Raw genomic sequence first — 56158 nt, forward strand, 5'->3', positions numbered from 1 at the left:
AGCCCTTCTCGGCAACAACACATGTGCGGAGTGTGATCGCGAGCGGACATGCGACATGAGTGAAGCCCCTGGTAGGAACAGGTCGACCAAGATCCAGTTCCGCAGAGGCTTCACGTGTCATCCAGTATCACCTACACCGCTGTGCTCGACGTCAACAAGGAGACCGCCGAGTTCCTCGCCCGGCTGCTCAAGGAACACCGCACCCGCCTCGGCACCCGGAAGGACACCCGCGCCCTGGGGCCGTTCAAGCAGGCCATACTCATCCTGCGCTGGTTCGTCGACGGCACCCGGATCGCTCAACTCGCCCGGGACAACGCCATCTCCGTTCCGACCGCCTACCGCTACCTCCACGAGGGCCTGACCGTGCTCGCCGACCACGCCCCCGACCTGTCCACCGCGCTGGAGCGCGCCGCCCGCGCCGGCTACACGCACCTGAATCTGGACGGCACGGTGGTGCGCACCGACCGCGTAGCCACCCCCGGACCAAACGGCGCGGACCTGTGGTGGTCCGGAAAGCACAAACACCACGGCGGAAACGTGCAGGTCATCTCCGCGCCGGATGGATGGCCCCTGTGGGTCTCCCCGGTCCGGCCTGGTCGCGAACACGACATCACGTGTGCTCGCGCCCACGGACTCCTCGACACCCTCAACCGGCTCGCCGACACCCTCGGCGTTCCCACGCTGACCGACCTCGGCTACGAGAACGCGGGTCCGGGCCTGCGCCATCCGGTCAAGAAGCCCAAGGGCGGCGAACTCGCCGGGGACGCCAAGGCGTTCAACCAACTCATCCGGGGCGTTCACGGTGTAGCCGAACGAGCGAACGCGCTGCTGAAGGTCACCTTCAAGACTCTGCGCCGGGTCAGCCTCGACCCCGCCGCGATCACCCGGATCGCCCGCGCAGCCCTCGTCCTGCTCCAGGTTGAGCACGGACGCACCGCCTGAACGGAGATCACAAAGAGTCAGGCGACGTTACCGAGAAAGGTTCAGTAATCGCTATGGCGCGTGACCCGAAACGGTGACGACCTGTTCGACTTCGGGTCCTAACCCATTATCCGTCCGACGGCGCCGACGAGTTTGATCTTGACTTGCGGGGTGTCCTGCTCGGGGTGCCATTCCCTGATGTCGACCAGTCCGGGCTCGACGAGATCGAAGCCTTCGAAGAACTTGAGGACTTCTTCGTCGGGCCGGAAAGCCACTTCCGGGAACCCTGTCTCCTGGCTGATTTTGTGGGAGTGGGCCATGGCGTCGGGCGCGCTGCGTGTCGACAGGTGCGAGATGCCCAGGTAGCTGCCAGGGGCCATCCGCTCGCGGAACCGCTGGACGATCCCGAGCGGGTTGTCCTTGTCCTCGATGACGTCGAGCACGCTGAAGATGACCACGCCAACCGGCTCGTTGAAGTCGATGTGCGCCTGGAGGTCTGGATGATCCAGCACCGCCTCGGGCTGCCGGACGTCCGCCAAGATCGTGGTCAGTCCGGGGCCGATGGACCGCAGCGCATGACTGTGTGCGACGACCATCGGGTCGACGTCGACGTAGACCACGTGTGCGGTGGGGTCAACGCTGTGGACTGTGTCATGCACGCTGGGCGGGGTCGTAGGGATGCCGCTTCCCAGATCGATGAACTGCCGGATCCCTTGTTCCGCGATGTACCTGACCGCGCGTTTCCCGAAGGCCCGGTTCATCCGGCCGGTCAAAGAGGCTTCCGGAGCCACGGTGCGGAGCATCTCCACGACCTGACGGTCTACCTCATAGTTGTCCTTTCCGCCCAGGAGATAGTCGTAGGCCCGCGCGACGCTGGGCGTGGTGGGATCGATGCCGAAGCCCGGCGTGGGATCTCCGCTCATGAGATCACCCTATAGGCGGTCGATGCGCAGATTTCCGGCTTTGTTCGGTACCTGAGGTGTGGGCCCCTTACGGTGGCCTCAATAGGGGTGGAACTGATTACTGAAAGCAGCCGCAGCCTCTGACAACCGCTCCGGATATCTCCCGGCATTTCCCCTCCCGCAGCGAAACCTCATCGGGAGCTGCTCGCAGATCAAGGTGAATTCGCCCTCGACGGTGCCCGAGGTGGGGCATCGTCACGCTGGCCCGGCCACCGAGCCGGGTCAGCCGCCCGGGCCGACGTGATTGTCCGGGGCCATGTCGCCGTGCGTCGGCAGGTCGCCGCGCTGGACCGGGCTCGGCGGCGGGGAGCCGTCCCCGGTGGACGTCCCGTCGCCGACGGCGTTCCGCGCCCCCGCCACGGCCGACTTCAACGCGTCACGCGCCACCTCGCCGGGCCGGCCGACCAGCCGGATCAGGTGGTCGCCCCTGACCGCGACGTACTCGTGCCGCCCGCCGCCGGAGCGGTACCAGCCGGCCTCGTCATGGTCGCACGTCACCGCCGAGCCCGGCTCGGCGTCGAAGATCGGCGTCTCGGCGCAGACGGCGTCGCCGAACGTGCCCCGGTTGACGCGCAGCTCCACCTGTCTGCCGGGCGGGGAGGTGTAGACGGCGCCGAACCCATCCTCCCCGACGACGCCGACGGACTGCTCGGCCAGCTCGAAGCCGGGGATCTCGACCGCGTAGATCAGGTCCGGGGCCGTACCCTGGGCCCGGGCGCGGTCGATCAGCGCCTGGCTGTACGACGCGCCGGTTCCGCAGGCGGCGGCCGCGAGGAGCCCCAGGGAAAGGACCGCCGTCGCGGCGCCTCGCAGTAATCCGTCCGCTTTGCGCTGAATCACCCGATCACTCTTCCCTATGACGGCCGCGTCCGCCACCGGATCCGGGACCGCCGGTCAGACCACCTCGATGTCGGCCATCATCGCCATGTCCTCGTGTTCGAGGTTGTGGCAGTGCATCATGTAGCGCCCGCGGTGGCCCTCGAACCGGACCAGGACCTCGACCACCTCGTACGGACGCAGGTCCACGGTGTCCTTCCAGCCCCCGTCGGTGGCCGCGGGCGCCTTGCCGTTGCGGGTCAGCACCTGAAAGTGCGCCATGTGGACGTGCACCGGATGGTGGAAGTCGCTCGCGAGGCGCCACAGCTCGACGGTCCCGAGGCGGGGCCGCGCCAGCGGGGTGCCCGGCGTGAAGGGCCGTCCGTTGATCGTCCAGGCGCCGGCCCACTCCCCCGACTTGCGGAAGTCGAAGACCCGGGTGGTGACCGCGTCGGAGCGACGGATCCGCTTGGGACGGGAGAGCCGCGCCGGGATCGCGCTGTCGTCGGCGGCCTTCCTCGCGACGCGGAAGGCCATCACGTTCCGCGCCGTACCGTCGTCCAGGGTGTTGACCAACGTCACCCGGCTGCCCACGGGATAGGCGGAGAAGTCGACCACGACGTCGAACCGCTCGGCGGGGGCGATCGTCACGGCGTCGTGCTCCACCGGCGCGGCCAGCAGCCCCGCGTCGCTGCCCACCTGGACGAACCGGCCGCCGGGCCGCAGCTCCAGACGGTACCGCCGGGCGTTGGAGGCGTTCAGCAGCCGCAGCCGGTAGCGGACCGCGTCCACCTCCAGCTCCGGCCACGGGGCGCCGTTGACGAGGACGACGTCCCCCTGGACGCCCTCCATGTACGCGTCGTCCACGCCGGCCCGCACCAGCAGGCTCGGGTCGCGCGAGGGGTAGCGGAACGCGCCGTCCTCGTCGAAGGCGCGGTCGCAGATCATCAGCGGGATGTCGCGGTCGCCCTTCGGGAGCGGCAGCGCGTCGTCCTCGTCGTCGCGGACCAGCAGGAACCCCGCGAGCCCGCGCCACACCTGCGGGCCGGTGAAGTCCATCCGGTGGTCGTGGTACCAGAGAGTGGCCGCCCGCTGATCCAGCGGATAGACGTAGTCCCTGGCCCCGGGGTGGAACTTCCACAGATCCGGATCGATCCGCATGCCGGCGTGGTGCCCGCCGACCGGCCGGAACCCGCGCCCGGCGGCGACCACGAGATCGGTGGGGTAGCCGTCGGAGTCGGCCGGGGTCACCCCGCCGTGGAGGTGGGTGGACGTCGGGACGGGCAGCTCGTTGCGGACCCGGACGACCGCCTGGTTCCCACGCCGCAGGTCGAGGGTCGGCCCGGGGAAGACGCCGTCAAACCCCCACACCTCCGTCCTCGTCCCCGGGATGATCTCCACCTTGGCCGCGCGCTGCGCCAGCTCGTAGTGGCCGGGCCGTACCGGGCGGGCGACCTGGGGGACGGGCAGCGGCCCGGTGAACGGCGCGGGAAGCGGCAGCGCGCTGGTGAGCGTCCGGCCGGAGGTCTCCCCGCCGAGCCGGCCGCACCCGGCCAGGGCGAGCGCGCCACCGCCGAGGACGCCGAGGAAGCCGCGCCGCGACAGCCGGTACGGACGCGTCATGCCGCGACCCCCCGCGCGCGGGGCCGCAGGCTCCGCCAGGTCCAGACGGCCAGTACGGCGGAGCCGCCGAAGATCGTCATGCCGAGCGGGAAGTGTCCCGCCAGCACGCGGCTCTGGCCGAGCCCGATCTGCGCCGTCTCCAGGACGATCAGCGCCACGCTCGCCCACGCCGGGCCCCGCGGCCCCCGTCCGGGGCGCCACAGCAGGATCGCGGCGACGAGCTGGAGGTACAGCAGGGCGTGCGTTACCCCGGCGTTGTCGCGGTGCAGGGTCAGCATGTCCACGTCGCCGGTGACGAACAGCCCGGCCAGGGCGGCCTGGCCGAGCACACCGGCAAGGTGCCCGGTGGCGGCGATCCGCAGCGACCAGACGATCCAGCCGGGAGCTCCGGCCCGGACGGCGCGCGCCGGTCGATCGGCCACGGAGGAGGGAGCGTTCATGCCGATCATGCTTCCGCCTCGGCGGCGCAAGATCGTCCTCCTTGAGATGGCTGTTCGCCGTACGCCGCAAGCAGTAAGCCGCGCCTTCCCGCGCCTGGCGCGTACCACCTGAGATGTACGCGCGCTCTCCGTCCCGCGGAGGACGGCGCGCCGAAGCGGAGGAGTCTAGGGTGGCGCGGGTGGACGCCCGCAAGACCGACGCGCTGATCGCGTTCGAGTCGGGGCTGGTCACCCCGGGCGAGGGCCGTCCGTCGCGTGCCTGAGGGGACGGCGACGGCGCCGGTCAGTGGGAGGGCCACGGCCGCCGAGACGGCCGTCAGCGGGAACAGCATCGGGGCTCCTTACAGTCACGTGTGGAGCCCGGCCCGCTGGCCGTCCTCCACTCGGTGAACCCAGTCAACCGCCGCAGAGTGAGACGGAACATGGTCGAGCTGCTCTAATCCATGTTTGATCGTCTACCGCCTTCACACGGGTGCGCGGCGTCAGCCCCCGGGAGTGCCGCAGGAGGACCGCGCCGTCGCGACCCTCGGAGGGCGTCAAGCCCCGGGTTAACGCGGACATCAGGGACGAATCAGGCGGGCGGCACCGCGCCACCGCTTCTGGGAGGGGCTGTTCGTCAAGCGGGACGCGAACAACCTGCTCGCCATGCTGCGGACCTGGCAGAACGCCGACGTGGGCCGAGCCCCGGGGGTCGGCGGCACGGAGGAGGCGATGGCCGCTTTCATGTCACGACGGCGTGCCGCTCCGCCACTAGATCGTGATCAGCCAAGACGAGCGTCCTCAAACGCGAGAGTTCCGATCGTTGATCTTCAGTTGTTGTAGAAGGCCCGTCCGGTTCTTCCGCCGGAGACTGACCAAACCTCGGTGATGAGGCCGTCTTCGATGCGAAGCATGTCGATCCCGCTGATGCGTAGGTCACGCCCGGTCTCGTCGGTGAAGCGCGCCAAATAGGGCTGGGCGATCTTGCCGCGAGCGACGCCGTCAGCGAGGTGGACATCTGCAACGGCCTCGCCGTCGGGGGTGAAGTGCAGTCCGGGACGGGCCGCCCGGAACTGGGCGATCATCTTGGCCAGCTGTGCGGGGTGCCGGATGTGGTCGAAGGCGTCCGTGCCCGGCTGGGCGTAACGGAGCCGGAACCGCGGCGCCATGATCCGATCGGCGAGGCTCAGCTCGCCGTTCCATAGCGCGGACCACATTTCGAAGATGCGGACGTTGAACTCCTCGATGTCAATGGCCTGGGCGTCGGCGCTCATCGCACTCCAATAGTATCATTGATACGGTATCGATGGGATGGATACTATGCTCTCAATGAGACGATGTCAATGGAAGGATGTCGAAGGTGACGGAGTGCACCCCGCCCGAGTGCGTGGTGCTCGGGCTGATCGCGCGCCACGGCGCGATGACGCCGTACGAGCTGAAGGCCAGGGTGCAGGAGTCGGTCGACTATTTCTGGCCAATCCCGCACGCGCAGCTCTACCGGATCCCGGCGCGGCTGGCCGAACTCGGCCTGCTACAGGAGGAGACCGAACGCACCGGCCGCCGTCGCCGTGTCTTCCACCTCACCGCCGCCGGCCGCACCGCGCTGAAACAATGGCTGGCCGACCCGCACGCCCCCGAGCCGGAGACCCGCGATCCGGCGCAGCTCAAGCTCTTCTTCGCCGACCTGGGCGACGCCGGCGACGTGGTGGCTCTCGCCAGGGAGCAGGCGGCGCAGCACCGCTACTGGCTCGAGCTCTACCGCTCACGGCACGCCGAGTTGAACCTTTCCGACAAGGTGGGCCTGGTGTCGCGGGCCCGCATCCTCAAGCTCGCAATCCTGCACGAGCAGGCATACGTGGACTTCTGGGAGTCCCTCTCCACCGACCCCGACCCCGACCCCCTCGACCCGGCAGGCACCAACTGAGCAAGGCCTGACCCGAGACCATGCGGAGCCAGTCGAGAACCACAGGCAGAGGTTAAAAGACAAGGCCACACGATCAGCCAAAAGTCGAACGCGAATTCGATTTATAGCGAATCGTCTACCTTTACCCTGCCCCGCAGGGAGCCCGGGGCCTCCTCCGCCTGAAGGCGGAGGAGGCCCCGGAGGTTTCCGATCAAGGTGTATGCCGCCACCTTCCGGCCGCACGAGGGCGGGCTTCACGGCATGACCGGACATTTGGCTTGAATAATGACAAAGATTCGGTAGCTTACCCAGATGATCTCCTATCGCCCTACCGTCCCCGCCGATCTCGACCGCGTGACCGCGTGGATCGTGACCGAGCCCGTCGGCTGGATCCCCGCCGACCGTTACCTCGCAGAGCTGGCCGAGAACATGTACCGGCCGGAATGGACGTGGATCGCCGAGGTTGACGGCCGGGTCGTGGGACGGGCGCTGTGGTGGGGGCCGAGGGACAGCGCGCACCCGGTCGCGCTCGACTGCCTTGACGTGGATTCCGCCATGGGTGACCGCGCCGCCATCGCCGCCGAGCTGATCAGGGCCGCGCTGGCCGGATTCCCGCAGCCGGTGCAGTACGCGATCAAGGCGGCCGGCGGCTGGCGCGACGATCCGGCCACCTCGATGGCCGTGAGATGGCGGCGGGCGGCAGCGCACGCGGCGGGCCTCACCCGGGAAGTGGAGCGGCTGCAGTTCGAGTGGGCACCCGTCGACGGCGTGCCCTCCGCGGGCGGCAGGCTGCGGTTCGCCGAGGCATCCGACGAGGAGTTCCTGACCGTATTCGCGAGAATCGCCGAGGGCAGCCTGGACGCCCAGACCCGTGCGAGCCTGGCGGCCAAGGGCGTGGACGCGACCGCGCGCGAAGAGATGGACTTCTATCTCAACGCGCCGGGCAAGCGGGAGTGGTGGCGGATCGCCTATACGCACGAGGGCGAGGTGGCGGGCATGGCGATCCCCTCGGCGACGCCGTACAACGTGAACGTCGGGTATCTCGGGGTGGTCCCGGAGTTCCGGGGGCGCGGCTACGTGGACGAGGTGCTCGCCGAGATCACCCGCATCCACGCGGCCAACGGAGAGCCGCGCATCACCGCCACCACCGACGTGGGCAACGCGCCGATGGCGGCCGCGTTCGGGCGCGCCGGATACCGCAACACGGAGATCCGGATCAACCTGTCCAACGACCTCCCACTCTAAGGGCTGCTTCAGATCACCAGCGCGGCCAGGCCGTACCGCTTGCTCGGCGAACAGCCGGTCGGTGGCGCGCAGGACCAGGTCGAGGTCAGCCTCGACGGCGGCGACCAGGGCGACCAGCCGAGCAGGGGCGGACAACGCGGCCACCCGATCACCGAAGAGCCGGGCGCCACCGGGCAGCGGGTCGGGCAGCGATTCGCGCCCGGCGAGCTGCGCGCGTGTCAGGCGAGCGGCGATCTCGCGCGGAGATTGTCAGGGGCGGCCGCTACGATCACGCCCGACCGCTTTCCCGACACCGGAGGATCGACATGGGCGCGTGGGACCTGGGGCCGTTCGACAACGACGGGGCGCTCGACGCGCTCGGGCATCTGGACGCCGGTGAGGACGTGCCCGGCGGCCTGGCCCAGGTCATGCGGGAGATCCTCGACGAGGACGAGTACCTCGACGCGCCGGAGCTGTCGGGCGCGGTGGCCGCGGCGTGCCTGGTCGGCGCCCGGTTGATCGGCTCCGAGCCGGACGTGGTCGCCGCCGGATGGCTTGAGCGGCATCCGTTCGCCGTAACCGACGCGCTGCGCGACCTCGCCCGCGCCACCCTCGACCGCGCGGCCCTCCCCGACGACAACGAGTTGTACGACCTCTGGGAGGACGCGGACGCGCTGGTGTCGTGGCTGGAGCGGCTCGCGCCGTACCGGGAGGCGCTCGCGGCCGGTTCGTAGCACGCCTGCCTGTACCTGACATCGGTCGTCAGGTACGCCCGGTAGTGTCGCCCTGACCTCGGAAGAAGGGAACGGGCGATGCGATACGCGGCCCTGCTGCGCGGCATCAACGTCAACTCGGGCACCGCGATCGCCATGTCCGACCTGCGGGCGGTGGTGGAGCGGCTCGGGCACTCCGAGGTTCGCACGCACCTGCGGAGCGGCAACGTCGTGTTCACCTCGGCCGACGAGCGGCCCGAGCGGGTCGCGTCGCTCATCGAGCGCGGGATCGCGGAGGACCTCGGCCGCACGATCTCCGTCATCGTGCGGACCGCCGCGGAACTGCGCCGGGTCGTCGAGGAGAACCCGCTGACAGTGCCGGATCCGGCCAGGTTCGCGGTGATGTTTCTGTCCGGCCCGCCCGACCGGGCGGCGCTGGAAGGCATCGACCCGGCCGCCTACGCGCCGGAGGAGATGCGGATCGGCGCGCGCGAGCTGTACCTGCACTTCCCCGAGGGCATGCGACGCACCCGGCTGCACCCGCTGCTGGAGAAGCGGCTCGACGGGGTGTGCACGACCCGGAACTGGAACACGGTCACCCGGCTGCTGGCCCTCACAGAGGCGTGAGCGCCGCACCCCGGCGGTCGGGCGGCGTGCCGCTCACTGCCTTGTGATCCGCAGGCCGGTTCGGGAGATACCACGGGCCGGTCCAGGAGATAAGCGCCACACCCGGCCGGGCGGGCCCCGCCGGTTCGATCATGCCCCGGCCCGCTCCGCCCTCGCCCTCCGCCTGTTCCGGCGCCGTTTCCAGCCGATTTTCCGACAAGCGCCCGCACGCTCGGCGAGCGCTTGTTCGGGACCAAATATTTCGACGAACGCGTCAAGCGCCCCTAACGTGCTTGTCATGACCGGACACCACACTCTGCGCCAAACCGAGGACGCCATCGGCGAACGGCTCGGTGGACTCAATGTCGACTTCGAGGCGATGTGGGCGGTGTCGAACATCTATCGGGCTTCATCCGCGATCCGCAACCACCTGGAGCAGACCGTGCTCCGCGACACCGGGCTCACCTGGACCGGGTTCGTGGTCATGTGGGTGGTGTGGCTCTGGGGCGAGAGCGAGACCCGGCACGTCGCGGCGGAGGCGGGCATCTCCAAGAGCACGCTCACCGGCGTCCTGAAGACCCTGGAGTCCTACCGGCACATACGGCGCTTCCCCCACCCGACGGACCGGCGCCGCGTGATGCTGGAGCTGACCGCGTCCGGGGAGCGTCTGATGCGCTCGCTGTTCCCCGACTTCAACCGCCAGGAGGCCTTCGTGGTCAAGGAACTGGACAGCGAGCAGCGCCGCGGGCTGGCCGACTCGCTCAGGAAGGTCGTCCAGCATCTGGAGACCATTGAGCGGTGACCTGTGGCGCCCTCGCCGCGGGAGCGTCCACTGAGCGGTGGCCGTGGCGATCCCCTCCCCCGCCCGGGGGGGGTGGTCGCGGCGGGGCGGTCAGATGAATGAGGCGACCAGGGTGGCGAACTCCTCGGGGGTGGCGATCCGCACGCCGAGCGTCGCGGCCTTGTCCCGCTTGGAGCCGGCCTTCTCGCCGGCCACGAGCAGGGAGGTGCGGGCCGAGACGCTGGAGGACGCCCGGCCTCCGGCGCGTTCGATCAGCTCGTTCATCTCGGTGCGGGACAGCGCCCCCAGCGGACCGCTCATCGCGCCGGTCACGACGACGGCCATCCCCGCCAGCGGCAGATCCACGGTGGGCCCGGCAGTCGCCTCCGGGGAGTCGGCGGCCGCCGCCCCCGATCCGGCGGTGTCGGATCCGGCGGCGCGGGGGACGGCGACGCCCGGCTCGGTCATCGTCACCCCCGCCGCCACCAGCCGGTCGATCAGCGGCTCCAGCTCGGTGAGCTCCTCCACCAGGGCCGCCGCCTTCTCCGGCCCGATGCCGTCCACGGCTTGCAGCGCCTCGGCGTCGGCGGCGCGGATCGCGTCCATCGAGCCGAAGTGGCGGGCGATCCGCCGGGACATCGATCGGCCGGTGCCCCGCACGCCCAGCGCGCAGAACACCTTGTTGAGCGGCTTCTCCTTGGCCCGCTCGATCGCGGCCAACAGGTTGTCGGTGCTGGTCTCACCCATCCGGTCCAGGCCGAGGATCTGCTCGCGGGCGAGCGTGAACAGGTCGGCGAAGTCGGCGATCAGCCCCGCGTCGACCAACTGCACGATGCGGCTCTCCCCCAGGCCCTCGATGTCGAGCTGGTCGCGGCCCACCGCGTAGCTCACCGAGGCGACCGCGTGGCAGGCCCGGCCCCGGGCGCACCGCCAGCGCTGCTGCGACGCGTCGATCTCGCCGCCGCACCTCGGGCAGACGTCCGGGAAGACGATCGGCTGCTCGGCCCCGGTCCGCAGGTGCGCCACCGGCGCCTCCACCCTCGGGATCACGTCGCCCGCCTTGTAGACGGTCACGTGGTCGCCGAGCATCAGGCCGCGCCGGGTGATGTCCGCCGGGTTGTGCAGCGTGGCGTAGGTGACCACGCTGCCGTCCAGCAGCACCGGCTCCAGCACGGCGCGCGGCGCGATGATGCCGGTGCGCCCGACGTTCCACTCCACGTCCACCAGCTTGGTGATCTTCTCGACGGCGGGCAGCTTGTACGCGATCGCCCACCGGGGCGCGCGGGAGCTGAACCCGGCCTGCTCCTGGTCGGCGGCGAGATCCGCCTTGACGACGATGCCGTCGATGCCGAACGGCAGCCCGGCGCGCGCCGCGGCGATCTCCTCGACGCGGGCCTGGACCTGCTCGACAGCGGTCACGGCGACAACGCCGACCGGGGTCGCGCCGGTGGTTCGCACGCCGAGGCGGGCGACCAGCTCCATGATCTCGCTGTGCGGCAGCTCGCGCAGCCGCCCGGCCAGCTCGCCCGCGTCGTCGGGCGGCAGCGGCAGCGCGCCGTATCCGAAGAACGTCATCTCACAGCGGTACGGCCGGTCCTTCGCCCGCAGCGTCCCGGCGGCGGCGCTGCGCGGGTTGGCGAACGTGGTGCCGTCGTGGGCGGTGCGTTTGGCGCACGCCTCCTCGAACTGCGCGGCGGTCATCAGCACCTCGCCGCGGATCTCCACCGTCACCGGCTCCGACAGCGCCTCGGGCAGGCCGTGGACGGTGCCGATCGCGTGCGACACGTCCTCACCGGCCACGCCGTCGCCGCGGGTCACGAGCTGGACCAGCCGGCCGCCGCGGTAGCGGGCCGACACCGCGAGCCCGTCGAGTTTCGGCTCGACGCTCCACCGCTCGACCGGACGGCCGAGCCGCCGCTCCAGCCCGGCCGCCCACCCGGCCAGCTCCTCGGCGGAGAACACGTTGTCCAGACTCAGCATCGGCACGGTGTGCGGCACGTCGCCGGTCACCGCCCCGCCCGCCACCTTTCCGGTGGGCGAGCCCGGCAGCACCTGGTCGGGGTGCGCCGCCTCGTACGCCTCGATGCCGCGCACCAGGCGGTCGTAGGCGTCGTCGTCGAGGGCGGAGTCGCCCGCGCCGTAGTAAGCGGCGGCGGCGTCGACCGCCGCCCGCACGGCCTCGGCGTATTCCGCCTGGTCGGCGAGGAGCGTGGCGTGGAGCGCGTCTGTCATGGACACATAGTGCCGGGTCCCACCGACAATCCCGGACGGTCGCCTGTGCGAGCGGTCCCGGCGCCGTCGGAAGAGACGCGGGTAGGGAAGAGGGGGCCGGGAGAAGGGCCGAGACGGTGATCATGCGGCCTCAGTGCTTCCTCAGTGCCGACTCAGTCGTCGGCCACGTCCTCGGGGGTGGCGCGGGCGAGCCCGGCCAGCACGTCCAGTGCGTACGACAGGGTCTCCACGGGCGGGGAGGCGAGGCCGAGCCGCACCGCGCTGGGCGCGCCGCGCGGCCCGACGACGAACGACGCGGCGGGCGTGACCGCGATCCCCCTGCGGGCCGCGGCGGCGACGAACGTCTCGGCCCGCCACTGCTCCGGCAGCTCCCACCAGCAGTAATAGGCGCGCGGGTCGGCCCGTACGGTGAACTCGGCGAGCCGCTCCGCGGCGATCCGCTGGCGCGCGGCGGCGTCGGCCCGTTTCGCTTCGGCGACGGCGGCCAGGGTGCCGTCGGCGGCCCACCGGGCGGCGGCGTCGAGGGCGAACCGGGGGGCGGTCCACGCCCCGGAGCGCAGGGCGGCGGAGAGCCGGTCGGCGAGTCCCGGGGGCGGCACGGCGAACCCCACGGTCAGGCCGGGGGCCACCCGCTTCGACAGGCTGTCGATCATGATCGCGTGCTCCGGGGCGAACGCGGCGAGCGGCGGCGGCGCGGCGTCGTCCAGGAACCTCCAGACCGCGTCCTCGACGGCGCACAGCCCCAGCTCGCGCAGCGTCCGGGCGATCGCGGCGCGCCGCCCCTCCGGCATGGTGATGCCGAGCGGGTTGTGCAGGGTCGGCTGCAGGTAGACCGCGCGCAGCGGGGTGGCACGGTGCGCGGCGGCGAGCGCGTCCGGGCACAGCCCCTCGGCGTCCATCGCGAGGGGGACGGTCGTCACACCGAGCCGGTGCGCGACGGCCTTCACCACGGGATAGCTGACGGCCTCCACCCCGAGCCGCTCCCCCGGCGGCACCAGGGCGGCGACCGCGGCGGCGATGGCCTGCCGCCCGTTGCCCGCGAACAGCACGCGTGCCGGGTCGGGGCGCCAGCCGTCCGCTTCGAGCAGCCGGGCCGCGGCCTGCCGCGCCTCCGGGGTGCCGGCCGCGCCCGCCGGGCGCAAAGCGGCGCCGAGCACGTCGGGACGCAGCAGCGGGGCGAGCCCCCGGGCGAGCAGGGCGGGCTGCCCCGGGGCCACGGGATAGTTCAGTTCGAGGTCGATCCCGGCGGTGGAGGGCTCGGCGAGCGCGGGCGTGGGCGGCGGCTGCGCGGCGCGGACGAAGGTGCCGCGCCCGACCTCGCCGACGACGAGGCCGCGCCGGGCCAGCTCGCGGTAGACGCGGCTGGCGGTCGAGTCGGCGACGCCGCGCCCCCGGGCGAAGGCGCGCTGCGTCGGGAGCCGGTCTCCCGGCCGCAGACGGCCCGAGGCGATCTCAGCCGCGACCTCGTCGGCGACCGAGCGGTAGTCCTCCATGACACCTCACCGCATTCGGGAGATTGCACCGAGGACCAATGTATCCGGCGTCGCACGGCCCAAGATCGTCGCGGTCAGAGGGCCCCGAGGTACGTCCAGGCGCCCGCGTCGCGGACGAAGCGGCTGTTCTCCTCCATCGCCCCCGGCGTCCCGCGGTCCTCGTAGTGGGCCCGGAACCGCACGGTGCCCTCGGTGTGGAAGGCGCTGCCGCCGGTGCCGCCCAGGATCTCCAGCCGCACCCACCGCGGCCCTTCGGCGAGGTCGAGCCGTGCGGGACGGGTGGACGGGTGCCAGGTGCGCAGCAGGTAGCCCGCGTCCCCGACGCTGAACGCGCTGAACCGCGACCGCATCAGCGCCTCCGCGGTGGTCGCGGCGGCCTCCCCACGGTGCAGCCGCCCGCAGCAGTCGCGGTACGGCAGGCCCGTGCCGCAGGGGCACGAGGAGGCGGGATCGGGGCGGAGCGTGGGGCGGGCGCGGCGTTGGGACATCCCCACATTCTGCCCGGCGCGTCCCGGTGGCACGGCCGGGCGCCCCCACCCCCCGACATCCCGCCGGCGTCCGTACGGCGCGGCGGGCGAAACCAGAACGGCCGAGGTCGCCGTGCCGTGTTTCCGTCGGGGCGCAAACCGGGGCAAGATGAGGCATGGTCCCGCTTCACAGCCAGGCGTCCCCGGACGTCCCCCGCATGTGGGGGCAGGAGCTGCGCTCACTGCGCGAGGCCACCGGCGCCCCGATCGCGTTCGGCGGCCCCGTCACGGACGGCGGGCTGCGTCTCCAGCACTTCGACGGCACCCGTACCGGCCTGCTGTCCGGGCTCGCCATCTCCCTCGGCGCCGGCGTCGGGGGCCGGGCGCTGGGCGAGCGCCAGGTGGTCGGCGTGGACGACTACCGGACGGCCCACGACATCTCCCATGACTACGACGTCCCGGTGCTCACCGAGGGGATCCGCGCCACCGTCGCGGCGCCCGTGGTCGTGGGCGCCGCGGTCCGCGGCGTGATCTACGCCGCCCTACGGGAGAGCCCGGGACTGGGCGACCGGCTCAAGACCGCGACCTCGGCGGCGGCCCGCGCGCTGGCGCGGAAGCTGGCCGTCGAGGACGAGATCGACCGGCGGGTGGCCGCCCGCCTCGCGACCGTCGAGCGAACGCGGGCCAGGGCCCTCGAACGGCTGCGCAAGGTCCACTCCGGCCTGCACGCGCTGCACCGGAGCACGTCCGACGAGGCGCTTCGCGAGCGGATCGCCGCGCTCCTCGACGAGGCGTCCGGCCCGCCCTCGCCGGCCCCGTCCGGTCAGGCGTCCGGCGAGGTCCCCGTGCTCAGCGCCCGCGAGCTGGCCGTCCTGTCGCTGGTCGCGACCGGCCGCACGTACGCGAGCGTGGCGGCCGATCTCGGCATCTCCCCCATGACGGTCAAGAGCTACATGCGCGACATCCTCCTCCGGCTGGACGCGCACACCCGGCACGAGGCCGTCGTCGTCGCGCGCCGCCACGGCCTCATCCCCTGAAGCCCCGTGAAGCCCCCGAAGCCCCCGAAGCCCCCGAAGCCCCCGAAGCCCGATGGAATCTTCCCCGAAGCCCGCTGGAGTCTGTTGAAGTCCCCTGCAACCCGCTGAGATCCGCCGACATCCCCCGGCCCCGTCCGCGTACCCCCCATCGGGGGGTGCCACGACGGCGTGACGACGGTCACGATGTGCGGCGGACGACCAAGGAGGCCCGCGATGTCACCCGACCCCACCTCTGCCCTGCGAGCCGCGCGAGACCGGCTGCTCGACCTGCGGACGGCCTACGACGACGCCGTCGCGGCGTTCTCGTGGCCCGACGTGGGCGACACCTTCAACTGGGCGCACGACTGGTTCGAGACCTGGGCCCGCGACGACGAGCGCCCCGGCCTGGTGATCGTCGAGGAGGACGGCAGCCGGGCCGCCTACTCCTTCGCCGAGCTGTGCCGCCGCTCCGACCAGGTGGCCCGCCTCCTCAAGGCGGGCGGGGTGGGCCGCGGTGACAGCGTCGTCGTCATGCTCGGCAACCAGGTCGAGCTGTGGGTGGCGATGCTCGCGATCATCAAGCTCGGCGCCGTGATCATGCCGACGACCACCGCGGTCGGCCCCGCCGAGCTGACCGACCGGGTCGAGCGCGGCGACGCGAAGGCGGTCGTCTGCAACGCCGCGGACGCGCCGAAGTTCGCGACCGTCCCTGGGGCGTACCTGAAGGTCGTCGTCGGAGGGGCGGTGGACGGCTGGCGCGAGTTCGCCGGGGCGGACGAGCTGGAGGCCGCGCCGCTGCCGCATCCGGGGAACGCCAGCGGCGACCGGCTGCTGCTCTACTTCACCTCGGGCACGACCAGCAGGCCCAAGCTGGTCGAGCACACCCACGTGACCTATCCGGTGGGCCACCTGTCGACGATGTACTGGCTGGGGCTGCGGCCCGGGGACGTCCACCTCAACATCTCCTCACCGGGGTGGGCCAAGCACGCGTGGTCGAACTTCTTCGCCCCGTGGCTCGCCGAGGCCACCGTGTTCGTCTACAACTACTCGCGCTTCGACCCGGCGCGGCTGCTCGCGCAGTTGCGGGCGGAGAACGTGACCACGTTCTGCGCCCCTCCCACGGTGTGGCGGATGCTGATCAACGCCGACCTGTCCGAGCGTCCGACGACGCTGCGTGAGGCGGTCGGCGCGGGAGAGCCGTTGAACCCCGAGGTCATCACCCAGGTCGAGAAGAGGTGGGGGCTGACGATCCGCGACGGGTTCGGGCAGACCGAGACCACCGCGTCCGTCGGCAACACGCCGGGGCAGCGCCTCAAGCCGGGGTCCATGGGCCGCCCGCTGCCGGGCGTGCCGGTCGTGCTGGTCGACACGGTGACCGGCGCGGTGCTCCCCGGCGAGGCCGAGGGTGAGCTCTGCCTCGACCTGTCCCGGGCCCCGCTGACCCTGATGACCGGGTACCAGGGGGACGAGGCGCGCAACACCGAGGCGATGGCGGACGGCTACTACCACACCGGCGACGTCGCCGGCCGGGACGCCGACGGCTACATCACGTTCATCGGGCGGACCGACGACGTCTTCAAGGCCTCGGACTACAAGGTCAGCCCGTTCGAGCTGGAGAGCGTGCTCATCGAGCACCCGGCCGTGGCCGAGGCGGCCGTGGTCCCCGCGCCGGACCCGGTCCGGCTGGCGGTGCCCAAGGCGTACGTGGCCCTGGCCCCGGGCCATGTGGCCGACGAGGAGACGGCCCGGTCGATCCTCGCCTACGCCAGGAAGAATTTGCCGCCCTACCTCCGGGTCCGGCGCCTGGAGTTCTACGACCTGCCGAAGACGATCTCCGGCAAGATCCGCCGGGTCGAGCTGCGGCAGCGCGAGGAGCGGCACGCGCAGGACCGGCCGGCCACCGAGTGGCGCGACGACCAGTTCGACCTGTCCTGAGCCCGCCGGGGCTCGCCTGATCCCCGCCGCCCGGCGTGGATCAGGCGGCCTGGTCGGGTTCGAGGTGGAAACCGAGCTGGCAGTACAGCTCCAGCTGGTCGTAGTAGTCCCGGTCGGTGATGATCCGGCCGTTCTCGGTCGCGCACGCGCAGGCGCCGCGGAGCACGACGCGGCGGCCGGTCCCCGCGGACTCGACGCCGTCCGGCAGGAGGAAGGGCCCCGTGTGGGTGCCGACGAGCGTGTATTCCGTGACCGCGGGATCGTCGCATTCGACCTTGTACCACGCCGCGATGTGCAGGTCCGGGAAGGCCTTGAAGAGGTGCTCGAACTGCCAGGCGATCTGCTCGTGCCCTTCGGCGACGCCGGCCGGGGTCACGTAGACGGCGTCCGGGCTGTAGCAGGCGAGCACCCTGTCCAGGTCGTGGGCGTTCATCGCGTCGAAGAGCGCGTCCTTGAGCTCTCGAGCAGTGGGCATGGCCATCGCCTCCACTTCCCAAGCTACCGCCTGGCGCTCCAGCCCCTCGGACGGCGACGGCGATCGCGGCTCCGGTGATCCCGTGCTCCCGGGCCAGTTCGTCCAGGCGGGCACGCAGAGCGTCCGGGTCGAGGGGTCGATGGTCACGCGGCGCCTCCGAAGATCGGGTCGATGCGGTATCCGGCCGGCGGCTCGGCGCCGATCAGGTGCCGGGTGAGGAAGTCCCACTGTCGGCGGAGCACGTGCGCCTCGGCGTGCAGGTAGCTGTGCGCGGCGTTGGGGACCATGAGCATCTCGAAGTCGGCGTCCGCCCGGATGAACGCGTCGACGAGGCGCAGCGACAGGGCGGGATGGCAGTTGTCGTCCATCTCGCCGAAGAGGATCAGCAGTTTGCCCGCCAGCCGCTCCGCGTGCGGCAGCAGCGAATCGGCGGTGTAGTCCTGCGGCGGCGGCCCCTGGTAGGTCTCGCTCCAGATCGCGTAGTAGCCGCTGTGCTCGTGGTCGCCGGCGGAGGCGACGCCCACGCCGAAGAACTCCGGGTGCGTCAGCAGCGCCCGGACCGTGGCCGCGCCGCCGCCCGAGTGGCCGGCGATCCCGACCCGGTCCAGGTCGAGGTAGGGCCGCTCGGCCGCGAGCTGGGTGATCGCCGCCACGTGGTCGGCAAGCCCCACCGACACTCCGGGGTCCCCGTAGGAGGCGTCCTGGAACGCCTTGCCCCGGTACGGCGTGCCGCGCCCGTCGAGCACCACCACGGCGAGGCCGAGCGCGGCCAGCGACGCCGCGCCGGCCGCCGGGTCGAGCAGCCAGGGGTCGAGCGCGTAGCCGCGCAGCGTGGTGCGGAGCTGCCGGGGGATCTGCGGGCCGTTGTAGACCGAGTCGAGGATCGGGTAGCGCCGGGACGGGTCGAAGAAGCCGGGCAGGAACAGCAGGCCGTGCACGTCGGTCACGCCGTCGGCGGCCTTGGCCGTGAACCGCTCGGGCGCCCGCCAGCCCGCCTTCTCCAGCGCGCTCAGGTCGGCGCGCTCCAGCTCCATCACGACCGCGCCGTCGGCGTCGCGCAGCACGGTGACGCTCGGCGTTCCCGGCGTGGCGTAGGTGTCGACCAGCAGGCGGCCGTCGGGCGACACCTGGACGTGGTGGTCGCCGTCCTCGGGGGTGAGCACGGTGACGCCGCCGCCGTCCAGGCCGGCCCGGCACAACCTCCGGTCGTACGGGTTGGCGCCGTGTCCGCCGGACATGAAGAGCACCTCGCGGGCGTCCCAGTCCACCCGGAGGAGGTCGCGCACCAGCCACTCGCCCTCGGTCACGGCGTTCTTCAGCTCGCCGCCCGCGTACCGGTAGAGGTGGCCCCAGCCCGAGCGGTCGGAGTACCAGAGCACCTCGTCGCCGCTGGTGCGCACCAGCGGGGCCTCCACGATGGTCGGAGCGGAGTACATCACCGTCTCGCTGTGCTCCCGCAGGACCACGGTCGCGTCGCCGGTCCTGGCGTCGATCCGGTACAGCTCGGCGGCCCGGTAGCCGCGGGTGCCGTAGAGCATCCAGAGCGTGTCGTCGTCCTCCCACCAGACCCTGCCGACGCCGAGTGGCGCGTCGTGGGTGAAGGTGAGCGGCTCGATGGCGATGTCGACCCGGTCGCCGGTCTCCGCGTCGAAGATCATCTGCTGGAAGGTGGGGAGCGGGTCGCCCGGCATCTCGTAGTGCAGGGTGTGGGCGAGCGGCCGGGGCCCTCCGTCCGGCGGGCAGGACTGGGTGAGGGTGAGCGTGGGCACGTGCCGCTGGTCGACGCGGAGCGTGACGAACCTGCGGCCGTCCGGGGCCCAGACGAGCAGCGGCGGCGTGGTCATGCCGGCCTGGGCGACCACGATCGGCAGCCGGTTCTGGTCGCTGGGCAGGCCGTACGCGTGGCCCTCCGCGCCGTCGTGGGTGATCCGCACGCCGTTCACCGCGAGGTTCCCGTCCTCGACGGAGACGGCGTGGCGTCCGTCCGGCGAGGTCTGGGCGCCGGTCAGCTCGGGCGGCAGCACGGGCTCCGCCGCCGGGGGCGCCCCCTCCTCCACCCGCTCCTTTTTGTCCGGAAATATCCGGACAAGCGAGGGGCCGTCGGGGGTGCTCACCTCGTAGGAGAACGACTCGTCCTCCCAGACCGGGGTGATCGCCGCTCGATGTACGAGCTTCGGCTCCTGCGACGGATGCAGCGCCTCGGCACAGCGATACGCCTCAATCATTCGGTCTCTCCAATCGCGTGATCGATCAGGGCGTCGAGATCGCCCATGAGGGTTTTGTGGATGGTCGCGACGAACAACGCCCCGGCCACCGCGGGAACGAGCAGCAGCAGGAGCCCTCCGCGCGGGTCGAGCGCCACCGTGGACAGCGCGAGCAGCCCGGCCCCGATCAGCCCGCCGAGCGCGATGATCAGCCCCAGGGCCGCCATCGCGTGCGCCCGGTCCGCCGGCCGTACGACCGAGAGCGCGCCGATGAACAGGCACGGCCCGATCACCGCGAGCAGCGCCTGGCCCAGCGCGAGCAGCGTGAGCATCACCCACAGGTTCGGCACGACCGCCGACAGGCCGAAGGACGCCGCGGCCGCCCCGAGCGTGCCGCCGGCCAACGCCATGAAGCGCGCCGGACCCGCCCGGTAGGCCGCCTCCGCCCGGCCGCCGAAGGCCGCGAGCGCCACGATCGACACCGCGGCGCCCGCGCTGGTGAACAGGCCGCGCTGGCCGGGCGTCAGGCCGTAGTCATGCTCCAGCAGCGTCGAGACCACCACGCCGTACGGCACGGCCAGCGCGCCCATCGCGGTGAAGCCGACGCACATCCGCCGCACCGACGGGATGCGCAGCACCCGCCGCACGGTCCCCCAGAAGCCGGGCAGGTGCTCCCGGGCCGGGGGCTCCGCCGCCGTGCCCGACCTGGCTCGCAGCTCGGCCACGTCCCAGCGGCCGAGCTCCGGCTCGCGCAGCCGCAGCGCGTACAGGCAGGCCACCAGCGACACGGCGCCGAGCGTGGCGAACACCGCCCGCCAGTCCATGCCGAGCCACGACACCAGCCCGGCGATGACCAGGGGCGCCAGGATCCCGGCCAGCGGCGAGGACGCCGAATACAGCGACATCACCCGCATCCGCGCGGCGGGCGGGTAGGCGTCCATCAGCAGGGGCGGATGCAGCAGCGCCACGGTGCCGGTGCTCGCGCCGTTCAGCACCATGAGCGCCGCCAGCGAGACCGGCCCGACCACGGAGCCGGTGAACAGCGTGGTGAGGCTCCAGGCGAACCCGGTGCCGACGGCCAGCCGCACCCGGTGCGGATAGCGGCGCAGGAGCGCCGCCACCGCGAACGGCGCCAGCCCCGCCGCCACGCCCTGGGCGGCGACGATCCCCGACAGGGAACCGGCGTTCATCCCGAACGAGGCGGCGACCTCGGGCGCGAGCACGCCGAACGCCTGGGTCTGGAAGTTGTCCACGACCGCGAGCACGGTCAGCGCCGCCATGAAGGACAGCCCGACGCCGTGCTCCCTGAGTGTGCGCAGCAGCGGCGCGGTGTCGCCCTTCCCGCCGGTGACGCCCAGCACGGCGCGGGCGTCCTGCCTGCTCAGCGGATCGGCTGAGCGTGAAGGATCGTTCATGCCGAACGATGATCACGCGCCGGGGCGGCGGCGCACGAGGGCCGTTGGGGTGGGGACCGATGGGAAAAGTGGGGCGCTGGAACCTACTTTCGTGGCATCCGCCCCTTCTGCCGGCGCCGGTAGCGTTTCCTGCATGAATGCGGGGGTCCGGAGGCTGGCCGGAGACGTCGCGCTGGCCGCGGCGGTGGGCGTGGTGGGCGTCGGCAGCGACCTGGCGATCAACGGGGCGGTGCCGATGGCGCTGGTCCCCGAGGTGCGGTGGCACGGGATCTGGGTGCAGATCGCCGGCGCGGCGCTCCTACTCGTGCGGCGGCGCTTCCCCCTCGCGGTGGTCCTGGCCACGATCCCGCTCTGCTACGTCGAGGTGCCGCTGTCCATCCCGTTCGCGTTGTACTCGCTCGGCGCCCATCGCGGCGACCGGCGGCTGCTGCTGGCGGTGTCCGCGCTGGCGCTGCTCGTGCTGTGCCGTCTGTGGGAGGCCCGCGACCTGGCCACGCTGCTGCAGATCGCCTCGATCTGCGGCCTGATCGTGGTGCCCGCCACGCTGCTCGGCCTGTACGCCGACACCCAGCGGCGGCTCAACACGGCGCTCGCCGAGCGGGCCGAACGCGCCGAGCGCGAGCAGCGGCTGCTGGTCGAGCAGGCCAGGGCCGAGGAGCGCACCCGGCTCGCCCGCGAGATGCACGACGTGGTCACCCACCACGTCAGCCTGATGGTCCTGCAGGCGGGGTCGCTGCGGATGGCCGCGCCCACCCCGGAGGTGCGCGCGGCGGCCGAGGAGCTGCGCACGACGGGCCGGCGCGCGCTCGGCGAGCTGCGCGAGGTCGTCGGGGTGCTGCACGACAGCGAGCCCGCCGACCTCGCGCCCCCGCCGAGCCTGCTGGACGTCTCCCGGCTCGTCACCGGGTCCGGGCTGCGCGTGTCGCTGCGCCAGGACGAGGGGATCGAGGTGTCGGCGCCGCTCGGCCGCACCGCGTACCGGGTGGTACAGGAGGCGCTGACCAACGCGCGCAAGCACGCCCCCGGCGCCCCCGTGCGGGTACGGCTGAGCCGCCACGAGGGCGGGGTGCGCGTCGCGGTGAGCAACCCGGCGGCGGCCGCGCCGCCGCCGGAGGACCTGCCGCCGTCTGGCACCGGGCTGCTCGGACTGCGGCAGCGGGTGGAGCTGGTCGGCGGCGCGTTCTCCGCCGGCCCGACCGAGGACGGTGGCTTCCGCCTGCTCGCGACGCTGCCCGGCAGGAACAGGAAGGAGGCGTGATGATCAGGGTGCTGCTGGTGGACGACGAGCGGATGGTCTGCGCCCACCTGCGCGCGATCCTGTCGCGCGCCGACGACCTGGAGGTGGTGGGCGAGGCCTACGACGGCGCCGAGGCCGTCGAGGCGATCGTCCGGCTGTCGCCGGACGTCGTGCTGATGGACATCCGGATGCCCGGCGTGGACGGCCTGGCCGCGACCGAGCGCGCCTGCGCGCTGCCCGGCCCACCGACGATCATCATGCTGACCACCTTCGACCTCGACGAGTACGCGGTGCGGGCGATGCGCGCGGGCGCGTTCGGCTTCCTGCTCAAGGACACCGACCCCGAGGACCTCGCCGGCGTGGTCCGGGTCGCCGCCGAGGGCCACGCGGTCATCTCCCCGGCCATGGCGAGGCGGCTGTTCTCGGCCTTCGCGCCCGGCGAGCCGGCCAGGCGCGCCGCGCGGGCGCTGGTGGCCGGGCTCTCCGAGCGGGAGACCGAGGTGCTGACCTGCCTGGCGGAGGGGCTGTCCAACGCGGGGATCGGGGCCCGGCTGTTCCTGAGCGAGACGACGGTCAAGGGATACGTCTCGCGGCTGCTGGCCAAACTCGGCTGCGCCAACCGCACTCAGGCGGCGCTGCTGGCCTACGACGCCGGCCTGGTCTCCCGGGAGTGAGCCCGCTCTCCGGGCGAGGTCAGCGGACCCGGCGGGCGGCGAACGCCCCGCTGACCAGGCGTACGGCGCGGCCGTCCTCGACCACGAAGGCCAGATCCCAGCCCCGGCCGCCCGACAGGTCCACCTCGGGCAGGAACCGGTCCCCGTCCAGCGGCAGCAGCGCGACCGGCGGGCTCGGCCGGCCGGTCGCCGTCTCCTCCAGCGTCACGGTCAGCACGCCGTCCGCCGAGGTCACGTCGTAGCGCAGGTCGCAGGCGGCGTAGCGCCCCTCGTACCGGCCGGGGTCGGTGGTCTGCCGCGTGACCGGCTCGACGTCCGCCGGGGCGGCGCCCAGCACGTGCGCGGCCACCTCGGCGGCCAGCGGGTATCCGGCGCGCGGCGTGTTGCACACCACCGCGACGACGGCGCCGGTGGACGGCGCCCACAGCAGCGTCGAGGAGCCGCCGAGGTTGGTCCCGCTGTGCCCGAAGACCTCCAGCCCGCAGAAGTCCCGCCGGTACGGCCCCAGGCACCACTCGTCGGCGAACCGCCGGGTCGGCAGCGCCACCTGGGGGACCTGCATCGCGGCGCAGGCGCCGGGCGAGAGCACGCCGCCGCCGTCGCGCAGGAACAGCTCGCCGAACCGGGCGAGGTCGGCGGCCGTCGAGCACAGCGTGCTCCCCGCGGGCCCCGATCCGCGGGCGAGCGCCCACGGCCGCACCACCGAGCCGTCCGGCGCGTGGCCAACGGCGACCCGGTGGTAGGGCAGCTCCTCCCACAGCGTGAGGCAGTCCCGCAGGCCGAGCGGCTCGAACACCCGGCGCCGCAGCGCCTCGTCCCAGCTCAGCCCGGTCAGCCGGGCGACCAGCGCGCCGGAGACGACCGTCGAGGCGTTGCTGTACGAGTAGCCGTCGCCCGGCGCGAACAGCGTGTCCATGTCCGCGAACGTCGAGAGGTAGCCGAGGGGGTCGTCGTGGTCGTCGTCGTAGCGGCCGTTGTCGATCCCGCTGGTCATGGACAGCAGGTGGCGCGGCGTCACTGAACGGGCGGCCTCCTCGTCGGCCAGCCGCAGCTCCGGCAGGTAGCGCCTGACCGGGGTGTCCAGGTCCACCAGGCCCTCGTCCACGAGGGTCATCACCAGCACCGCCGTGTGCAGTTTGGTGGTCGAACCGATCTGGATCAGGGTGCGCGGGCCCATCGGGATGCCGAGCTCGGCGTTGGCCGTCCCGGTCGCCGCCACGCGCAGCTCGCCCTCGGCGATCACGGCGGCCTGCGCCCCGGTCACGCCGAGGCGGCGGGCGGCCTCAGTGAGCATGTCCTCCATGGCGATCGAGTCTCGGCGCTCCGCGTCCGCCGGATCAAGATCGGGACGGCGCTCCCCGACCTTCGGCACCGCCGGTCCCTACCTTCGTGTGGCCGGCCGGTCGGTCAGGGGAACACCGGGCGTTCGAAGAAGGTCTCCAGGACGACGATCGCCTGGGTGTGCGCCACTCCCTGGATGCCGTAGATCCGCCGCAGCACGTCCTGGAGCTGCTCGGTGGTCGCCGTACGCACCTTGACGAGCACCGACGCCTCCCCCGCGATCACGTGCGCCTCCATGATCTCCGGGATCTCCGCGAAGGCGCCCCCGGACTCCCCCATCCACGCGTCGGCGCCGACCATCACGTACGCCAGCACCGGCCGGTCCAGCGCCACGGGATCCACCTCGACCGTGGTCGCCCGGATGACCCCGCGCTCGCGCAGCTTGCGCACCCGCTCGTGCACCGCCCCGCCCGACAGCCCGACCGCCCGCCCCAGCGCCGCGTAGGACTGCGCGGCGTCGCGCTGCAGCTCGGCCACGAGCGTGCGATCAATGTCGTCCAACTGAATCTCGTTTGGCATAATGCAAATATTACCGAAGGAGGTTCAGTCATGGAGCGATTCCGGGCCGAGTTTGAGGTGCTCGATGAGCGTTTCGGCAACGACGGTGGCGACAACTACGTGGAGGTGCTCCACAGCGGCAGCCGTAAGACCGAAGGGCCCGCCTACTTCCCCGCGGGGCGCTACCTGGTCTGGAGCGACATCCCCAACGACCGGCTGCTGCGCTGGGACGAGACCACCGGCGCCGTCGGCGTCTTCCGCACCCCGTCGGGCAACGCCAACGGCAACACCGTCGACCTCGAGGGCCGGCTGATCACCTGCGAGCAGGGCGCCAGGCGGGTCACCAGGACCGAGCACGACGGCACCGTCACCGTCCTCGCCGACAACTACCAGGGCAAGCGCCTCAACAGCCCCAACGACGTGGTGGTCCGCTCGGACGGCACGATCTGGTTCACCGACCCGCGCTACGGCATCACCGGCTACTACGAGGGCAGCCCGGCCGAGAGTGAGATCGGCGGCGACCACGTCTACCGCCTCGACCCCGCCTCCGGTGAGCTGTCGATCGTGGCCGACGACTTCGACCGGCCGAACGGCCTGGCCTTCTCGCCGGACGAGTCGCTGCTGTACATCGTGGACACCCGCAAGCGGCACCTGAGGGTGTTCGAGGTGACCCCGGAAGGGACTCTGACGGGCGGCAAGGTCTTCGCCGAGGCCTGGTTCGACGGGATCCGCCTCGACTGCTACGGCCGGGTGTGGGCGGCGGCCCTGGAAGGCCTCCACTGCTACGCCCCCGACGGCACCCTGATCGCACGCCTCCGCCTCCCCGAGGCGGCCTCGAACCTCACCTTCGGCGGCCCCAAGCGAAACAACCTGTTCATCACGGGCTCGGACGGGGACCTGTACTCGATCCGGGTGACCTTCGCCGGGGCCAGGTGAACCACGGGCGCGTGACGCCCGAACACGGACCGGCGAATCACCGGACCCCGCTCTGGCGCGGCCGCGCGGCTTCGCGCAGCGCGGCCAGCATCACGATTCCGGCGGTGATGCTCAGCCCGTACTGGACGACGGAAACGGCCGGATATTCGGCGGCCGTGTAACCGCCCGGCCGGAGTAAGGCCCACGGGAGCTTCCACGCCGACCACGCGACCAGCGAGCCCGACGACGTGAAGGCCACCGCCATGGGGATCCACCGGGGCATCCTCGGCCGTCCGGTGGCGACCGTGCGGATCGCGGCGGCGCCCAGGACGGCCCAGAGCGCGGAGTTGCCGGCGAGCAGCCGTCCGTCGGTGTTCATCAGGTCGCGGTGGGTGAGGCCGAGCGTCCCGCCCGCCGCCCAGTACGCCCACAGGAGGGCCGGTGCCGCGACCAGGACGTACAGAGCCCGCAGATGGGATCGGCCGAGGGGCGCCGGCCGGTGGTCACCGACGCGTCCGAGGAACGCGGCCGGCCACCTTTCCCGCATGTAGATGGGGAGCGCGATGGCCAGCCCCAGGGCCATGCCCCCGAAACCGATGGCGATGAAGGCCGTCTCCCAGGACGGGACGGCGTCCCCGCCTCCGGAGTCGCCGCCTCCCGCGTCCCCTCCGAGGACGGCGCCGAACAGCATGTAGGGGATCATCGGTATGAGGAACCCGGCTGCCATCCAGGCGAAGAAGACCACCGGTGGCGCCGGGAGGCGACGTCCCCATCGTTGCGCGAGGGCCAGCCCCAGAACGACGCCGACGACCGACATGACGACGGTGACCCCGTTCAACAGGATCCAGTCGCCGTCGGTGAAGGTGGACGGCGTGCTCCCGAGCAGCGCCGCCACCACCCAGATGACCTTCACCGCGAGATAGAGCGACAGCGACAGCGCGGCGCCGTAGCCGGCCACTACGCGCGCCGCGGTCCATTTGGCGCCGACCGGTGTCGCGGTGCCGCTCACCGACGCGTCCAACCCGTTCTCGTTCATGCTCGAAATCGTCCGGCGAGCGCCCGGCACCCGCCTCCCCCACGCGAAGCATTCGCCTCCCTCACACGGGGGAGCATGCGAAGAGCCGAAGTCGAACGGCATGATCGTCCAGACGTCGTTGTCCAGCCCGGCCGCCGCGCCGCGGTTGATGAGGTCGGCACCGGTCGAGTCGGGTCCGTTCGGCGTGGTGCCCATCGTGATGATCGTCTTGATGCCGGGGTTGTTCGTCTTGACGATCTTCAGGGCGTCGACGACCCGCTGCCGCACGCTCGCGGTGGTGAACTGACCGTGTTGACGTAGTCGACGAACCCGGTCCCGGTGTACCCGGTGTGGTTCGTCGCCACCGACGCCTGCGACAGGGTCGCGTTCTCCGCCTGGTACACGGTGGACGCGGCCGGCGCGGACGGGGCCAGGCAGCCGAGCGATCCGGCCAGGACGACGCTGAGGACGCATGCGGATGACTTGCGCACGTGACACTCCCGCTGGTTGGGGGTGGTCCGGGTCCCGCACGCGTTCCGTGCGGGACCCGGAGGCGGGTGTCAGCTGATGGCGACCCGGAAGATCTTGTCCGCGCCGTTGGCGGCGCCGCCGTTGTTGTCGGTGTTGGTGGTGGTCAGCCAGAGCTGGTCGGCTCCGGGGACCTTGACCACGGTGCGCAGCCGGCCGTAGGCGCCGACGTAGTAGGCGGTCGCGGCGCCGACGTTCTCGGTGTCGCCGGTGATCGGGATCCGCCAGAGCCGCTCGCCGCGCAGCGCCCCCATGTAGACGACGTTGCGGACGATCGCGATGCCGCTCGGCGACGCGGTGCTCACCGGCCAGGTCGCCTTCGGGTTGGTCATGCCGGAGACGCCGCACGTGCCCTCACAGGTCGGCCAGCCGTAGTTGCCGCCCGGCTTGATCAGGTTGAGCTCGTCGAACGAGCTGTCGCCGAACTCGGCCTCCCACAGCCTGCCGTTGCGGTCGAAGGCCAGGCCCTGCGGGTTGCGGTGGCCGTAGCTGTAGACGAGCGTCCCGAACGGGTTGCCCGGGGCGGGCGTGCCGTCGGCCTTCATCCGCAGGATCTTGCCGTTGAGCGAGGTGGTGTCCTGGGCGAGGCTCGACGTCTGGGCGTCGCCGGTGCTCGCGTACAGGTAGCCGTCGGGGCCGAAGGCCAGCCGGCCGCCGTTGTGGTACTTGTTCTTCTTGATCCCCTGAACCAGGATCGTGTAGCCGCTGAGCGAGGTGCCGTTGTAGGTCATCCGGACGATCCGGTTGCCCTCGGACGCGGTGTGGAAGAAGTACACGTAGTGGTTGGAGGCCCAGCCCGGGTCGACGGCCACGCCGAGCAGGCCGCCCTCGCCGCCGGTCGTCTGCACGTTCGGCACGGTGCCGACCTGGGTTCTGGCGCCGGCCAGGGTCACCTTGAAGACCTTGAACTGGCCGGCGGTCACCTTGTCGTCCCGTTCGGTGGCGAGCGCCGTCTGGCCGTCGGGCAGCCAGGACAGGCCCCACGGGATCGTCCAGCCCGACGAGATCGTCGTGATGCTCGACGGCACGCCGCCGTCCGCGGCGCCGCAGGTGAGGGTCCGGAAGCTCACCGCGTTACTCGCGGCGGAGACGTTGCCCGCGGCGTCCAGGGCGACCACGGTGAGCGAGTACGGCGTGTCGCAGGCCAGGCCGGTGACGGTGGTGGAGGTGGCCGGCGGGTTGCCGGTGACCGCCCTGTACACCGAGGTCCCGCTGCGCACCTCGTACGAGGTGACCGCGACGTTGTCCGTGGATCCGGTCCAGGCGAGGTCGGCGCCGGTGGCGGTGACGTTCGACTGGGTCAGCGCGGCGGGGGCGGTGGGCGGCTGGGTGTCGCCTCCGGAGGCGGCCGTGACGGTGAGCTTGTCGACGTTCGGCCCGCCGCCCGCGGTGGTGGCCGTGGCGCGGATCGTGTTCGTGCCCGCGTTCAGGTTCGCGGTGACGGTGTCGTCGGCCCAGGTGTCCCAATTCCCCGTGGCGGGGTACGCCCTGGAGCCGGCGGTCGTCCCGTTGACCGCGATGTCCATCGGCCGGTCGGTGGTCGTGCCGTTGGCGTACCGGAGCGTCAGCGTCGCCGGCCCGGCGGAGGCGGCGTTGACCGTCCACTCGATGTAACCGCCGACGGTGTTGACATAGTCGACGAACCCGGTCCCGGTGTACCCGGTGTGGTTCGTCGCCACCGACGCCTGCGACAGCGTGGCGTCCTCGGCCTGGTACACCGTCGACTGGACGGTGACCGTCACGTCCAGGTAGTCCAGGTTGGGGTTGCCGCCCGCCGAGGTCGCGGTCACCCGGAGCGTGTTGGCGCCCGCGTTCACGTTCGTGGTCAAGGTCGAGTTCGCCCAGGTGTCCCAGTCGACGGTCGCTCCGAACGATCGGCCGGCCGAGACCACGGTTCCGTTCACCGCGACGTCGGCCGTGCGGGCGGCGCCCGTGCCGTTGGCGTAGCGCAGCACCAGCGTCGCGGTGCCCGCCGCGGGCGCGTTGAAGGTGAACTGCGTGTAGCTGCCGGCGACGTTGTCGCCATTGACGAACCCGGTACCGGAATAATTGAGATGGTTCGCCTCCACGACCCCCTGCGAGATCGTGGCGTTCTCCGCCTCGTAGCGGGTCGCCGCCGAAGCGGGCCCCGAGACGACGAGCTGGAAGCCGGCCAGCGTGGCCAGCGAGGCCAAGAGGATCAACGGACGTCGGAGACTGCGGGGGAACACCGTGACAGCCCTCTCCGCCGGACCGCGCGTTCACGCTCCCCCGAGCGGGCGCAGGTCCAGCTGGTCATGGCGGGGACGCAAAGGTTAGGAAAGCTTCCTAACTTTCATTGCCAGGGAACAGCGCGGGCCGTTCGCCGTCAAGGCCCAAATTCGCCGGCCTCGACCCGCGGACGACGTCCGCGATCATCCGCGGCACCCGACGTGAATCACCGCCCGGACGGCCGGGAGCCGTGCCGGTTTGACTTCGAGCACGCTCTAAGGGCGACCCTGGAGACATGACGATCCAGGAGGCCGCACGCAGGTCAGGACTGAGCGCGCACACGCTGCGCTACTACGAGCGGATCGGGCCGTGGACACGCAGTAACACCACCTGAGCAGGATTTCCGCTAACAGAATTCACCGGAAACCTCTGTATAATTTCTATTGCCCTCCAAGAATGTCAACAGGTGCAGTTGACGCGGAGTCACCGGGTTCGCCTCCGCCCACTCCGCGGCGCCCGGCCGGCCGACTCTTTCGCGGGCGGTGACCGCGGCGAGGAAGGCGTGAAGTAAACGACGTCGGCCGTCACGTATCCCGGCGGCGATACAAGAGCATGACAACGACGATCAGGCCGGTGGTCCAGGCCATGAGAAGCAGCGCACCTTGCGCCGGTGTCACCGCGCTCGCGTTGTCGGCCACCGGGAACCACATGGCGAATCCGGCACTGTCCGGAAGGTACTTCGCTGCGGGCGTGTGGTCGCGCAGGAGCGGCCCGGCGATGAAGAAGTACCCCAACACGATGACGACCGCCGCGAGAGTCTGACGCACCAGTGCACCGACGGACGCGCTGATCAACGTCGTGAGCGCGAGATAGGCGGTCACACCGCTCAGTGCCGCCGCGACATGACCCGAAGTCACGGGCGTAGCCGTGTCGCCGAGCACACCAGCCGCGAGCGCGACTCCGGACGCAGCCGTGATCGCTGCCGCGGGAAGCACGACGATCGCCAACGTGAGGTGCTTGGCGGTGAGCTGGAGGGCGCGGCGGGGCATCGCGATCAGCGTGGTGCGGATCTGCCCGCCGGTGTACTCGGAGCAGGCGGCCAGTACACCGAGGATGACGAAGCCGGCTTGCGCGTAGCTGATCGAAGCCAGCCCGATGTCAGTGGCGCTCTTGGTGCCGGTAGAACCGTGCAGACCGGCGATGGTGAACGCCATGGCGAGGATCAGGTTCACTACCAGAGTGCCTCCGAGCGTGAGCCAGGTCGCTGGAAGAGACACGAGTTTCGACAGCTCCGCCGCGAGCGCCTGGGCTGCTTCCGGGCCACGAGCGCGCGTCGCCGGCGCGGGAAAGGCGGTCATGCGTCCCTCCGCGTGAACGCGATGGCGGCGATCACGAGCAGCACCGCCACCCAGGCGGTCATCACCAGGCCGCCGGTCAGCGGGCTGATCTCGACGGTGTTGTCGGCGAGCTTCCGGATGAACATGCGGACCCCGGCCATGTCGGGCAGATAGTTCGCCAGCGGCGTGATCTTGGTGAGCAAGTAGGTGACGGTGACCACCGAGGTGTTCGCGATGAGCACTGCGAGCGGAATGACCCCGTGGCGGGTGAGCACGGTGATCCCGAAGGCGAGGAGCGCGGTGTACACCCAGTAGCAGACCACGCCCACCAGCCGCGGGACGTCGTCGGCTCCCAGCGTCAGGGCGTGCGCGCCGAGTACCACCCGTACGACGCCCATGGTCGTCGCCGCAGCGATGATCGCGAGTAGCGCGGCGGCGATTGCGATCGCGGAGATTTTCGTGAGCAGGAATCGGAGGCGGGAGGGGACGACGGTCAGGCTGGTGGTGATCTGGCGCCCGCCGCCGGATTCCTCGCTCTCGGTGAAGTACTCGCTGCTGATACCGACGACGCCGAGGATGATCGCTCCGACCACGCCGAAAGCCAGCTCCTGATAGCCCGTGTCGACCCCGGGGACCGTCCCGGCGCCGCGGGTGATCGCGCCAAGGGTTGCGGAAGCGGTGATTCCGGCGATCACGCTCGGCACGAGCACCCCGACCGCGGTCGCGATCCACACCGTCGGCAATGAGGCGAGCTTCCATGCCTCTGCCGCGAGCGCCCTCATGGCGCACCGCTGGTGGTGAGGGCGAAGAACGCGTCCTCCAGAGTGCGGTGTGCGCCGACGACCTCGTCGAGGGTGCCGTCCGCGACGACCCTGCCCTCGTTGATGACAACGACGTCGTCCACCGTCTCCGCGAGCTCTCCCATCAGGTGGCTGGAGAGCAGCACGGTTCGGCCGGATGCGGCGCGTTCGCGAAGGAAGGTCCTGATCCACCGGATGCCGTCCGGGTCCAGCCCGTTCACCGGCTCGTCCAGGATCAGAATCTCGGGGTCTCCGAGCAGCGCCGTCGCCAGCCCGAGGCGACGCCCCATGCCCAGCGAGTAACTGCCGACCCGCTTCGACGCGGCGTTCGTCAGGCCGACGATCTCGAGCACCTCGTCGACGCGCGCACGGTGCAATCCCGCAGAGCGGGCCACCCACCGCAGGTGCGCCCGGCCCGTCCGCGCACGGTGCGCGCCGGAGCCGTCCAGCATGGCCCCGACCGTTGCGAGCGGGTCACGAAGTTGTACAAACGGGACAGAGTCGATAAGCGCCGTGCCGGAGGTCGCCCGATCCAGGCCCAGCAGAATGCGCAGCGTGGAGCTTTTGCCCGCCCCGTTTGGGCCGAGAAACCCGGTCACTCTTCCAGGGCGGGCCTGGAAGCTGATGCCGGCCAGGATCTCTTTGGAGCCTCGCCTCTTGACGAGGTCGTCGATTGTAATCACGTTCACATCTGAACTCGGAGCACGGCCTCCGGTCCATCGGGCTGAAGACCGGATTTTGTCTCGCCGGCTCGGACCCAGGACCCTCGGACCCTGGACCGATGCTCCGTTCACGGACGATTCCCTAGACTTGCGGGATGGCGGTAGGCGAAGCACTTCCGAGACGCAGGCGGCGAGTCTGGCCACCGGCCATCGCTATTCACGTCGTGCTCTTACTCGCCCTTCTCGCAGTCGGCCGCGAAGGCACTACCGCAGTCGTCCTCCCAGTCGTCATCGCCGCGCTGGCGTTGACGGTCACCCTGTGGGCGCTGTTTCGTGCGCGCCGACAGCGGATCGCGTACGAAGCGCGGCTCACAGCGTGGGCCGCCGAACGCGCGGCACAGGCCGAACGACTCAGAATCGCTCGCGAACTGCACGACATCGTCTCCCACGGCCTCGGCCTGATCACCGTTCGGGCGAGCACGGCACGCTATCCCGGCGCGGCCGACGACAGCTCGGCGGCGCTGTCGGATATCGAGCGCATCGGACGGCAGACCACGACGGAGCTACGCCGTATGCTCAACGTGCTGCGTGACTCGACCGGCACGGCAGCACCTCTGCGGCCCGCGGAATCTCTCCACGACCTGCCGGCCATCATCGAGGATGCCGAGAGGGCAGGCCCAACCGTCAATCTCGAACTCGGCGAAATCGACGACGTCAGCCCCGGGGCGCAACTCGCTGTCTGCTCCATGGTGCGTGAAGCGCTCACGAACACCGCCCGGCACGCTGGACCCACCACCGCCAACGTGCACGTCCGTCGCGACGGCGACTGGATCGTCACGAGCGTCTGGGACGAGGGCCCCGTGGACGGATGGACCCCTCACCCGGGAGCCGGGCATGGGATCGAGGGGCTCAGGGAACGCGTCACCGCGATCGGCGGGACCTTTCAAGCCGAGCACGTCGAGAACGGGTTCCGGGTCACTGCCCGTATTCCTGAGGCCCGAATGTCATGAATGACCGCGGAACCCGAATTCGCGTCGTCATCGCCGACGACCAGCCGTTGCTGCGCCACAGCCTCGCCGCTGTCATCAACGCCAATCACGATATGACGGTGGTCGGCGAGGCGGGCACAGGCGATGAGGTTGTCAGGCTGAGCGCCGAGCTGCGTCCCGACGTCGTGCTCATGGACATTCGAATGCCGGGCACCGATGGAATCGCGGCAACCCGCCAGATCACGGCCAACGCAGGCATTGAACCAGTGAAGGTCATCGTTCTCACGATGTTCGAGCTTGACGAGTATGTCCGCGCGGCTCTCCAGGCCGGTGCCAGCGGCTTCCTCCTCAAGGACTCTCACCCCGACAAACTCCTCGATGCGATCCGCCGAACTCATCAAGGCGAATCACTGTTTGCCCCGAAAGTCCTCACCCGCCTCATCGAGGCCTACGTTGCCCAGCCCACAGGGGCGAGGCCGGCGAGGCTGGACGCACTCACCGAGCGGGAGACCGAGGTCCTCACCTTGGTCGGTCACGGGCTCTCCAACGACGAAATCGCGGCGCGGCTCACGATCTCGATCAAGACCGTCAAGACACATATCGGCAACCTGTTGAGCAAACTCCAGGCCCGCGATCGCACGCACCTCGTCATCGCGGCCTACGAGGGCAACCTCGTCCGGTCGACGCGCTGAGTCGAGCGCCGCCACCTAAGATCAAGATCTTTCAGGCGGCTGCCGAGGATGCGTCCCCAGTGGCGGACTCGATCGGCGTGTGGTGCGCGGACGTACCCGGTGCTCGGCCGCCGACGCGCGAAATCAGTCGGCGAGGAGTTGGTTGTGAGCCAGCTCCCGGTAGAGCGGGCTCACCTTGAGCACGCTGGCAATTCGTGGGTTCCGACCGCCGGACCCCGGCCATTAGCGGAGGGCCGCCACCGGGTGGGTGGCCAGGGCCGTGCATGCGGTAGAGGCGGCTGCTCGACTCCAGGGGCTCGGCCACCTGATGTCGCCCAGCCACGTGATCCAGGCGACGCTGGCCCACCCCGGCACGACGAGGCGCGCGGGGTGGCCGTGGTCGGGCGGTAGCGGCCTGCCGTTCATCTCGTAGGCCACCAGCACGTCGTCCGGAGCCTTGGCCACGGGGAGCAGCGCCCCGAGATTCTCGCCGGCCTCGACCCGCCGGACGACGTCCGCGACCACCCGCGGCGCCCGACGTGAATCACCGCCCGGACGGCCGGGAGCCGTGCCGGTTTGACTTCGAGCACGCTCTAAGGGCGACCCTGGAGACATGACGATCCAGGAGGCCGCACGCAGGTCAGGACTGAGCGCGCACACGCTGCGCTACTACGAGCGGATCGGGCTCATCCACGCCGTCGACAGGAACGGCCGCGGGCACCGCGACTACGACGAGCGGGACCTCGAATGGCTCGCCTTCCTCACCAGATTGCGCTCCACCGGTATGTCGATCGCCGACATGTGCCGCTACGCCCAGTTGCTCCGCGCGGGCGCGCACACCGCCGAGGAGCGCCGCCGGATGCTGGAACGGCACCGCGAGAAGGTCGCGGCCAGGATCGCCGAACTCACCCAGGACCTGTCGGCCCTGGACTACAAGATCAAGACTTACCGGGAGACAACATGATCAAGCGCACCCTCGGGAAGAGCGGCCTGGAAGTCTCGGCACTCGGCCTCGGCTGCATGGGCATGTCGGAGTTCTACGGCCCGGCCGACGAGAAGGAGTCGATCGCCGTCATCCACCGGGCACTCGACCTGGGCCTGAACTTCCTCGACACGGCCGACATGTACGGCACCGGGCACAACGAGGACCTCGTCGGCCGGGCGATCAGGGACCGCAGGGACGAGGTCGTGCTGGCCACCAAGTTCGGCATCAGGCGCGACGGAAACGCCCGCTCCATCGACAACACGCCGGAGTACATCAGGGCCGCATGCGACGCCTCCCTCCGGCGGCTCGGCGTCGACCGCATCGACCTGTACTACATGCACCGCCGAAACCCCGACGTGCCCGTCGAGGAGTCCGTCGGCGCCATGTCCGAGCTCGTACGGCAGGGCAAGGTCAGGCACCTGGGCCTGTCGGAGGTGAGCGCGGAGACGCTGCGCAGGGCGAACGCCGTCCACCCGATCGCCGCCCTGCAGAGCGAGTACTCCCTGTTCACCCGAGGCTTGGAGGAGGAGATCCTGCCCACCGCGCGCGAATTGGGCGTCGGGCTTGTGGCCTACTCCCCGATCAGCCGCGGCATCCTCACCGGCACCGTCCCTCCGGCCGATCAGCTTCCCGACGACGACTTCCGCAAGTGGACACCGCGCAACCAGGGCGAGAACGCCGCGCGCAACGCCGCCCTGGTCACCGAGGTCCGGAAGATCGCCGAGGCGGCCGGCATCACCCCGGCTCAGCTGTCCCTGGCGTGGCTGCTCGCGCAGGGTGACGACATCGTGCCGATCCCGGGCACCAAGCGGCTCCGCTACCTGGAGGAGAACGCCGCGGCCGCCGGCATCACGCTGACGCCGGACCAGCTCACCGCGCTGGAGTCGGCCGTACCCGCCGACGCGGTACGCGGCGCACGCTACGCGGACATGAGCAGCCTCGAGGCCTGAGCGACGACGGCCCCGCGGCCTGCCTTCTCCGAGGCGGCGGGGCCACACCCCACGAGGCGGATCAGCCGGCCGTGGTCCGCTCGATCGCGGCGCGGACCCGCTCGGCGAACTCGGGCTCGAAGTGCGGCGCGCCGCATCGCCTTGGCGCGCCGCTGAGGCGCGCCACACCCCCTTCGAGATCACCACGACCGCCGTCAGGAGCACCACTCACCGAATTCGACCTTCTACGCGGCCGCGTCTGGCTTACTGTTGATCCTCACTTGTAGTGAGGAGGACGTTTTGTCGCGACTTGAGTCCCCGGTGTTGGCAGAGGAAACCGCCCCGATACCGCTTCAGCGAAACCGAGTCCGTTCGCGCACGAAGGTCATCATCACGGCCATGGCCATAGTTGTCGCGGCGGCAGCCGGCTGGGCCTATTCCGTCATCTCACAGCCCGGTGAAACCACCGGCGGCGTCGTCGCCGCGGATGTCCCCAAGATCGATGGTGTTGAAGTACGTTACGTTCCCGATGGTCTCGGCCGGCCGGAGAGCCTTCCTGCTTCCGTCGCCGGCCTCAGTGGGATGGCGCTTCGCTGGCAGGACAGCGACGGCCTTCGGACGGTGCAGGTGTCCGTCTACCGGTCGAGCAAGATACGCGGCGCCATGGACATTCTCGCGATGAATGTCATGCGGAGTCCTGTCGAGCCCAGGAAGGACAGTGATCCGGTGATCTCCGAGGACCGCACAGACATGATGTGGCTGATAGATCGCGGACTGCTGGTCAGGGTCACCACGTCCGAGTTGGCGAACGATGCGCTCGAACTGATCACCCGAGGACTTCATGTCGCGAAGGCCCCCGCGTAGAGAGGGCCACGTCTCTCCGGTGGATCAACCGACGCCACCGCACCAACCAGGTCTGCAACGGCCTCGATCACTTCCCCGGTCCGCCACGGCCGGATCTTCCCCGGGCCGGGGAGGCTTCTTCGCTCTCCCGCCTCCTTCTCCGGTCGTAGGCCGGGTTGGCCCGCAGGCCAACAGCCCTCCTCCCCTTGGATGACAGGCGCCCGGGAGAGATCGGGTTAGCTTCGTTCATGACCTACTGGATCCGCCTGCGATCCCGGCACCGGGTCGCTCTCGATGTCGCGGGCGCGGCGCTGACCTGCGCGATCATGCTGCTGATCGGCCAGGGCAACCTCCTGTCGCAGGCGGTCGGCGCGGTGGTGGCGCTGGTGACGATCGCCCGGCGCCGCCGGCCGGTCGGCGTCCTGGTCGTGGTGACTGCGGGCACGCTGGCGCTGCTCGTCTCCGGGACGCTGAGCGGCTACCCGCCGATCCCGATGGTGCTGGCGATGCACACCATGACCGTCACCCGCGACAGGCGACAGGCCGCCGCCCTCGCCGGAACGGTGACCGTGGTGCTGCTGGTGGCGGGGGTGGCGGTGCGGCAACCGGTCAGCGAGCTGACGCGCGACATCGAACTGGTGGTGCCGGGGCTGCTGACCGGGGAGCTGGCACGTGCCCGGCAGGCGTACCTCGCCGGGCTGGCCACGCTCGAACGGCAACGCACGCGGGCGCTGCTGACCGCCGAGCGGATGCGCATCGCCCGCGAGCTGCACGACGTGGTCGCGCACGGGCTGAGTGTGATGACCATGCAGGCGGGCGCCGCCCTCCACACGCCACAGCATGAGGCGGTGTTGCGCGAGACGCTGGGGTCCATCGAGATGACGGGGCGGGCGGCGATGACGGAGGTACGGCGGTTGCTGCAGGTGCTGCGCGAGGAGCCGGACGGTACGGCGGCGGCCCCCGAGCTGGCCCCGATGCCCGGCCTGGCCGGGCTCGGCTCGCTGATCGCCCGGACGGCGCAGGCCGGGGTCGAGGTGGAGCTGCGGACCCACGGGCATCCCCGCCCCCTGCCGGCGGGGGCGGACCTGGTCGCCTACCGGGTCGTCCAGGAGGCGCTCACCAACATCATCAAGCATACGGGCACCGGCAGCGGCACGGTGCTGGTCGGGTACGAACCGGACGCGGTGCTGCTGGACATCACCAACCCCCCGCCACCGCCTGGCCGTACGCTCCGGATCCCGCCCGCCGACGGCGGGCACGGGCTGACGGGCATGCGCGAGCGGGTCGCCCTGTACGGCGGGTCACTGCGGGCGGGACCGCTGCCCGGCGGCGGCTACGCCGTCACCGCGCATCTGCCGATCCCCGCGAAGGCGGTGTCGTGACGCTCCGGGTGGTCGTCGCCGACGACGAACGGCTGGTGTGCGCCAGCCTGCGGATGGTGCTGACCGGGGAGGGCCACGAGGTGGTCGGCGAGGCCGCCGACGGCGGCCGGGCCGTGGAACTGGCCCGCGCCCTTCGCCCCGACCTGGTGCTGATGGACGTGCGGATGCCGGTCATGAACGGCATCGAGGCGACCCGCCGGATCACGGCGGCCGACCCCGCGGTGAAAGTGCTCATCCTCACCACCTTCGACCTGGACGAATACGTGTACGCGGGGCTCCGGGCCGGAGCCACCGGGTTCCTGCTCAAGGACGTCCCGCCCCGGGAACTGGTGGCGGCGATCGAGGTGGTCGCGGCCGGAGATGCGCTCCTGGCGCCGCCGATCACCCGGCGGCTCATCGCCGACTTCGTCGGCCGCGCCCCCGCACCCCGAAACCCGTCCGTCCTCGATTCACTGACCAGGCGCGAGATCGAGGTGCTTGAGCTAGTCGCGCGGGGACTGTCCAACAGCGAGATCATGGCGAAGCTGCACGTGACGCTGTCAACCGTGAAAGCCCACATGGGCAAGCTGCTGCAGAAGCTGGACGCACGCGACCGGGCACAGCTCGTGATCGTCGCCTACCAGGCGGGGCTGGTCGACTTGGCCCCTGGTCCTCCACCCGATGCAGGAGAAGCAGACGCGAACTCGGCCCCGTAGCAGGATGATCCGGACACCGGTCAGGCCCGATCGTGGATGCCATGCGTTCAGTAACCAAGCGGACCACGGCGCTGGCAGCCGTGGCCATCACCGGAGTCTCCCTGCTCGGCGCCACCCCGTCGGCCGCCGCGGCCACAGAGCCCTGGTGTCCCGAGGTCCCAGGACACCGGGTGGAGTGTGACACGATCACCCGCCCGCTGGTGGCGGACCGGCCGGAGTTGGGCACCGTCTCGGTCGGCTACGCCGTCATACGGCGCAGCGCGCTGGACCGTCCCGCCGCCGGGACGATCGCCGTCAATCCCGGGGGTCCCGGCAACCCCGCGCTCCCCCTCACCTCGGCCTATCTCGGCCTGCTCACGCCACTCCTGGCCGATCACGACCTGCTGCTCGTCGATCCCCGGGGTACGGGCGTGTCCAGCCCCCTGGACTGCGGCATCACCACCGCTGACCTCCTGGGCACGACCCAGGGGCGGCGCGAGGCCGTCGCCCGCTGCGGGAGCAGCCTGGGACCGCGCGCCGGGGGCTACACCTCCGCCGCGACCGCCGACGACCTCGACGCGGTACGGGCCCGGCTCGGGGCCGTCAAGCTCGACCTGGTCGGTGAGTCCTACGGCACCTACCTGATGCAGATCTACGCCCAGCGCCATCCCCGGCAGGTCAGGTCGATCACGCTGTCGGGGGTGCTGCCGCTCGACTTCGACACCTTCCAGCGGCCCAACGCCCGCGCCTTCACGATGGCCCTGCGCCGGATCTGCGAGCGGAGCAAGGCGTGTGACGGCACTGCGGCCGTACGTGACCTGCGGACCTTCGCCGCCGCTGTCCGGAAGCGGCCGGTCCCCCTGTCGGTCAAGGTCGGCGCCGAGAAGCGCGTCGTGGAGTTCGGCGAGGAGTGGCTCACCCGGCTGGCCATCCAGAACTCCACCAGCGGAGCCGGCGCCGATCCCCAGGCGTCCTCACTGATCGGCGCCTTCCCGGCCCTGATACATGACGCCGCCCGCGGCGATTTCACACTGCTGACCGCCGCCGTCCAGCAGGTGGTCGGGGCCGAGGGAGAGGAGCCGAACTCCTCCCTGGGCATCAGCGTGGCGTGCAACGACTACCCCAGAGCCTGGTCGGTGGACGCCACTCCGGCCCAGCGGCGCCGGCAGTACGACCGGGCGCTCGCCCGCACCGACCCCGCCGGCTTCGGCGCTTTCAGCCCGGCGGCCGCGGCCGCGGCGACCTTCTGGTCGGGCGACATCTGCCTGAAGTGGCCGCGCCAGAGCGCGACCCGGCCCCACCCTGTCAGTGACGAATTCCCCGACGTCCCGGCCCTGGTGCTCACCGGCGACCTGGACGCGATCACCCCGGACTCCGACGCCGCCAAGGTGGCCCGCAGGTTCAAGCGATCAAGGCTCATCTCCGTACCGAACCTGGGCCACGTCCCCGACCTGGACCCCAGCGGCTGCGTCTCCGGCATCGTCGCCGGTTTCGTCGCCGAGGGAACCCCCGGGCCGACCGCCTGCCTGAAGCGGATCCCGCCCATCACGGTGGATCCCGTAAGCAGGTGACATCACCCCGGCTTCTCCACCGCCGAGGCGATCCGGCTCGGTCGCCTCCTCCGTGCCCTCATGCCGGGGAACGGTGAGGTGGCCGGGCTGCTGGCGCCGCCCCCATCCTGCTGGGCATCGGTGCCGCTTAATGGGGGGACAGGTCGTAGTCGAACCAGGTGAAGCGGGGGCGTCCGGCCAGCACCAGGTAGAGGGCGTCGTACGAGGCGGGGGCGCCGGCGGCGGCCTCCAGCAGGCCCTCCCGCATGGCGCGGACCGGGCGGCAGAACAGGCCGGACGCCGCCCCGGCCGAGCAGGCGTGCTGGGCGAGCGCACCGGCCGCCCGGAGCAGGGCGCGGTAGCCGTCCTGGCCGCTCGCCCGCACCGCCGACCCGACGTCCCCGGCGATGAGCAACCCCAAGTTGCTCCCGCCGACGTCGAACTGCGTACGGGGATAGCTGTACGCGGCCTGCACGGCGGACATGGCCGCCGCGGCCCGCTCGGTCGCAGCGGTCAGCGGGGCCGGGACGTACCAGCCGTCCGCCAGTCCCGTCACGTTGCGGACCGCCAGGCGGCACCACACCCCGCCATCGGCCGCCGGTGAGCCCGGGGGCGGGTCGGCGACCGCGGCGGCGAACGCCCGCGCCGCTTCCCCGGGAAGGGGACGCGGATCGGCGGAAAGCCCCCGGGGACCGAGCCCGGCGCTGCGCCGAGCGCCGCCCGCGGGCAGGTGTCCCGGCCTGGCCGGCATGCCGGGGGTCAGCGTGATGCCAGCCGGCCCGGAGGCCACAGTGAGCGGCAGGCCCGCCGCGTGCTCGGCCACCGCCCCGGCGAGGTGACCGGTCTCCAGCTCCGCCAGCGCGTCGGCCAGCTCGCCATACCCGGGACGGAGCCGTTCGGGACGTCGGAGCAGGTCCAGCCACACGGTCCCGGCCGGCTCCGGCCTCGACTCCCCAACCAGCTCACGCCTGACCGGATCGAGCCGCCAGCGTCCCCGCTCGGTCCGCACCAGCACGTCGACCAGGAACGCGGCGCGCGGGGACGGGTAGGCGCGGTGGTCGTTGTAGGGGTTGTACGGCTCCCAGCGCTGCGGGGTCAGGGCGGAGACCAGCAGCCGAGCGAGTGCCGCGCCGAATTCCCCCCACGCCGACAGCCCGTGCAGCGGGGTACGTACCCCCTCCTCGGCGCGGGCGGGCTCACGGTGGACGGCCGCGCCGGGGACGGGCGACTTACCCGGTCCGTGCGCGTAGGCGGCGGCCAGCGCCAGGGCAACCTCGTCGTCGTTCGCCACCGTGCGCTCCAAGGTCAGGGGAAGGGATGGGGAAGGACGGGATCGTCGCTGGAGCGCGTGGGGCTCCGGCCCAGGCGGCGCGGCACCTCCCAGAGCCGGGGTAGGCCGCGGACACGGCGGTTGCGGTGCCCGAACGTCATCGGGAGCGTGCCAGGCACGATGACCTTCGCCGCGTACAGGCCAAGACGGTCGCGAATCCGCCGATCGCTCTGGTCGACCGCGATCAGCTCCAGCCCCAGCCGGCGCAGGCGGGCCACATAGTGGTTCAGGACCGTCCACAGGTCCGTGGCGGTTCGCGGGGCTTCGTCATCGCCGAGTTCCGCCGCGTCCACGGTCCCCGCCTGCCCCGACAGGAGGAATCGGTATCCCCCGGCGGCCTCGGGCAGGCCGTACAGGGCGACATGATCGTTCATGGCCCGTACGGAATCCGGATGCTCCATCAGGTGCAGGAGGCGTTCGCGGCGGTAGTCGGCGGGAGAGCGGCGGGCGCGGTCGGCCGCCGTCTCGACGTCCACGGCCAGCTCGGCGACGGCCGACCGCATCGCCGCGACCGGGTCCGGGTGCGCCCCGGCCGCGAAGAAGGCCGCCGGGGCCGCGCCGTCGTCCCGCCACGCGAGCGAGAGGACGGCCGGGATGCCCAGGTCGGTGGTCGCGTCGAAGAACAGCAGCTCGTACCCCAGGTACTCCAGCCGGTCGGACAGGTGGGGCAGCACGGGGTCGTCCGGTGGCACGGCGATGCGGCGCAGTGGCGTTCCCGCGTACCAGGTCATCAGGAACGCGTCCCGCTCGGCGATCTCGAACAGGCCGTGCAGCACCGCCTCGACCAGGCTGTTGCCCAGCCCGCACCCGTTGGAGGTCTCCGCCACGAACCGGGGCGTGCCGGGCTTGCGCGTCCCCCAGTACGCGACGTGCTCCGGCACCATGATCGGCGCGGCGCGGGTGTAGGACCAGCCGTCGGCCCAGGTGGTGGGCACGTCCGGGGCGTAGGCGGTCAGGCCGTTGCCCGGCTGGGCGTAGCACTCGGGCTCGTGCAGGCCGAGCCGTACCGGGTCGAGCGCCCGCTCCGGGCCGAGCCCCGCGAAGGCGGCCTCGGTCACCGACCGGCCGATCGCCCCGATCCCGCCGAGCCGTTCCACGGCCTCGAAGAGGGCGACGCGTTCGGACTGCGCGAAGCCGGGGGTGCGGCCGTAGCCTGCCGCGTTCCCGGCCGGGTCGCCCGCCAGGACCGCGGCGACGGTGGCCAGCGGGAGGTGGCCGCTCCGGCGGACCGTGGTCACCGGGCCGTAGCGCGAGTCCACCAGCGCCTCCCGCAACCGCCCGCCCTCGGTCGCGGGGTTCACCGACCGCAACGCCCCGGGCAGCACGGCCACGGGCACCCTGGCGGGCGGGGTGTGCGGGGTGGGCGGCGCGCACACGTGGCAGCCCTCGGGTCGGGGCGTCACTCGGTGCCTGGTCACGGAGCCGTGGTCGGCGCGGAGGGCGAGGACGACGTCCCCGTTCCGCTCCGGCTCGGCCAGCAGCCGTTCGGCCAGCGCGGACAGCGTGTCGTGGAACGCCGGAGCCGCGAGCCCGCCCACCCGCAGCTCCGGCAGCTTGACGGGCACCGCCGGGCCGAACGCCGCCAGCCGCTGCGACTCTGCGCAGGCCACGCAGACACCGGCCCCGGGTCGCTGGACCGGCCCGGCCAGGGCGAGCGACCCGTCGAGCAGCACGGGAAGCAGCGGGTGGCGCCGCCCGCGCCCGAGTCGGCTGACCTCTTCCAGGTCGGCGAGCCCGTACTCGGTGATCAGCACGGCCTCAGCCCGGTCATCGCGCAGCTCGCGCAGGCCGTACCTCATCCGAGGCTCCCGGCCCGGACAGCGGCCGGCACGGTGACCGGCACGGTGACCGCGGCCAGCCCGGCAGCCGAGAGCAGCGGGCCCAGGGGCGCCGGTTCCGTCCCCGGCGTCAGCGCGTCCAAGGCCGCCTGGAACCGCTCCTCGCCGTCCCGCGTCCCTGCGGGCCAGAACCAGAAGCGGGTCTCCCACGGCACGGGCGGCTCCTGCGGCGGCACCCAGACCGGGGCGGCCCCGCAGGGCACCACCGGATCGCCGAGTTCCCGCCCCGCCGCCCGCGCCTGAGCCCCCGCCGTGGCCGCGAGCAGGGCGAAAGCCGCCGCCGTGCCCGCGTCGGGCTCCACGGCCCAGGCGAGAGTACGGCCTGCCGCGCTGACCCTGGCATGCGCGACTCCCCCGGGCAGGCCGACCACCTCGACCGCGGCCGGGACGGCGAACCGCAGCGTGAGCGCCTTCCACCAGCGGCGCGCGGCCGGGTCGGCCGCCCAGACCTCCTCGTCCACCGGGGTACGGGGCAGGTCGGCGAGGTCGCGGTGCACGGCCTCACGCAGGCCGAGCCCCCGGGCGTGCAGCGGATCGGCGCCCACGACGGTCCCTGCCGGGAGCGCGGATCGTACGGCGGACAGCGCCGCGTGCAGCCGCGCCGACTCCAAGGTGGTGCCGAAGCCAATGGCCTGACCGCAGGCCACCAGGCTCACCGGCACCTGGGGCAGCTCCCCGGCTTCCGGCGGCGGGACCATCCCCAGCTCCGGATCGCCGAGCACTTCGAGCATGTCCGCCACCCGTTCCCACGGGTCCGCGGGGTGGTTCCCGGAGGGCCATCGGTGGTGGGTGACGCCGAGCGGCTCCACCCTCGCGACCATGACGGACAGGCTTCTCCCTACCTCCACCCCTTCGGGCGTACGGGCCGCCGCCTCCTCCACCGGATCGGGCATACCCGCCACGGCACACAACAGCCGATGCACAGCCACCCCACCAACCAGGGCACACAGCACCTCAGGCGACTCCCCCGGCATCCCGACCGAGGCCAGGCTCCCCTCGTACGGCCCGACCGGGGCTGGGCTCGCCTGGTGCGGCCCGCCGTCCGCTTGTGCGGCGAGAAGACCGTCCGCACCGAGGAGCAGCCGCTGGCGCACGCCCATGGCTTCGGCGGCGACCTCAGCGGAGGGGCCGGGCGCCACGGCGTAACCGACCTCGCCCAGGCATCCCGCCATCACGGTCACCGCGACCCCGCCCACCGGAACCGCCGTAAGCTCCAGCCCACCCCCGGCCGACGTACTGACCGGCTCACCCCCGACGACGGGCGGGTTGACCCCAACGGCGGCCAGAGCGCGGAGGGCGGTTTCGGCCAGGGGCCCGTGGCCGTGCACCGTGTAGGAGGCGCCGGACAGCCGGTCCCAGGCAGCCGCAGGGTCGGTGGCGGCGGACTCCAGCCAGGCCGCCACCCGGGCGGAAGGCAGGCCGGGACCTGGTTGGCCCCAGCCGGGCGGGACCTCGACGAGCATGTCGTGCTCGCGCAGTTGGGCGATGATGAGTTCGAGCGCCTTGGCGACCGGTTCGGGCAGCCCGTCGGGGGTGGTCAGCTCAGTGGCGGGCACGCCGTCGGCCAGCAGGACGGACAAACGTTCCCAGAGCCGCCACAGCCCGGCGCCGCCTTCGGCGGTGAAGCTGGAGGTCCAGCCGCGTACGTGCAGGCCCGTGGGGGTGGGGGTCGCGTGGACCACGGGGCGCAGGCGGATCAGCATCGGTCTCATCCCGCCTCGCCCAGTTGCGCGCGCCACGTGGTGCCGTTGAGCTCCTGTACGGCGGCGGCGACCATGCTCGCCGCCAGGTAGCGCTCGACGGGTGTGACGTCGCAGACGGCCAGGAGCTGGTAGAGCGTGTTGGTGCCAAACCGGTAGACGACGAACGCCCGGGCGATCTCCGGCCGGGAGAAGTCGACGACCCGCAGGGCGCGGTGATAGTCGCTGGAGGCGGTGCGCTCGGCGGGGTTCCAGCGCCGCGCGATGTCGGGGTCGCCGAGCCTGGCGGCCTGTTCGGTGTAGCCGCCACTGAGTTCCAGGGCCAGGGTGCCGCCGTCGAAGGCGGGTTCGGCCAGCAGCCGGGCGGTGATGGTCCAGGACTGCCAGGCGGCTTCCACCCGGTCGGTGGGGTGGCCGTCCGCCACCCGGCCGACGAGCGCGAGCACCTGGGGCCGGTTGCGCGACCAGCCTGACTCGAACGCCTTCCGCAGCCGCCCGTCCGGATCGTGGTGGAACAGGAAGTCCTCGACGTGCGAGAGGAGGGAGTGATACCCGAGCGCCTGACCGTGGGGGTAGCGGCTGGCGTGTACGGCCATCGCGGTCACCGCGAGCTGGATGCGTCCGGCGGCGCCGTCATCGGTCTCGGCGAGCCGGTCGAGTGAGTGTTCCAGTGCGGGAAGTCCGGCTTCCAGCGATTCGGCGCGCAGCCGTACGGACTCGGTCGAGCCGAGCAGCGCGGCGACGTGGCCGGTTTCCGCGGGGCCGACGGTGACGGTGTTGTCGGCGTGGATGGGCTCGTACGGCGGGGGCACCAGCTCCAGGAGCCCGGCCTTGCGCGCGTGGGCGAGGAGTTCGCCGTGTCCGGGCGAGCCGGTGGAGGGGTGATCCTTCAGGTGCTCGCGCAGCCGTGCGGCGAGCATGTCGGCCGCGGTCGCGACCGGCCCGGCGGGGCCGCGCAGCCGTATCCGTACGTGGGGCCCGTGCAGCCAGTGTCGCTCCAGGTGGCCGCGCACGCCGGGGCACGCGGCGAGCGTGGCGCCCAGCCCGGGGATCACCGCTGTCCTGACCAGTGGCGCCTTGACGGGGTCGTGGAAGTAGCAGACGACGTCCAGCTCGGTCACTGTGGTCTCCAGCAGGTCTCGATGATCAGCTCGGTCACCGGTTCGCCGTCACCGGCCGCGCCGGGGACGGGCAGCGCCTCGACGAAGGCCGGCTCCTGGGGGTAGCGGGCCAGGTACGTGGGCAGGCACCGCAGGTGCAGGGCATTGCCGAGGTCGACGTACTGCGGCTTGGCGGCGCGCAGCCTGTTCAGGAAGCCCTCCAAGGAGGCGGCGCTCCCTCCGGCCTCGATGAAGACGTGCTCGGGCAGGCCGTGATCGGCTCGCAGGTGCGCGGCGGCCACCGCGGGGTGACTTGCCGCCCACTGCTCGCGCAGCCGCGCCGCCGCGTCGTCGTCGAAGGCCCAGCGGCGCCGGTGCAGCACGACGCCGTCGTACGTGAGCCGTCCGCTCGCGGTCACGCCGTCGACCGTGTTCTTGGTGACGAACCTGGTCAGCGCGGGGAACCCGCAGTTGAGGTCACCCGTCAGCGGCGCGGTCCGGTACGGCAGCACGAAGGGTACGAGGAAGCCGAGGTAGAGGACGCTCAGGTCGCGGCCGGTGCCGCGATGCCGGATGCGGACCAGGCCGGTGTCCTCGTCGTGGACCATTTCGAGCTCGTCGAGGGTGAGCCCGGCCCAGCGCGGGTCCTCCCCGACCTCCTCGGGCAGCACCAGCGGATGCAGGTTGGCGTTGAACCCCATCAGCGGGCGGAACTGGGCGACGTCCTCGCCGAGGAGGTGGCGTAACCAGCCGGCCACGGCGGTGGACGCGGAAGGGTCCAGGTGGGGCAGGAACCGGCTGGTGAACCGGGCGAATCCCGCGTAGATGTGGTTGATCGCCAGCCCGCCGGGAAGGGGCTGGGCGAAGACGGAGTAGGCGGCGGGACGGGCCAGCGCCCAGCCGGGCAGCAGGTCGCGGGCGGCCGTGACGGCTTCCTCGGGGATGACGACGTCGGCCGCCTCCGGGCCGTTGGCGGCGGCGATGATCCCGGCGACGGTCTCGCGGGCGCTCCGCATGTCCTCCGGCTCGCGGCGCTCGCGCGGGTCGCCCTGGACCAGGTCGCGCCAGACCTCCGACATCATGGTCGCGCCGTCGGTCAGCGGGGCCCGTCCCCCGGCGCCGTAGCGGGCGGTGAACGTCTCGGCCATCAGGTGCCGCATGGACAGGTGGTGGTCGTACAGCATGAGGAGCGGCGTGATCCGGGTGAGCGCCGGGACGCCGTCGCGCCCGTGGCGGGCGTGCAGGCCCAGCGGGGCGGGCAGCGTGACGTCCTCCGTGAGCACGGGCGCCCCGGTCAGGTCGGCGCCGGTCCGCTCGCCCAGGAGCCGCCATTCGCCGGCCAGCGCTTCGAGGCTGTCCCGCCTGCCGGCGGGAGGCAGGCCGGTGAAGGCCCGGGTCACGTCCCGGATCGCGGTGAGGCGCGCGGCCACCCCGGTCAGGTCCTGCTCCCGGCACCAGCGGGCGAGGGAGTGCAGGATGTCGGGGTCCTGCGTGTGTACGGGCCAGGCCGGGACGAGGAGACCCACCTCGACCATCTTCCGTACGTAGCGCGTGGCCATCGCGTCGGCGTCGGCGCTCTGGATGTGCGCGGCCAGCGCGGCGGCCAGGTCCCCGGGGGTCAGGCCGTCCGGCACGTCGCGCAGCCGTTCGATCAGGAAGCGGATGGGCCCGGTCAGGCCGACGTCGACCAGCTCCTCCGTCGTGCCGTAGAGGTGGCTGGAGTCGGAGAGCGGCATGTCGCGGTAAAAGCGCACCTGCTCGCCGTCCTCCCGCAGTCCGGGCGCGAGGCGGTGCGGGCACTGCGCCTCACGCAGCAGAGCGGCCATCAGGCGGCTGACGAGCACCCGGTTGGCCTGCACGGCGGCGACGGGGGCGGCCGGCGGTGTCTCCGGGGCGGCGTCCCACCAGCCGAGGCCGACCATGGTGTACCAGGAGAGCGGGCTGGTCTTGGAGGTGGCGCGGAGGGCGTAGCGCAGGACGGTCGGCTCGGCCTTGCGCGCGCGTTTGTCGGGCCGTCCCGCGTGGGCGGCCGTCCTGTCCACGCCGTGCAGCAGGTCGCGGCCGGTGAGCGTGACGGCCAGGCGGAGCGGTTCGGCCCGGCACACGGCGGCGAGCACGGCCCGTTCGGCGTCCAGCGCGTCCTGCCACGGCCCTTCCGGGGCGTCGAGCAGGGCGGTCAGGTTCTTCCTGTCGCGGATCGCGTCCAGCCAGGCGGCCAGCCCGGTGACTCGATCGGGCAGGTCGCCCAGCTCCCGCAGCAGCGACTCGCGCGGGACGCGGCCGTTGTGCACGTCACGGCGCAGCGGCAGGACGACGCCGCGGTGGAAGCCGGTCGAATGGTCGGACAGGCTCGCGGCCAGCGCGTCGGCCACCTCAGGGGCCGCGGAGGCGGCGGTCCGCAGCGCCTCCGTCAGCGCGCGCACCGCGGCGCGGAAGGGCTCGGCCGCCGCGGGCCGGTCGGGGTAGGGCAGGGCGGCACGCCTGACCACGGCGAAGGGCGCGGCCTCGATCTGTCCCGCACCCGCTGCTACGGGGCTCTCCACTGTGCTGGTCATCGATGCTTCCTCGCTGGCGGGTGACCTCCCGGCCGCTGTGACACTGCCGGGAGGAGCACCTACTTGATGATGATCGAGCAGCAGGAGCTGCAGGAATCGGTCAGACGGTGGTTACTCGATTTCGGTGCAGCAGCAGCACGAGGACGAGGTCATCCAGCTGAAGCAGCACGCGGACGCGCCGGTGTCGGGCAGCGCGACTCCGTCGCGCACGGTCGTCACCGACAGCTCGTCCAGGGCCAGCTCTTCGACGTCGAAGGACAGTGCGTTCATGAGTGTTTCTCCCTCTGTTTGCAATGGTTTGTTCTGCTCAGGTGAGGTTCGTCGGTCGCGCCTCCTTTCTCAATCCACGGCACGGCGGCCGAAGCCGCGCATGCCCGCTTCGGCCGCCACCGCGCCGGCGACGGCCAGGACCAGCAGGCAGAGCCACAGCGGGAGGTGCGGGATCTGGGGAACCATCACCGCACGCATCCCCTCGCTGACGTAGGTGAGCGGATTGACCGCGCACACGATCTGGAACCACGGCAGGCGATCCAGACTGGGCCACGGGAACTGGGTGGCCCCGGTGAACATCAGCGGTGTGAGCACCACCGTGAAGACGACGTTGATCCCGCGCGGGGAGACAGCCGTGCCCACGACCATGCCCACGGCCGAGCCGACGAAGGCGCCGAGCGCCATCACAGCGAGCGCGGGCAGGAGCGACGCGGGGGCCAGTACGGTGTCCGGCAAGATCACCAGGCCCAGCGGGATCATCACGACGCCGGCCACCACGCCCCGGATCGTGCCGAACACGATCTTCTCCATCGCCACCAGCCTGGTCGGCAGCGGCGAGAGGAGCCGGTCCTCGATCTCCCTGCTGAAGGAGAAGTCGAGGGTCAGCGGCAGCGCGGTGTTCTGCAGCCCGCCGATGAAGGCGTTCAGGGCGATGATGCCCGGCAGCAGGATGTTGCCGAACCCGCGGCCGACGTAGCCCAGGTCGGCCAGGAGCTTTCCGAAGACGAACAGCATGAACAGCGGCTGGAGAAGGACCTGCGCCAGGAAGCTCGGCAGCTCGCGGCCGGTGACGACGAGGTCGCGGCCGAGTATGGCGGTGAAGGCACGCGCGGTGGGCGGGCGCTCGTCGAGGATGGTCATCGCAGCTCCCGTCCGGTCAGGCGGAGAAAGACGTCTTCCAGGCCGAGTTGGGCCACGTCCAGGCCGGTCAGGGAGATGCCGTGCCCGGCGAGCGCCTTGAGCACGGCGGGCAGGATCTCGCCGGGCTCCCGTGAGGTGTAGAGCCTGACGCGGCCCCCGGGCATCGCCTCGACCCGCTCGACGGTCTCGACGGCCGTGAGCGCCGCGTTGACGTCCTCGGCCGCGGACTCGGCTGACTCAGCGAATTCGAGCGAGAGCGTGAGGGTCGTGCTGCCGGGCAGCTCGCGTACCAGGGCGGCCGGGGCGTCCAGGGCGAGCAGCTTGCCGCGGTCCACGATGGCGACCCGGTCGCAGAGCTTGGCCGCCTCGTCCATCTGGTGCGTGGTGAGGACGACGGTGACGCCCCTGTCTTTCAGCTCGCGTACGCACTCGTGGACGAAGATGCGGGACTGCGGGTCGAGCCCGGTGGACGGCTCGTCCAGGAAGAGCACCTGCGGTTCGTGCATCAGCGCCCGCGCGATCATGACCCGCTGGGCCTGGCCGCCGGAGACGTTGTCGAGCCGGTCGTCGCCGCGCTCCGCGAGCCCCATGCGTTCCAGCAGCTCGGCGGCGCGCTGCCGCCGTTCGGCCCGGCGTACGCCGTGGTAGGCGGCGTGGAAGAGCAGGTTCTGGCGGATGCTGAGCGACCGGTCCAGGTTGTTGCGCTGGGGGACGACGCCGAGCAGCCGCCGCACCCGGGTGGGCTCCTTCGCGACGTCCACCCCGCCGACCCGCGCCAGGCCGCCGGTCGGGCGCATCCGGGTGGTCAGGACGCCGACCGTCGTGGTCTTGCCCGCGCCGTTGGGCCCGAGCACGCCGAACACCTCGCCGGAACTCACCTGGAAACTGAGCGAGTCGACCGCGGACTGCGGGGCGCCCGGGTATTTCTTGGTGAGATTCTCGACCTCTACGGCATTCATGTGCCCGCCAATACCAGTCCGGTTCCCGGTGAAACGGATGGAGCGTATTCACGGCAAATCGGCGGAGTCAAGACAGTAATTCCGGCAAATTATCCGCCTTTACGCCCCGGGCCGCGGCGTGTCAATACCGCCATTCGTCCGTCAGGCGGGGCCGGTGCGGCCCGGTGATACTGCCGATGTCGTTTCGACCTTCGTGACACCGAGGAGGTGAAGAACATGTCCATGACAACCACCCGGTTCGACCTTGCTGACCTGGACCTGAGCGGGCTTCAGGTGACGGTTATGCGTGACGCCGTGGCCGTGCCCGAGGGCGGGGCCACGTCCGGCTCGTCGAGCAGTGACTCGAGCTCGACCTGCGGGTCCTCCTCTTGCTGCTCCTCTGTTGCACAGCAGTAGTTTCCGCTTTATCCTGCGGCCGGGTGTTCTTCACGAACATCCGGCCGTATGGGCGTCATTGTTTCAACGACTCTCTGTGGAGCGCACACATGATGGATGTCGTGTGCCATTATTTCGACCCGGACAAGGCGCCGTTGGTGCGCCGCCATTTCATTCCGCTCGCGCGTTCGCTGGCCGGTGAGGGGTTCGCCGTACACCTCGACCGCCATTGGCTGCACGGCCCGCACGTCCTGCTGCGGTTCGAGCCGGGGGCGGGGGTCGAGGCCACGGCGGCGCGGGCGGCCGAGGAGTGCCGCCGCCACCTGGCCGGGCACCCATCCACCGTGGCCGTCGACGAGGCGGCGCTGCTCGCGGAGGCGGAGCAGGCCGGCCGGGCCGAGCTGATCCCCGGGCCCTACACGCCGATCCGGCCGGACAACACCGTCCTGGTGCGGGAGGCCGATCTCGGGGCGCTGACGGCGCTGCTGGGCTCGCCCGAAGCGGTCGCCGGACGCTGTGCGCTGCTCGCGCTCGGGCTCGACGCCGTGGCCGGCTCCCTGGACTATCTCGCCGACCGGGACTACACGGCCAATGCCAGGATCGTGGTCGCCCTGGCCGCGATGACCGCCCACAGCGCGAACTACCCAGCCGGGCTGGGCCGTGGCTACCAGTCCTTCCTGTCGCACGTGGAGGACTTCCTCGCCTACGACGACCCGGACGGCACGCTACGCACCGCCTTCGACCGCCACTGGTCAACCCACGCCCCGGGTGTGACCGCAATCGTCCGTGCCGCAGCAAACCCGGACGGAGCGGTGGCCTCCCCGGAGGGCGCGGGGGCGGACGTGGGCGGCTCCGAGGGCGTTCCCGGCGATCTGCGGGTTCTGGCGGCGGGTTGGCGGGGCTGGTCGTCGGCTGCGTGGCGGTACGCGGACGCCACGCTGGACACCGGGGCGCTGATCGGCAGCCGCAACGGGCACGCGGCGGTCGCCGCCAGGTTGGGCGGTGAGACGGAGATCCGCTGGGACTTCACCCGACGCCACTTCAGCGACTACCACCAGCTCCTCAACCGGTCGAACTTCCCGGAGATCGCGGTCAGCCGGGAGTTCGGCGTGTACCGCTTCGGCACGAACGTCCTCTACCGGCTGCTCGCTCTGTGCGACCTACGCCCTCTGGAGCGATACCTGGCGGCCTACCTGTTCAGCCGGGCCGTGGAGGAGATCAACGGGGTGACCTGGCGCGAGCTCCTGGAGCCCGTGGTGAGGTCCCGGTGAACGGCTCCCAGGACGCCGCCGTGCTGCGGCTCAGGCCCGTGGTGCGGGCCAGCCGCCTGCCGGACGGCATCCACCTGCGGGCCTGGAGCACGTCGGTGAGCCTGGAGGGCGTGGCCGGGCTGTGGCCGCTGTGGGAACGGCTGCACCCGCTCCTCGCGGCGGGGGTGACGGAGGCGGGCCTGGACGCCCTCTGCCCGGACCCCGGAACCCGCCGCGCCGTCGGCGTGCTCCTCGACCGGCTGCACGAGAACGACCTGCTGGTACGGGTCCGGCCCGACGCGCCGACACCGCCTGCCGTACGGTCCTGGCTGGAGTCGGCGGCACCCGACCCCGACGCCGTCTGGGCCACCCTGCGCGACCTCCGGGTGACCGTGTACGGCGAGGGCCCCATCGCCGACGCCGCCCTCGCCGCCCTGACCCGCTGCCACCTGACCACCCACCGAATCGCGAGCGCCGACGTGCCCGCCGGACACCTCCGGGTACGGGCAGCCGGTCTCGCGGTACACGCCGGCCACCTATCAGGCGCCGGCTTCGTAACGTACGCCGTGAACGCCGACGAGGTCGGCGGGCCGGCGGCGGTGCTGGCGGCGCGTCTGGGTCGCCTGCCCGCGCGGTCCTGGACGCCTGCGGCGGCCGAGATGCTCGCGGCGGCGGCCGTTGACCGGCTGCTGCGCGCCTGCGCGGGCCTGCCCGGCAGAGCGGGGGAGATCCTCCTGGTACGCCCCGGTCCGCTCACCGCGACGTACCGCCCCTGGCCACCGGCGGACCCCGCGCCCCGCGCCCGGCGGCTCACGCTGGAGGAGGCGCTGCGACGCACCGAGCTGGTCACGGACCCGGAGCTGGGCCTGCTCCCGGAGGCGCGCGTCGACGGCCTGGCCCAACTACCGGTCGGGATGGCCGTCTGCGCCGTCCCCGGGACGCCGGTCGCCGGGATCGGGCCGACCACGGAGACCGCGCGCCTGGAGGCGGTACGGGCAGCCGCGCAGGTCAGCCTCGGCCTCGACCCGGCCGTGGCGGCGGTGGGCGCCGATGAGCTGCACGCCAGGGGAATCCTGCTCCGGCACCGCGCGGACCGGGCCGCCTGGCACGTCCGGCCGGGCGAGTGCGTGACGCACGACCCGATCGCCACGCACTGGTGGCGGACGCTGGCGGAACGTCTGCGGGAACCCGTACGGGTTCAGGTACGCGACCTCGGCGGCGCCTGGCACGCGGAGATCCACGACACCGGCGGCGACCGCCTGTCCTGGGCGGTCGAGCTGGAATGCGACAGCGCGGTGGCGATGGCGGCGCTCGCCGCGGCCGGCACCTCGTACGCGGGGCCCTCAATGCGGGCGGTGGCCGTCTGCGGAGCCCTGCCCCCGCCCGACATCACCGAGGAGGAGATGGACGAGGACCTCGGCCGCTGGTTGTGGCCTGCCCCGATCTCCCGGGACGAGGAAGCGCTCCAGGACGTGCTGAGCCGGTTGACCGGCTGCCGCCCCCGCCTCGACAACTCCGGCAGCGAGCTTGCGGCGGCGGGTTTCCAGATCTGGCGAGGAGAAGGATGAACGCGAACGTACCGGCGCCGCCGCTCCGGGAGGCGCTGGCCGGTGCCGGGCTGACCGTCCGCGATGGGGACAACCTTCCCGCCGGTGGGACCGCCGTCGTACCGCTGGACTCCTGGACCCTCGCGTCCGTCACGGAGCTGGCGGCCCGCGCGAGGGCGGCGGGCTCGACCGTGCTGCCGGTGCGCTGCGACGGCGGCCTGGTGCTCGTGGGGCCGCTGGCCGGGCCCGCCTCCACGGGGTGCCTGGCCTGTGCCGAACGGACGAGACTGGACGCGCTGCCGGGTCCCGTCCCGGCGGGCGCGCCGCAGACGATGGGCGGCGCGGTGCCCCCTCAGGCCGCCGGGCTGGTGGCGGCGCTGGCCTCGGACGTGGTCGCGGCGGGGACGACCGGCGTGCTCTGGGCGCTGCGGGGGGAGGATCTGGAGGTCTCGGCCCACCGGGTGGTGCCGTTCGGCGGCTGCGAGGTGTGCGCCCCCGTGCCGCCGGACGGTCCCCGGCCCATGATCATCGGATGCCATCCGGTGGCCGGGTCCTCGCTCCGTGAAGACAATCCGCGCACCGAGACGGCGGCCCAGCTCCGTGACGTCCTGGTGGACTGGCGGCTCGGCCCCGTCTTGCGGCTCTATCGTTGGGAGGCCCGTACCCTGCCCCTGGTCAGCGCCCAGCTACCGGGCAGCGCGGGCCTGATCGGGACCGGCTACGGCAGGTCCGAGGACTTCGCGGAGGCCGAGCGGGTGGCGCTCTTCGAGGCGGTCGAGCGCCTGACCGGCATGCGCCCGCGCGGCGTCCGCCCGGAGGTGTACGCCACCCACGCCGACCTCGACCCGGCGCTCGCGGTGGACCCGGCCCGGCTGGGCCTGCACGAGCCGGACCTGGAACACCGTCCGGACTTCTTCCTGGAGCCCTACTCGCCGGAGAACCCGATCCACTGGGTGTACGGCTGGTCGCTGACGCACTCCCGCGACAGGCTGATCCCCGAGCAGTTCGTCTACTGGGACTCGCGGGTCTGGTACGAAGGCCGCAAACAGCGGATGTTCTACGACTCCTCCAACGGCTGCGGGCTCGGCTCCAGCCAGGCCGAGGCGGTTCTGCACGGCCTGTTCGAGATCGCCGAGCGCGACGCCTTCCTGATGGCCTGGCACGCGCGCACGCCGCTGCGCCGCATCGCGCCACCGGCGGACGACCCGCAGCTCGGCCGCCTCATCGACCGGCTCGGCAGCATGGGGCACGACCTGCTGCTGTTCGAGGCCACGAACGACTTCGGCGTGCCCGTGGTGCTCAGCATGACGCGCCGCCGCGTCCCCGACCCGCGCTTGCCCAACACGCTGTTCGCGGCGGGTGCGAGCCGGCACCCGGTCCAGGCGATGCGCTCGGCCGCGGCAGAGGTGTACATCAACGTCAGGAACAAGGCCGACAGCCGCATCGGCGCGTTCGACCGGGACCGGCTGCTGGCCATGCTCGACGATCCGTTCCTCGTGCTGACCCTCGACGACCACGTCTTCATGAACGCGCTCGACGAGGCGCGCGACCGGCACGATTTCCTGCTCGGCGGCGGCTCGGCCACGCCGTGGCGCGAGCTGTGGCCCGAGCCGCCGCCCTGCCGCGATCTCGGCGGCTACCTGGAGGAGTGGGTCGACCGGCTGGCCTCGGCGGGCCTGGAGGTGATCGCGGCCGACCAGTCCGAGCCGGTCACGCGCGACGGGCTCGGGCTGCACGCCGTCAAGGTGATCGTGCCGGGCTCCCTGCCCATGACGTTCGGTCACGTCTACCGCCGCACCAGGAACCTGCCCAGGCTCCTGGAGGTACCCGCCCGGCTGGGCAGGCTGCCGGGACCCGCGCGCTACGAAGACCTCCCGTTCCATCCGCACCCCTTCCCATGAGCAGAGGTGGACCCGATGACCATGCCCGCTGTCGGCCTCTGGACGAG

The 56158-nt window shown here is 71.8% G+C and carries 53 protein-coding genes (1 of these 53 cut by a window edge); 25 read left to right on the forward strand and 28 right to left on the reverse strand.

From position 1 onward, the window contains the following. The first annotated feature begins 114 nt into the window (after positions 1–114). Complete coding sequence (locus tag AWQ71_RS31575; RefSeq protein ID WP_067137183.1) at positions 115–942, forward strand: HARBI1 family protein; 828 nt, start codon at positions 115–117, stop codon at positions 940–942. A 98-nt stretch (positions 943–1040) separates the two neighbouring features. Here AWQ71_RS31575 and AWQ71_RS31580 read toward each other — a convergent pair whose 3' ends face one another. The 5 genes from AWQ71_RS31580 to AWQ71_RS31600 all read right to left on the reverse strand — a co-directional run bounded on the left by AWQ71_RS31580 (position 1041) and on the right by AWQ71_RS31600 (position 6015). Further along, positions 1041–1844, reverse strand: coding sequence for an SAM-dependent methyltransferase (locus AWQ71_RS31580; protein ID WP_067140100.1), 804 nt, complete (start codon positions 1842–1844; stop codon positions 1041–1043). Between the two features lie 261 nt (positions 1845–2105). Continuing rightward, entirely contained in the window at positions 2106–2723 is a 618-nt protein-coding gene (locus AWQ71_RS31585) for a hypothetical protein (protein WP_067140103.1), read from the reverse strand. A 54-nt stretch (positions 2724–2777) separates the two neighbouring features. Then, the gene (locus AWQ71_RS31590) at positions 2778–4322 is read right to left on the reverse strand and encodes a multicopper oxidase family protein (protein ID WP_067140106.1); all 1545 of its coding nucleotides are present in this window, start codon (positions 4320–4322) and stop codon (positions 2778–2780) included. Then, on the reverse strand, positions 4319–4762 hold the full coding sequence (locus AWQ71_RS31595) for a hypothetical protein (RefSeq protein ID WP_245658671.1): 444 nt from the start codon (positions 4760–4762) through the stop codon (positions 4319–4321). The genes AWQ71_RS31590 and AWQ71_RS31595 overlap by 4 nt, the downstream gene beginning before the upstream one ends. A gap of 809 nt (positions 4763–5571) precedes the next feature. Beyond that, positions 5572–6015: a nuclear transport factor 2 family protein gene (locus AWQ71_RS31600; RefSeq protein ID WP_067140112.1), complete on the reverse strand. Its 444-nt coding sequence runs from the start codon at positions 6013–6015 to the stop codon at positions 5572–5574. Positions 6016–6101: 86 nt separating this feature from the next. On the opposite strand from AWQ71_RS31600, the gene AWQ71_RS31605 reads away from it, so the two are divergent. The 5 genes from AWQ71_RS31605 (at position 6102) to AWQ71_RS31625 (ending at position 9989) form a co-directional block, all read left to right on the forward strand. Further along, a complete protein-coding gene (locus AWQ71_RS31605; protein ID WP_169806684.1) occupies positions 6102–6665 on the forward strand; it encodes a PadR family transcriptional regulator in 564 nt (187 codons plus the stop codon). Positions 6666–6956: 291 nt separating this feature from the next. Beyond that, on the forward strand, positions 6957–7889 hold the full coding sequence (locus tag AWQ71_RS31610) for a GNAT family N-acetyltransferase (protein WP_067140118.1): 933 nt from the start codon (positions 6957–6959) through the stop codon (positions 7887–7889). Between the two features lie 305 nt (positions 7890–8194). Next, complete coding sequence (locus AWQ71_RS31615) at positions 8195–8602, forward strand: DUF4259 domain-containing protein (RefSeq protein WP_067140121.1); 408 nt, start codon at positions 8195–8197, stop codon at positions 8600–8602. Positions 8603–8680: 78 nt separating this feature from the next. Further along, positions 8681–9208: a DUF1697 domain-containing protein gene (locus AWQ71_RS31620; protein ID WP_067140123.1), complete on the forward strand. Its 528-nt coding sequence runs from the start codon at positions 8681–8683 to the stop codon at positions 9206–9208. A 277-nt stretch (positions 9209–9485) separates the two neighbouring features. Next, positions 9486–9989: a MarR family winged helix-turn-helix transcriptional regulator gene (locus AWQ71_RS31625; RefSeq protein ID WP_067140126.1), complete on the forward strand. Its 504-nt coding sequence runs from the start codon at positions 9486–9488 to the stop codon at positions 9987–9989. Between the two features lie 90 nt (positions 9990–10079). Here AWQ71_RS31625 and ligA read toward each other — a convergent pair whose 3' ends face one another. The 3 genes from ligA to AWQ71_RS31640 all read right to left on the reverse strand — a co-directional run bounded on the left by ligA (position 10080) and on the right by AWQ71_RS31640 (position 14181). Beyond that, positions 10080–12200 carry an NAD-dependent DNA ligase LigA gene (ligA, locus tag AWQ71_RS31630; RefSeq protein WP_067140129.1) on the reverse strand — a complete coding sequence of 707 codons (2121 nt, stop codon included), beginning with the start codon at positions 12198–12200 and terminating at the stop codon, positions 10080–10082. 152 nt (positions 12201–12352) lie between these two features. Then, on the reverse strand, positions 12353–13693 hold the full coding sequence (locus AWQ71_RS31635; protein WP_067140132.1) for an aminotransferase-like domain-containing protein: 1341 nt from the start codon (positions 13691–13693) through the stop codon (positions 12353–12355). Positions 13694–13767: 74 nt separating this feature from the next. Beyond that, positions 13768–14181 (reverse strand): YchJ family protein, encoded by a 414-nt coding sequence (locus tag AWQ71_RS31640; RefSeq protein WP_067140135.1) that lies wholly within the window; start codon positions 14179–14181, stop codon positions 13768–13770. Positions 14182–14336: 155 nt separating this feature from the next. Here AWQ71_RS31640 and AWQ71_RS31645 point away from each other — a divergent pair, with 155 nt between their 5' ends. Further along, positions 14337–15197, forward strand: a complete 861-nt coding sequence (locus AWQ71_RS31645; RefSeq protein ID WP_084259507.1) for a helix-turn-helix transcriptional regulator — start codon at positions 14337–14339, stop codon at positions 15195–15197. A 213-nt stretch (positions 15198–15410) separates the two neighbouring features. After that, positions 15411–17111 (forward strand): AMP-binding protein, encoded by a 1701-nt coding sequence (locus AWQ71_RS31650; RefSeq protein ID WP_067140138.1) that lies wholly within the window; start codon positions 15411–15413, stop codon positions 17109–17111. A gap of 40 nt (positions 17112–17151) precedes the next feature. On the opposite strand, the gene AWQ71_RS31655 is transcribed toward AWQ71_RS31650, so the two are convergent. The 3 genes from AWQ71_RS31655 to AWQ71_RS31665 all read right to left on the reverse strand — a co-directional run bounded on the left by AWQ71_RS31655 (position 17152) and on the right by AWQ71_RS31665 (position 21205). Beyond that, on the reverse strand, positions 17152–17586 hold the full coding sequence (locus AWQ71_RS31655) for an ester cyclase (protein WP_067140350.1): 435 nt from the start codon (positions 17584–17586) through the stop codon (positions 17152–17154). 143 nt (positions 17587–17729) lie between these two features. Then, complete coding sequence (locus AWQ71_RS31660) at positions 17730–19811, reverse strand: S9 family peptidase (protein ID WP_067140141.1); 2082 nt, start codon at positions 19809–19811, stop codon at positions 17730–17732. After that, positions 19808–21205 carry an MFS transporter gene (locus AWQ71_RS31665; protein WP_067140144.1) on the reverse strand — a complete coding sequence of 466 codons (1398 nt, stop codon included), beginning with the start codon at positions 21203–21205 and terminating at the stop codon, positions 19808–19810. The genes AWQ71_RS31660 and AWQ71_RS31665 overlap by 4 nt, the downstream gene beginning before the upstream one ends. 133 nt (positions 21206–21338) lie before the next feature. Between AWQ71_RS31665 and AWQ71_RS31670 the strand changes: the two genes are divergently transcribed. Then, a complete protein-coding gene (locus AWQ71_RS31670) occupies positions 21339–22463 on the forward strand; it encodes a sensor histidine kinase (RefSeq protein ID WP_067140147.1) in 1125 nt (374 codons plus the stop codon). Beyond that, entirely contained in the window at positions 22463–23116 is a 654-nt protein-coding gene (locus AWQ71_RS31675) for a response regulator (RefSeq protein WP_067140150.1), read from the forward strand. The genes AWQ71_RS31670 and AWQ71_RS31675 overlap by 1 nt, the downstream gene beginning before the upstream one ends. Positions 23117–23135: 19 nt before the next feature. On the opposite strand, the gene AWQ71_RS31680 is transcribed toward AWQ71_RS31675, so the two are convergent. Continuing rightward, entirely contained in the window at positions 23136–24488 is a 1353-nt protein-coding gene (locus tag AWQ71_RS31680; RefSeq protein ID WP_067140152.1) for a serine hydrolase domain-containing protein, read from the reverse strand. A gap of 35 nt (positions 24489–24523) precedes the next feature. Further along, positions 24524–24976, reverse strand: a complete 453-nt coding sequence (locus tag AWQ71_RS31685; protein WP_245658673.1) for an Lrp/AsnC family transcriptional regulator — start codon at positions 24974–24976, stop codon at positions 24524–24526. A gap of 30 nt (positions 24977–25006) precedes the next feature. Here AWQ71_RS31685 and AWQ71_RS31690 point away from each other — a divergent pair, with 30 nt between their 5' ends. Next, positions 25007–25891: an SMP-30/gluconolactonase/LRE family protein gene (locus AWQ71_RS31690; protein ID WP_067140159.1), complete on the forward strand. Its 885-nt coding sequence runs from the start codon at positions 25007–25009 to the stop codon at positions 25889–25891. Between the two features lie 37 nt (positions 25892–25928). Here AWQ71_RS31690 and AWQ71_RS31695 read toward each other — a convergent pair whose 3' ends face one another. From AWQ71_RS31695 to AWQ71_RS31705, 3 genes are all read right to left on the reverse strand, one after another. Then, entirely contained in the window at positions 25929–27173 is a 1245-nt protein-coding gene (locus AWQ71_RS31695; RefSeq protein WP_218002045.1) for a glycoside hydrolase family 18 protein, read from the reverse strand. Next, positions 27146–27376: a carbohydrate-binding protein gene (locus tag AWQ71_RS31700; protein ID WP_067140162.1), complete on the reverse strand. Its 231-nt coding sequence runs from the start codon at positions 27374–27376 to the stop codon at positions 27146–27148. Before AWQ71_RS31700 ends, AWQ71_RS31695 begins: the two co-directional genes overlap by 28 nt. A 69-nt stretch (positions 27377–27445) precedes the next feature. Further along, positions 27446–29596, reverse strand: a complete 2151-nt coding sequence (locus tag AWQ71_RS31705; protein ID WP_067140165.1) for a PQQ-dependent sugar dehydrogenase — start codon at positions 29594–29596, stop codon at positions 27446–27448. Between the two features lie 302 nt (positions 29597–29898). Here AWQ71_RS31705 and AWQ71_RS40840 point away from each other — a divergent pair, with 302 nt between their 5' ends. After that, entirely contained in the window at positions 29899–29997 is a 99-nt protein-coding gene (locus AWQ71_RS40840) for a MerR family DNA-binding transcriptional regulator (RefSeq protein WP_084259508.1), read from the forward strand. 190 nt (positions 29998–30187) lie between these two features. Here the strand turns inward: AWQ71_RS40840 and AWQ71_RS31710 are convergent, their stop codons facing one another. Genes AWQ71_RS31710 through AWQ71_RS31720 form a run of 3 tightly spaced genes read right to left on the reverse strand, consistent with a single transcriptional unit; the run spans position 30188 to position 32606 of the window. Further along, the gene (locus AWQ71_RS31710) at positions 30188–30961 is read right to left on the reverse strand and encodes an ABC transporter permease (protein ID WP_067140168.1); all 774 of its coding nucleotides are present in this window, start codon (positions 30959–30961) and stop codon (positions 30188–30190) included. After that, the gene (locus AWQ71_RS31715) at positions 30958–31722 is read right to left on the reverse strand and encodes an ABC transporter permease (protein ID WP_067140172.1); all 765 of its coding nucleotides are present in this window, start codon (positions 31720–31722) and stop codon (positions 30958–30960) included. The genes AWQ71_RS31710 and AWQ71_RS31715 overlap by 4 nt, the downstream gene beginning before the upstream one ends. Next, on the reverse strand, positions 31719–32606 hold the full coding sequence (locus tag AWQ71_RS31720) for an ABC transporter ATP-binding protein (protein WP_369407227.1): 888 nt from the start codon (positions 32604–32606) through the stop codon (positions 31719–31721). The genes AWQ71_RS31715 and AWQ71_RS31720 overlap by 4 nt, the downstream gene beginning before the upstream one ends. Between AWQ71_RS31720 and AWQ71_RS31725 the strand changes: the two genes are divergently transcribed. Beyond that, positions 32558–33412, forward strand: coding sequence for a sensor histidine kinase (locus tag AWQ71_RS31725; RefSeq protein ID WP_067140176.1), 855 nt, complete (start codon positions 32558–32560; stop codon positions 33410–33412). The two genes, AWQ71_RS31720 and AWQ71_RS31725, sit on opposite strands and share 49 nt — an antisense overlap. After that, a complete protein-coding gene (locus AWQ71_RS31730; RefSeq protein ID WP_067140179.1) occupies positions 33409–34083 on the forward strand; it encodes a response regulator transcription factor in 675 nt (224 codons plus the stop codon). Before AWQ71_RS31725 ends, AWQ71_RS31730 begins: the two co-directional genes overlap by 4 nt. A 222-nt stretch (positions 34084–34305) precedes the next feature. Here AWQ71_RS31730 and AWQ71_RS44050 read toward each other — a convergent pair whose 3' ends face one another. Further along, positions 34306–34587: a molybdopterin-dependent oxidoreductase gene (locus AWQ71_RS44050; protein WP_067140183.1), complete on the reverse strand. Its 282-nt coding sequence runs from the start codon at positions 34585–34587 to the stop codon at positions 34306–34308. An 88-nt stretch (positions 34588–34675) separates the two neighbouring features. Between AWQ71_RS44050 and AWQ71_RS31740 the strand changes: the two genes are divergently transcribed. The 6 genes from AWQ71_RS31740 (at position 34676) to AWQ71_RS31765 (ending at position 40446) form a co-directional block, all read left to right on the forward strand. Next, the gene (locus AWQ71_RS31740; protein WP_067140186.1) at positions 34676–35026 is read left to right on the forward strand and encodes a MerR family transcriptional regulator; all 351 of its coding nucleotides are present in this window, start codon (positions 34676–34678) and stop codon (positions 35024–35026) included. Then, positions 35023–35997 carry an aldo/keto reductase gene (locus AWQ71_RS31745; RefSeq protein ID WP_067140189.1) on the forward strand — a complete coding sequence of 325 codons (975 nt, stop codon included), beginning with the start codon at positions 35023–35025 and terminating at the stop codon, positions 35995–35997. The genes AWQ71_RS31740 and AWQ71_RS31745 overlap by 4 nt, the downstream gene beginning before the upstream one ends. Positions 35998–36375: 378 nt before the next feature. Further along, on the forward strand, positions 36376–36840 hold the full coding sequence (locus AWQ71_RS31750) for a hypothetical protein (RefSeq protein WP_157570690.1): 465 nt from the start codon (positions 36376–36378) through the stop codon (positions 36838–36840). Between the two features lie 227 nt (positions 36841–37067). Continuing rightward, on the forward strand, positions 37068–38201 hold the full coding sequence (locus AWQ71_RS31755) for a sensor histidine kinase (protein WP_067140195.1): 1134 nt from the start codon (positions 37068–37070) through the stop codon (positions 38199–38201). After that, on the forward strand, positions 38198–38896 hold the full coding sequence (locus AWQ71_RS31760) for a response regulator transcription factor (protein ID WP_281196353.1): 699 nt from the start codon (positions 38198–38200) through the stop codon (positions 38894–38896). The genes AWQ71_RS31755 and AWQ71_RS31760 overlap by 4 nt, the downstream gene beginning before the upstream one ends. A 41-nt stretch (positions 38897–38937) precedes the next feature. Beyond that, complete coding sequence (locus AWQ71_RS31765; RefSeq protein WP_067140198.1) at positions 38938–40446, forward strand: alpha/beta fold hydrolase; 1509 nt, start codon at positions 38938–38940, stop codon at positions 40444–40446. Positions 40447–40573: 127 nt separating this feature from the next. Here the strand turns inward: AWQ71_RS31765 and AWQ71_RS31770 are convergent, their stop codons facing one another. The 8 genes from AWQ71_RS31770 to AWQ71_RS31800 form a co-directional block, all read right to left on the reverse strand. Beyond that, positions 40574–41716, reverse strand: coding sequence for a hypothetical protein (locus AWQ71_RS31770; protein ID WP_157570691.1), 1143 nt, complete (start codon positions 41714–41716; stop codon positions 40574–40576). A 14-nt stretch (positions 41717–41730) separates the two neighbouring features. Continuing rightward, a complete protein-coding gene (locus tag AWQ71_RS31775; RefSeq protein WP_084259510.1) occupies positions 41731–43554 on the reverse strand; it encodes a TOMM precursor leader peptide-binding protein in 1824 nt (607 codons plus the stop codon). Beyond that, positions 43551–45296, reverse strand: coding sequence for a hypothetical protein (locus AWQ71_RS31780; protein ID WP_067140202.1), 1746 nt, complete (start codon positions 45294–45296; stop codon positions 43551–43553). Before AWQ71_RS31780 ends, AWQ71_RS31775 begins: the two co-directional genes overlap by 4 nt. 5 nt (positions 45297–45301) lie before the next feature. After that, on the reverse strand, positions 45302–46414 hold the full coding sequence (locus AWQ71_RS31785; RefSeq protein ID WP_067140205.1) for a lantibiotic dehydratase C-terminal domain-containing protein: 1113 nt from the start codon (positions 46412–46414) through the stop codon (positions 45302–45304). Beyond that, a complete protein-coding gene (locus AWQ71_RS31790) occupies positions 46411–48948 on the reverse strand; it encodes a lantibiotic dehydratase (protein ID WP_067140208.1) in 2538 nt (845 codons plus the stop codon). Before AWQ71_RS31790 ends, AWQ71_RS31785 begins: the two co-directional genes overlap by 4 nt. A gap of 111 nt (positions 48949–49059) precedes the next feature. Continuing rightward, entirely contained in the window at positions 49060–49218 is a 159-nt protein-coding gene (locus AWQ71_RS42120; RefSeq protein ID WP_157570692.1) for a thiazolylpeptide-type bacteriocin, read from the reverse strand. Between the two features lie 69 nt (positions 49219–49287). Continuing rightward, a complete protein-coding gene (locus tag AWQ71_RS31795; RefSeq protein ID WP_067140211.1) occupies positions 49288–50079 on the reverse strand; it encodes an ABC transporter permease in 792 nt (263 codons plus the stop codon). Then, complete coding sequence (locus AWQ71_RS31800; protein ID WP_067140214.1) at positions 50076–51038, reverse strand: ABC transporter ATP-binding protein; 963 nt, start codon at positions 51036–51038, stop codon at positions 50076–50078. Before AWQ71_RS31800 ends, AWQ71_RS31795 begins: the two co-directional genes overlap by 4 nt. Before the next feature lie 222 nt (positions 51039–51260). Here AWQ71_RS31800 and AWQ71_RS44055 point away from each other — a divergent pair, with 222 nt between their 5' ends. From AWQ71_RS44055 to AWQ71_RS31825, 5 genes are all read left to right on the forward strand, one after another. Continuing rightward, positions 51261–51434, forward strand: coding sequence for a thiazolylpeptide-type bacteriocin (locus AWQ71_RS44055; protein ID WP_281196370.1), 174 nt, complete (start codon positions 51261–51263; stop codon positions 51432–51434). 89 nt (positions 51435–51523) lie between these two features. Further along, positions 51524–52684, forward strand: a complete 1161-nt coding sequence (locus tag AWQ71_RS31810; protein WP_067140220.1) for a lantibiotic dehydratase C-terminal domain-containing protein — start codon at positions 51524–51526, stop codon at positions 52682–52684. Continuing rightward, positions 52681–54231, forward strand: coding sequence for a hypothetical protein (locus AWQ71_RS42850; protein WP_067140224.1), 1551 nt, complete (start codon positions 52681–52683; stop codon positions 54229–54231). Before AWQ71_RS31810 ends, AWQ71_RS42850 begins: the two co-directional genes overlap by 4 nt. Next, the gene (locus tag AWQ71_RS31820) at positions 54228–56111 is read left to right on the forward strand and encodes a TOMM precursor leader peptide-binding protein (RefSeq protein ID WP_067140227.1); all 1884 of its coding nucleotides are present in this window, start codon (positions 54228–54230) and stop codon (positions 56109–56111) included. Before AWQ71_RS42850 ends, AWQ71_RS31820 begins: the two co-directional genes overlap by 4 nt. 15 nt (positions 56112–56126) lie before the next feature. Continuing rightward, on the forward strand, positions 56127–56158 hold the 5' end (the start) of the coding sequence (locus tag AWQ71_RS31825) for a thiopeptide-type bacteriocin biosynthesis protein (protein WP_157570694.1). 1576 nt of this gene lie beyond the right edge of the window; only the first 32 of its 1608 coding nucleotides appear in the window; the start codon lies at positions 56127–56129; the stop codon falls past the right edge of the window.

Source organism: Microtetraspora malaysiensis, assembly GCF_001528665.1.
GTDB classification, from domain to species: Bacteria; Actinomycetota; Actinomycetes; order Streptosporangiales; family Streptosporangiaceae; genus Microtetraspora_A; species Microtetraspora_A malaysiensis.

Excerpts from the sequence above, each read along its gene's own strand:
- AWQ71_RS31580 (WP_067140100.1), bottom strand. The coding sequence starts at position 1,844 with ATGAGCGGAGATCCCACGCCGGGCTTCGGCATCGATCCCACCACGCCC.
- AWQ71_RS31590 (WP_067140106.1), bottom strand. The coding sequence starts at position 4,322 with ATGACGCGTCCGTACCGGCTGTCGCGGCGCGGCTTCCTCGGCGTCCTC.
- AWQ71_RS31595 (WP_245658671.1), bottom strand. The coding sequence starts at position 4,762 with ATGAACGCTCCCTCCTCCGTGGCCGATCGACCGGCGCGCGCCGTCCGG.
- AWQ71_RS31600 (WP_067140112.1), bottom strand. The coding sequence starts at position 6,015 with ATGAGCGCCGACGCCCAGGCCATTGACATCGAGGAGTTCAACGTCCGC.
- AWQ71_RS31610 (WP_067140118.1), top strand. The coding sequence starts at position 6,957 with ATGATCTCCTATCGCCCTACCGTCCCCGCCGATCTCGACCGCGTGACC.
- AWQ71_RS31615 (WP_067140121.1), top strand. The coding sequence starts at position 8,195 with ATGGGCGCGTGGGACCTGGGGCCGTTCGACAACGACGGGGCGCTCGAC.
- AWQ71_RS31620 (WP_067140123.1), top strand. The coding sequence starts at position 8,681 with ATGCGATACGCGGCCCTGCTGCGCGGCATCAACGTCAACTCGGGCACC.
- AWQ71_RS31625 (WP_067140126.1), top strand. The coding sequence starts at position 9,486 with ATGACCGGACACCACACTCTGCGCCAAACCGAGGACGCCATCGGCGAA.
- ligA (WP_067140129.1), bottom strand. The coding sequence starts at position 12,200 with ATGACAGACGCGCTCCACGCCACGCTCCTCGCCGACCAGGCGGAATAC.
- AWQ71_RS31635 (WP_067140132.1), bottom strand. The coding sequence starts at position 13,693 with ATGGAGGACTACCGCTCGGTCGCCGACGAGGTCGCGGCTGAGATCGCC.
- AWQ71_RS31640 (WP_067140135.1), bottom strand. The coding sequence starts at position 14,181 with ATGTCCCAACGCCGCGCCCGCCCCACGCTCCGCCCCGATCCCGCCTCC.
- AWQ71_RS31645 (WP_084259507.1), top strand. The coding sequence starts at position 14,337 with ATGGTCCCGCTTCACAGCCAGGCGTCCCCGGACGTCCCCCGCATGTGG.
- AWQ71_RS31650 (WP_067140138.1), top strand. The coding sequence starts at position 15,411 with ATGTCACCCGACCCCACCTCTGCCCTGCGAGCCGCGCGAGACCGGCTG.
- AWQ71_RS31655 (WP_067140350.1), bottom strand. The coding sequence starts at position 17,586 with ATGCCCACTGCTCGAGAGCTCAAGGACGCGCTCTTCGACGCGATGAAC.
- AWQ71_RS31660 (WP_067140141.1), bottom strand. The coding sequence starts at position 19,811 with ATGATTGAGGCGTATCGCTGTGCCGAGGCGCTGCATCCGTCGCAGGAG.
- AWQ71_RS31665 (WP_067140144.1), bottom strand. The coding sequence starts at position 21,205 with ATGAACGATCCTTCACGCTCAGCCGATCCGCTGAGCAGGCAGGACGCC.
- AWQ71_RS31670 (WP_067140147.1), top strand. The coding sequence starts at position 21,339 with ATGAATGCGGGGGTCCGGAGGCTGGCCGGAGACGTCGCGCTGGCCGCG.
- AWQ71_RS31675 (WP_067140150.1), top strand. The coding sequence starts at position 22,463 with ATGATCAGGGTGCTGCTGGTGGACGACGAGCGGATGGTCTGCGCCCAC.
- AWQ71_RS31685 (WP_245658673.1), bottom strand. The coding sequence starts at position 24,976 with ATGCCAAACGAGATTCAGTTGGACGACATTGATCGCACGCTCGTGGCC.
- AWQ71_RS31690 (WP_067140159.1), top strand. The coding sequence starts at position 25,007 with ATGGAGCGATTCCGGGCCGAGTTTGAGGTGCTCGATGAGCGTTTCGGC.
- AWQ71_RS40840 (WP_084259508.1), top strand. The coding sequence starts at position 29,899 with ATGACGATCCAGGAGGCCGCACGCAGGTCAGGACTGAGCGCGCACACG.
- AWQ71_RS31710 (WP_067140168.1), bottom strand. The coding sequence starts at position 30,961 with ATGACCGCCTTTCCCGCGCCGGCGACGCGCGCTCGTGGCCCGGAAGCA.
- AWQ71_RS31715 (WP_067140172.1), bottom strand. The coding sequence starts at position 31,722 with ATGAGGGCGCTCGCGGCAGAGGCATGGAAGCTCGCCTCATTGCCGACG.
- AWQ71_RS31725 (WP_067140176.1), top strand. The coding sequence starts at position 32,558 with ATGGCGGTAGGCGAAGCACTTCCGAGACGCAGGCGGCGAGTCTGGCCA.
- AWQ71_RS31730 (WP_067140179.1), top strand. The coding sequence starts at position 33,409 with ATGAATGACCGCGGAACCCGAATTCGCGTCGTCATCGCCGACGACCAG.
- AWQ71_RS31740 (WP_067140186.1), top strand. The coding sequence starts at position 34,676 with ATGACGATCCAGGAGGCCGCACGCAGGTCAGGACTGAGCGCGCACACG.
- AWQ71_RS31745 (WP_067140189.1), top strand. The coding sequence starts at position 35,023 with ATGATCAAGCGCACCCTCGGGAAGAGCGGCCTGGAAGTCTCGGCACTC.
- AWQ71_RS31750 (WP_157570690.1), top strand. The coding sequence starts at position 36,376 with ATGGCCATAGTTGTCGCGGCGGCAGCCGGCTGGGCCTATTCCGTCATC.
- AWQ71_RS31755 (WP_067140195.1), top strand. The coding sequence starts at position 37,068 with ATGACCTACTGGATCCGCCTGCGATCCCGGCACCGGGTCGCTCTCGAT.
- AWQ71_RS31765 (WP_067140198.1), top strand. The coding sequence starts at position 38,938 with ATGCGTTCAGTAACCAAGCGGACCACGGCGCTGGCAGCCGTGGCCATC.
- AWQ71_RS31775 (WP_084259510.1), bottom strand. The coding sequence starts at position 43,554 with ATGAGGTACGGCCTGCGCGAGCTGCGCGATGACCGGGCTGAGGCCGTG.
- AWQ71_RS31780 (WP_067140202.1), bottom strand. The coding sequence starts at position 45,296 with ATGCTGATCCGCCTGCGCCCCGTGGTCCACGCGACCCCCACCCCCACG.
- AWQ71_RS31790 (WP_067140208.1), bottom strand. The coding sequence starts at position 48,948 with ATGACCAGCACAGTGGAGAGCCCCGTAGCAGCGGGTGCGGGACAGATC.
- AWQ71_RS42120 (WP_157570692.1), bottom strand. The coding sequence starts at position 49,218 with ATGAACGCACTGTCCTTCGACGTCGAAGAGCTGGCCCTGGACGAGCTG.
- AWQ71_RS31795 (WP_067140211.1), bottom strand. The coding sequence starts at position 50,079 with ATGACCATCCTCGACGAGCGCCCGCCCACCGCGCGTGCCTTCACCGCC.
- AWQ71_RS31800 (WP_067140214.1), bottom strand. The coding sequence starts at position 51,038 with ATGAATGCCGTAGAGGTCGAGAATCTCACCAAGAAATACCCGGGCGCC.
- AWQ71_RS44055 (WP_281196370.1), top strand. The coding sequence starts at position 51,261 with ATGACAACCACCCGGTTCGACCTTGCTGACCTGGACCTGAGCGGGCTT.
- AWQ71_RS31810 (WP_067140220.1), top strand. The coding sequence starts at position 51,524 with ATGATGGATGTCGTGTGCCATTATTTCGACCCGGACAAGGCGCCGTTG.
- AWQ71_RS31820 (WP_067140227.1), top strand. The coding sequence starts at position 54,228 with ATGAACGCGAACGTACCGGCGCCGCCGCTCCGGGAGGCGCTGGCCGGT.